Here is a 57,671-nt window from a genome sequence, read left to right as displayed (position 1 = left end):
CCGCCGTCGGAGGCGGCCACGCGGCGCGCATGCCCGTCGCCGCCGTCGCGGGCGCCGCGCTCGTCCTCCTCGCCGACGTCCTCGGCCGCCTCGTCGTGCCTCCCGGCGAGCTCGAGGCGGGCATCGTCGTCGCCGTGCTCGGCGCGCCCCTGCTTATCGCGCTCGTGCGCTCGCGTTCAGGGGTGACCGCGTGACTCGCCCCCTCGTGCCCGTGCTCGACCAAATGAAGGGAGCACGCCCCTCCCGCGCGGCGCGTCGGCGCGACACGCCGCACCCTGGCGGTCGCCTCCCTTCATTTGATCGAGCGGAGGGGCTGCCGACGGCGTGCGCCGCGACCGTCGCCGCGATCGAGGCCGGGCGGGCGCGCGACCGACGGCGCGCGATCGGCGTGGTCGCGGGCATCCTCGTCGTGATCGTCGCGGTCGGGATGCTCGCGCTCGCGCTCGGCGACGTGCCGCTCGCCCCCGCCGAGGTCGTCGCCGGGCTGCTCGGGCTCGAGGGCACCGGGGGTGCGGTGTTCATCGTGCAAGGGCTGCGGCTGCCGCGCCTCCTCCTCGCGCTGGTCGTCGGAGCCGCGCTCGGACTCAGCGGCGCGCTGCTGCAGTCGGTCGTGCGGAATCCGCTCGCGAGCCCCGACATAGTCGGAGTCACGGGAGGCGCGAGCGCCGCCGCCGTGCTCGCCATCGCCGGCGGGCTCACCGGGCTCGCCGTGAGCGGCGCCGCCCTCGTCGGCGCCCTCGTCGCCACGTCCGTCGTCGTCGCGGCGAGCGGACGAGCCGTCGCCGGAGCGCGCTTCGTCGTCATCGGCATCGCCGTCGCCTTCCTCGCCAACGGCATCGTCGGCTACGCCCTCACGCGCGCCAACCTCACGCAGGCGCAGAGCGCGTGGTTCTGGCTCGTCGGGTCGGTCGGGTCGCCGTCGTGGGACGACGTCGCGCTCGTGGGCTCGACCGTCGCAGTCGCGGCCCTCGGGCTCGTCGCCGCCCGGAGGCCCCTCGCGGCCCAGTCGCTCGACGACGGCTCGGCGCGCGCGATCGGGGCCAGCCCTGTCGCAACGCGGGTTGCGGCGATGACGGGCTCGAGCATCCTCGCCGCCGTGGCGGTGTCGGTGGCGGGGCCGATCGCGTTCGTGGCGTTCGCGTCCGGTCCGATCGCGCGGCGCCTCCGCGGGCGATCGCCCGCCCTCGGCACCGCGGCCCTCGTCGGCGCGGCGGTCGTCGCCCTCGCCGACCTCGTCGCCCAGCACCTCATCCCCGGCACGCTCTCGCCGCCGGTCGGACTCATCACGGGCGCCGCGGGCGCCGTCGTGCTCATCGCGCTCCTCGTGCGCGGCGAGCAGGCCGGCGTCGACCGCGGTGCCGCTCGGAAGGGGACGCGCCCATGAGCGATGTCATCCGCTCGGCCATCGACCTCCTGCACGCGGGAGACGACGACGCGCCTCCCCCGCGGCTCGCCGCCGAGGGCCTGCGTCTCGGGTACGGCGACCGCACCGTCGTCCACGACGTCGACCTCGACGTCACGCCCGGCGCGCTCACGGTCGTCGTGGGGGCGAACGCGAGCGGCAAGTCCACCCTCCTGCGGGGGCTCGCCCGCCTGCTCGCGCCGACGGCGGGCCGGGTCACGCTCGACGGCGCCGACCTCTCGCGCCTGCCGAACCGGAGGGTCGCCCGCACGATCGGCGTGCTGCCGCAGAGCCCGATCGCACCCGAGGGAGTCCGCGTCGCCGAGCTCGTCGCCCGCGGGCGCTACCCCCACCAGGGCATCTTCCGCGGGCGCCGCAGCGACGACGACGTCATCGTCGCGGCCGCCCTCGAGGCGACGGACGCGTCGTCGCTCGTCGATTCGCGGGTCGACGAGCTGAGCGGCGGGCAGCGGCAGCGCGTGTGGATCGCGATGGCGCTCGCGCAGCAGCCGCGCATCCTCCTGCTCGACGAGCCGACGAGCGCCCTCGACGTCGCGCATCAGGTCGAGGTGCTCGACGTGCTGCGCGCCGAGGTCTCGCGCGGGATGACCGTCGTCCTCGTCATCCACGACCTCACGCTGGCGGCGCGCTACGCCGACGAGCTCGTCGTCATGGCCGGCGGTCGGATCATCGCGCGCGGCGAACCGGGGGCGGTGCTCACGGCGGAGGTCGTGCGGCAGGCCTTCGGCATCGAGGCGCGCCTGCTGCAGGATCCGGACACGGGGAGGCCGGTCATCCTGCCGCGATCGCGGTGATCGCCAGCACCGGGGGCGCTCGGGGCTCGCCAGTTGCCGGGCGTCTGCGCGATGAGTTAGGTTAGGCTAACCTCATCAGCCGAGGGCACGTCGCAGAGTCGCGTCGAGATCGAGCGCGCGCATCCGTGCCGCCGCGACGAGCCCTCCCGTTACCGCCAGGAGCCCCACCGTGCCCTTCCCCCATCGCCGCCCATCCCTCGCGGCCGCCGCAGCGCTCGCCCTCATTCTCGTCGGATGCTCCGCCGAGCCCGCGCCAGCGCCCGACGGCTCGGCCGCCGAGGCCGGTGCGTTCCCCGTCACCATCGAGCACGCGTTCGGCGAGACCACGATCGACGAAGAGCCCGAGCGCGTCGTCACGTGGGGCTGGGCGAGCACCGACGCGACGATCGCCCTCGGCGTGACGCCCGTCGCGATCCCGTTCGAGTCGTACGGGGGCGACGAGGAGGGCGTGCTGCCGTGGATCCGCGAGGCTCTCGAGGAGCGCGGTGAGGACATCCCGACCGTGCTCACGAACACGGGCGCCGACGTGCCGTTCGAGGAGATCGCCGCCGCCGACCCCGACGTGATCCTCGCCCACTACTCCGGGCTCACCGAGGAGCAGTACGCGACCCTGAGCGAGATCGCGCCCGTCGTCGCCTACCCGGACCAGCCCTGGTCGACCCCGTGGCGCGACATCATCTCGATCACGGGCGAGGCGCTCGGGCGCGAGGACGAGGCGGAGGAGGTGCTCGCCGGCATCGACGAGTCGCTCGCCGAGGCCTCGGCGGCGCACCCCGAGTTCGACGGCGTGACCCTCGCGACCGCGTGGGACACCGCCGGCACCTTCTACGTCTACGCCGACGAGGACCCGCGCGTGGAGTTCATGCTCGACCTCGGCTTCGTCAGCGCCCCCGCGGTCGACGAGCTCGACACCGACGAGTCGCCCTTCTACTTCACCCTCTCGTACGAGCGGGTCAGTGAGCTCGAGTCGGACATCCTCGTCGTCTACGGGTCGACCCCCGAGGAGGCGCAGGCGCTGCTCGACGCTCCGTACGCGCAGTCGCTGCCCGCGATCGAGCAGGGCGCGATCGCCCAGCTCGTGGGCACCGAGTTCATCGCCTCCGTCTCGCCGCCCACCGCGCTGTCGCTGTCGTGGGGCCTCGACGAGGTCGTCGAGCAGCTCGCCGCGGCCGTCGCCGCGCGCGGCTAGGCCGAGCTCACGTCGGGCGGGCCGGGCGGGGCGGTCGCTCCCCCGGCCCGCCTCGGCCGTACGCGGCTCCGCTGGCTACGCGGTCGCCGCAGCCCGAGTCGTGATCCGCAACTAAGGAACTCGAGGGTGCAGACCGTGAGAGCGCGGGTCGCTCGCGCACTCGATGAGCCGATGTGCCTGAGGTGCGCACGCGCGGAGTGGGCCGACCGCTGGCCCCGACGCAGTCTGCCACCGCCACCGGTGCCACCGCCGCCGCCGCCGCCACCGCTCGCGCCGCAGGCGCTGCCAAATGCAGGCACGCGCAGACGGCGGGGCACATGCCGCCCCGACCAGGTGATCGGCGAAGGCCGTACTGCCTGCATTCGGCAACGGGTTCGGTCAGGTCCGCGCCGACGAGCGCGCGCGGGCTCGACCACAGGCGCGTTAGGGGCGCGCGGTGGGCCCGCGCGGCAGCGCGGGCCCACCGCGCGCCGCTACAGCGCGGGAGTCGCCGCCGCTACAGCGCGGGAGTCGCCGCCGCCGCGGCGCGGGCCGCCGGCGCCGCCGCCGCGAGCACGCGCTCGACCGCGGCGTCGTCGTGCGCGGCCGAGACGAACCACGCCTCATAGACGCTCGGCGGCAGCGACACCCCGTGCTCGAGCATCGCGTGGAAGAACGGGCCGAAGCGCCAAGTGTCCTGCGCCTGCGCCTCGGCGTAGTTCTGCGGCGGGGAGTCGCGGAAGAAGATCGAGAACTGCGAGCCCGCCCACGCGACGGTGTGCGCGACGCCCTCCGCCGAGAGCGCCGACGACAGTCCGTCGGCGATCGTGCGGGCGACGCGCGGCAGCTGCCCGTAGACCTCGGGGCCCGCGCCGCGCAGCATCGCGGCTCCCGTCGCTACGGCGACCGGGTTACCGCTCAGTGTGCCGGCCTGGTAGACCGGGCCGAGGGGCGCGAGCAGGTCGAGGATCTCGGCGCGACCGCCCAGCCCCGCGAGAGGCAGGCCTCCGCCGATGATCTTGCCGAACGTCGTGAGGTCGGCGTCGTAGCCGGTGCCCGCAGCCTCCTCGAGCCCCCACCAGCCGGCGGCGGTCGAGCGGAAGCCCGTCATGACCTCGTCGGCGATGAGCAGGGCGCCGTGCGCGTGCGCCGTGTCGGCGAGCAGCCTGTTGAAGCCCGGCTTCGGCGGCACGACGCCCATGTTGGCGGCCGCGGCTTCGGTGATGACCGCGGCGATGCGATCGCCGTGGGAGGTGAAGACCTCGGCGAGGGCATCCTCATCGTTGTAGGGGATGACGATCGTCTGTGCGGCCGTCTCGGGTGTGATGCCGGCCGAGCCGGGGATGCCCAGGGTTGCGATGCCCGACCCGGCCTCCGACAGCAGCGAGTCGGAGTGCCCGTGATAGTGACCGGCGAACTTCACGAGCAGCGGTCGCCCGGTCGCGCCGCGCGCGAGTCGGATCGCCGTCATGGTCGCCTCGGTGCCGGTCGAGACGAGGCGCAGCTTCTCGATGCCTCGGCGCTCGGCGCCGTCGGCCGAGGTCAGCGTAAGGCGGTCGAGCACGAGCTCGGCGAGCTCGACCTCGCCCGTCGACACGGCGCCGAAGCCGAGTCCGCGGTCGACGGCCGCGTGCGCGGCCGCGATGACGTCGGGATGCGCGTGGCCGAGCAGCGCCGGACCCCACTGCCCCACGAGGTCGACGTACTCCTTGCCCTCGACGTCGGTCACGTACGGGCCGTGACCGCTCGCGAGGAAGACGGGCGTGCCGCCGACCGAGCGGAAAGCCCGGACGGGCGAGTTGACCCCGCCCGGCGTGACGACGAGCGCGCGCTCGAAGGCCTCGGCGTTGGTCGTGGGCGTGCGGCCCGAGATGAAGCGGGTCATGAGATGAGTCCCTTCTCGGCGAGGTCGAGCGCCGCGTAGCTGAGCACGGCGTCGGCCCCCGCCCGGCGGATCGAGGTGAGCGCCTCGAGCTGCGCGCGATCGCCGTCGATCCAGCCGTTCTGCGCGGCGGCGGCGATCATCGCGTACTCGCCCGAGACCATGTAGGCCCAGACGGGCACGGTCGAGACGTCGGCGACCTGCCGCAGCACGTCGAGGTAGGCGAGCGCGGGCTTCACCATGACGATGTCGGCGCCCTCGTCGAGATCGAGCAGCGCCTCGCGCACGCCCTCGCGACCGTTGCCCGGGTCGAGCTGGTAGGTGCGCCGGTCGCCCTCGAGCTGCGACTCGACCGCGTCGCGGAAGGGGCCGTAGAAGGCGGAGGCGTACTTCGCCGAGTAGGCGAGCAGGGCGACGTCGGCGAAGCCGGCCTCGTCGAGGGCGGCGCGGGCTACGGCGGTCTGGCCGTCCATCATGCCGCTGAGCCCCAGCACCTGGGCGCCGGCCTGCGCCTGCGCGACGGCCATGTCGGCGTAGCGCTCGAGGGTGGCGTCGTTGTCGACGCGGCCACGGGCATCCAGCACGCCGCAGTGTCCGTGGTCGGTGAACTCGTCGAGGCAGAGGTCGGTCTGCACCACGAGCGCGTCGCCGACCTCGGCGGCGAGCGCGCGGGCGGCGACGTTGAGGATGCCGTCGGGGTCGGTCGCGCCCGACCCGATCGCGTCGCGCACGGCGGGAACGCCGAACAGCATCACGCCGCCGAGCCCGGCCTCGGCCGCGCGCACCGCGATCGCGGGCAGGCTGTCGAGCGAGTGCTGCTCGACGCCGGGCATCGAGGCGATGGGCTGCGCGTCGGTCGCGCCCTCGCGCACGAAGAGCGGAAGCACGAGGTGGCGCGGCCGAAGATCGGTCTCACCGGCGAGGCGGCGCATCGCCGCGCTCTGCCGCAGACGACGGGGGCGGATGCTCGGGCCGAGATCGCCCGTCCTGTCCGACTTCGGCGCGCTCATCGCGCGCCGCCCAGCGGGGCGAGCGCCGCCGCCCCGTTCGCGAGCAGCTCGTCGGCGACGCGCGCGGCGAGATCCTCGGCGGGGTCGTCGGCGTCGTCGACGTAGAGCGCATGGGCGCTCGAGACCTGCTCGCCCTCGGGCGAGTACACGCGCGAGGCGAGGAACATCATCTCGCCGTCGACGAAGGCGTGGGCGCCGAGCGGCGCCGAGCATCCGGCCTCGAGCCGGCGGAGCACGGCGCGCTCCGCCTCGACCGCGAGCCGGGTCGAGCGGTGATCGAGTGCGAGCAGCGCCTTCTTGAGCGGGCCGCTCAGATCGCGACGGGTCTCGATCGCCAGGCATCCCTGCCCGGGCGCGGTCGGCCATCCGTCGATGCCCAGATACTCGGTGACGACGTCGAGGCGACTCAGTCGCTCGAGCCCGGCGGCGGCGAGGATGACGGCGTCGAGGTCGGGCGTCATCGCCTCGATCGGCGAGCCGTCGGCGGCGACGCCAGCCTCGCGGCCGAGCACGCGCGCGAGCCGGGTGTCGACGTTGCCGCGCAGCTCGACGACCTCGAGGCCGGGGAATCGGCGGCGCAGCTGCGCCTGCCGGCGCGGCGATCCGGTTCCGACCTTCGAGCCCGCGGGCAGATCGGCGAGCGCGAGCCCCAAGCGCACGATGGCCGCGTCGCGCGCGTCGGCGCGCTTGGGCATCGCGGCGACGATGAGGCCCGGGTGCGGCGTCGTCGGGAGGTCCTTGAGCGAGTGCACGACGACGTCGCACTCCTCGGCGAGGAGAGACTCGCGCACGGCGGCGACGAACACCCCCACCCCGCCCATCGATGCGAGCGGCGCGCTCGAGACATCGCCGTGCGTGACGATGCGGACGAGCTCGACGTCCTCCCCCGTGCGGGCCGCGATCGAGTCGGCGACGCGCTGCGACTGCGCGAGAGCGAGAGCGCTGCCGCGCGTGCCGAGCCGGATCACGGCTGCAGACCCGAAATGGCGGGCTTGAAGCCCGCGCGCACGTTCTCGCAGCAGCCGGGGCGGCAGACGTCGTACCAGGGGCCGAGGGTCGTCTCGCGCACGCGCTCGTTCTTGGCGGCGCCGCGCAGACGCTCCTCGACGAGGTCGATGAGTCCGCTGACGTAGACGGGGTCGACGCCCGGCGTCGGCACGCGGAGGGCGCGCAGACCGTGCTCCTCGCACGTCTCCATCGCCTCGGTGTCGAGATCCCACATGACCTCCATGTGGTCGCTCACGAACCCGACGGGCACCATGACGATCGCGGTCGCGCCGGCCGCGGCGTGGTCGGCGATCGCGTCGTTGATGTCGGGCTCGAGCCACGGCTGCGTCGGGGGGCCCGAGCGGCTCTGGTAGACGAGCTGCCAGTCGACGTCGGGGATGTCCGCGCCCTGCGACCGCAGCTCGGCGAGCGCCTTCGTCATGATCACCTCGCTCACCGCCAGGTGCTGCGCGGCGTAGGCTCCGCCCTCGCCCCAGTCGACGTCGCGCGGCCCGCTGCGCTCGGCATCGGAGGTCGGGATGCTGTGGGTCGCGAACAGGACGCGGGTCGTTTCGAGGTCGGCGCCCTCCGCGACGAGGGTGCGCAGGGCATCCACGACACCGGTCACGAACGGGGCGACGAAGCCGGGCGAATCGAAGAACTGGCCGACCTTGTCGATGCGCACCTGACCCCAGAGGCCCGTGGCGTCGAGGGCCTTCGCGAAGTCCTCGCGATACTGGCGGCAACTCGAGAAGCTCGAGTAGGCGCTCGTCGCAAGACCGAGGATAGTGCGGTGGCCGTCGTCGAAGGCCTGCTGGAGGGCTTCGGGGAGGTAGGGATCCCAGTTGCGGTTGCCCCAGAAGATGGGGATGCCCAGGCCGCGGCGGTCGGCCTCGGCCTGCAGCGCCTTCTGCAGCTGGCGGTTCTGCTCGTTGATCGGGCTCACGCCGCCGAAGTGGCGGTAGTGGTGCGCGACCTCCTCGAGGCGCTCGTCGGGGATGCCGCGGCCCCGCGTGACGTTGCGCAGGAAGGGGATGACGTCGTCCTGCCCCTCGGGGCCGCCGAAGCCGGCGAGGATGACGGCGTCGTACGCGACGCCCTCCTCGACGTGGCCGGGCACGGCGTACTGCTGGGCGGTGTCGGTCGCGGCGCGAGCGAACTGCTCGCCCTCGTAGCGGCCCTCGTTCAGGTCGACGACGACAGCGAGGCCGTCGGGGCCGAGTCCGTTCGACATGTTTGGCTGGCGCAGTGTCATCGCAGAACCTCCATGATCTGAGCGTCGAGCGCGGCGTCGTCGAGGCGACGACCGGTGTAGAAGGGAACCTCCTCGCGCACGTGACGGCGCGCCTCGGTGTAGCGCAGGTCGCGCATCATGTCGACGAGGTCGAGCAGCTCGTCGCTCTCGAGCCCGAGCAGCCACTCGTAGTCGCCGAGCGCGAAGCTCGCGACGGTGTTGGCGAGCACACCCGTGAAGGCGCTGCCCTTGCGGCCGTGCTCGGCGAGCATGTCGCGGCGCTCCTCCTCCGGCAGCAGGTACCACTCGTACGAGCGGACGAAGGGGTAGACGCAGAGCCAGCCCTTGGGCTCCTTCCCGTACATGAACGCGGGCGCGTGGCTGCGGCTGAACTCGGCCTGCACGTGCACGCCCATCGCGTTCCACGTCGGCAGGAGCGTCGAGAGCAACTCGGCGCGGCGCAGCGTGCGCACGGCGGCCTGGAGCCGCTCAGGGTCAGGGCCGTGCAGCCACAGCATGATGTCGGCGTCGGAGCGCAGCCCGCTCACGTCGTAGACGCCGCGCACGGTGACGCCGTCGGCGGTGACCGCCGCGACGGCCTCCTGCACGCCGACGCCCGTCGCGGGGCGATGCGGGTCGCGCCGCAGCACGACATAGACGGTGTAGGCGAGCTGATCGCTCACGATGCGGTCCTTTCGGTGGATGCTGCGGGGTCGGTGCTGCTGTCGGCCGCCGCCTCGGAGGCGGGCGGGCCGATGATCTCAGCGAGTCGGTGGGCGTGGTCGATGACGCTCGCGAGGCCCGTGCCCGACACCTGCTCACCGGTGATCGGGATGCCCGGCGCGGCCTCGAAGCGGCCGGCGCGCAGCCACGTGGTCGCCTCGGCCGCGACGACCGCCGCCTCGGGGATGCTCACGCCGAGCAGCAACTCCGCGTCGCGCCGCGCGGAGTCGGCGCTCGGCGCGCTCTCGTAGCTGAGCCGCACGACCTCGCGCCCGGCGGCGGCCTCGCGCACCCACGCCCACTTCGCGCTCACGTGCGTGAGGGCGCGCGCGGTGACGTCGGTGCCGCGCGCGACGAGCACGCCCGTGCCGCGCGGGTTCTCGGCGAGTGCGCGGGCCGCGTCGGTGCCGGCCTCGATCACGAGCGTCATGAGGTGCGTCGCGGTGCGGGTCGCCGAGCGCCCGTCCGCGGGCGTCACGAGCCCGGGCGCGGCGACGACGACGAGGCCCTCGCGCACGTCGCCTTCGAGTTCATCGGCGTCGGCACCCGCGGGCGAGGCGCCCGGGTCGACCGCGAGCACGACGCGGTCGGCGTGCACCTCGGCGACGCGCACGCCGTACTCGATCGGCACACCGTAGCGGTCGAGCTCGGCGAGCAGCGTGTCCACGAGCATCCCCATGCCGCCGTCGAGGCCCGCGACGAGCGAGCCCGCCGGCGCATCGGTGCGCAACCGCGCGACGGCGCGGGCGAGCGAGTTCTCGCGCAGCAGGTGGTGCACGAGGCCGGGGGCGACGCTCACCGGCAGCTCGTCGGGGTGCTTCGAGTGGATCCCCTCGACGACGGGGGCAACGAGGCGCTCGAGGATACCGTCGCCCATGCGCCGCCGGACGAGCTCGCCGAGCGTCGCCGACTTCGCGCCGACGGGGCCGGGGAGGAGGGCATCCGTCATACCGCGCCAGGCGGCCGTGCGACCGACGACCGCGACGACGTCTTCGGCGAGTGGCGCCGACGGGATGCCCAGCAGGCTCACCGCGGGAAGCGGCACCGTCGTGCCCGTGCGGGCGTGCAGCCACGCGGGCGCGTCGAGCGATGCGACGACCCGATCGGCGATGCCGAGCCGCTCGAGGTAGGCGCGGACGGTGCCGCCGCGCGTCGCGAACGCCTCGGCGCCCGCATCGAGCGGGATGCCCGCGATCGACTTCCGCAGGAGCTGGCCGCCGGCGTTCGCCTCGGCCTCGAGCACGCGCACGCGGTGGCCCTGCAGCACGAGCTCGCGCGCCACCACGAGGCCCGCGATGCCGGCGCCGACGACGAGGGTCTCGCGCATCAGTCGGGCTGCTCTCCGTGGATGTAGCGCACGAGGCGCGTGAGCACGTCGGGGTCGGTCTCGGGCGGCACGCCGTGGCCGAGGTTGACGACGTGCGCGGGTGCGGTGCGACCCTGCTCGAGCACCGCGTCGACGTGCGCCTTCAGGGCGGGCCAGGGCGCGCCGAGGTAGGCCGGGTCGATGTTGCCCTGCAGCGGGAAGCGGCCGCCGAGCATCATCGACGCCTCGTCGAGCGGCAGGCGCCAGTCGATGCCGATGGCGTCGACGCCGAGGTTCGCGATGTCGGGCAGGATGCGCTCGGTGCCGAGACCGAAGTGCACCTTCGGCACGTCGAGGCCGCGCAGGTGGCTGAAGGCGCGCTTTGAGTGCGGTGCCACGCGGCGCAGGTAGTCGTTCTGCGAGACCGAGCCGATCCACGAGTCGAAGAGTTGCGCGGCGCTCGCTCCCGCCTCGATCTGGGCCTTTAGGAACTCGCCGGTGATGTCGGCGCACCAGTTGAGCAGCGTCGCCCAGGTGCGCGGGTCGCTGTGCATGAGGGCGCGGGCGCGCATCTGGTCCTTCGACGGGCCGCCCTCGACGAGGTACGCGGCGAGGGTGAAGGGGGCGCCGGCGAAGCCGATGAGCGGCGTCGAGCCGAGCTGCTCGACCGTCATCGCGACGGCCTCGCGAACGGGGTCGAGCGCGGCCGGGTCGATCGGTCGGAGCTTGAGCACGTCGCTCGCGGTGCGGACGGGCTCGTCGATGACCGGGCCGCGGCCGCCGACGATGCGGACGTCGACGCCTGCGAGCAGCACGGGAACGACGATGTCGCTGAAGAAGATGCCCGCGTCGACGCCGTGACGTCGCACCGGCTGGATGGTGATCTCGCTCGCCATCGCCGGGGTCAGGCACGCCTGCAGCATGTCGCCGCCCGCCCGCAGCTCGCGGTACTCCGGCAGCGAGCGGCCGGCCTGGCGCATGAACCAGACGGGAGTGCGCTCAGGGCGGTCGCCGCGGTACGCGCGGATGAGCGGAGCGTTCGCCGTGCGACCGTCGACTAGGGGATGGGAGGGGCTCAACGGCACTCGTCAAGGATAGGCCGTGGAATCCGAGAGTCCTCCGGGGCCTGACCGCCTCGAGGCGGCGGGCGCCGAGGGCGTACGGAGCGGGCGCCGCATCGACAGGACCCCCAGGAGATGCGCCGTACAATCATGGGGTGCTCCTGTGCGTCACCGCCAATCACCGCAACACGCCGTTCGAGGTCCTCGAGCGGCTCGCGGTCGACGCCGAGGCGCTGACGGGGGCCGTCCGCGGCGCCGATCCGTCCGTGCGCGGCGCCATCACCGTTGCGACCTGCAATCGCCTCGAGGTGTACCTCGACGTTGATGCGCCGGCCGACGCGACACCCGAGGACACCCACGCGATCGCGCGCGACTCCGTCTCGCGCGCCCTCCGCTCCCTCGGAGAGGATGCTCCGCTCGAGGCGTCGGCGACCGCCGAGGTCCTCGGCTCCCCCGCCGCCGTGCACCACCTCTTCGCGGTCTCGGCCGGGCTCGAGTCGGTCGCGGTCGGCGAGGAGGAGATCGCCGGGCAGGTGCGTCGAGCCGCTCAGGCGGCGCGCGCGAGCGGAGCATCCACCGGTCGCCTCGATCGCGTCTTTCAGGAGGCGATCCGCACCGCGCGGGCGGCGCGCGCCCAGGGCGATGCGAGCCGCACCGGCCGCAGCCTCGCCCGACTCGCCCTCGACCTCGTCGGCAGCCGCCTCGCCGACTGGAGCGCCGCGCGCGTCGTGCTCGTCGGCACGGGCCGCTACGCCGCGACGACCGTCGCCGCTCTGCGCGACCGCGGCGCCGAGAGCATCACCGTGTACTCGCCGAGCGGCCGTGCGCAGGTGTTCGGCACCCGTCACGGTGTCGCCTGGACGAACGACCTCACGGCCGCCATGAGCGGGGCGGATGTCGTGATCACGTGCACGACGCGGCTGAGCCTCTCCGCGGCGGACGTTCCCGCAGAGGCGCCCGCGTACGTCGTCGACCTCGGGCTGCCCCGCAACGTCGACGCCGCGGTCGGCGAGATCGAGGGCGTCACCCTGCTCGACCTCGAGACGATCCGCCTCCACGCGCCGCTCGTGCACTGGTCGGCGGAGGAGGAGGCGCGCAGCGTCGTCGCCGATGCGGCCCACGCCTTCGTCACCGCCGCAGCGGTCGAGCCGTCGATCGTCGCCCTGCGTCAGCACGTGCTCGAGCTCGTCGACGACGAGATCGAGCGGGCTCGCCGTCGCGGCGACGCCGACGGCCGCGTCGAGGAGGCCCTGCGCCACCTCACGAGCGTCTTCCTGCACACTCCGTCGACCCTCGCGCGCCGCCACGCGGTCGCGGGCCGCGGTGTCGATGTCGCAGCCGCCATCGAGACGCTCTTCGGCATCCCGGTCACGCGGCCCGCCTCGGCGGCAGGACCGCTTCCCTTCTCGAGCGCCCACCCGGTCATCGGGTCGGCCGCCGCGGCGCCGGGCGAGCGCGGCGTCCTGGGCTCGGCGGCGACGGCGTAGCTCGGCTGGATCGAGCCGCGGCGGAGCTCCGCCGCGGCGAGTCAGGCGCTGACGCGCTCGAGCATCGACAGCAGCGCGAGCCCGTACGCCTCGGGCGCTGAGACGCTCGAGAACTGCGCCTCCGCCCCGTCCGCGCCGCGGAGCACGACGCGGTAGTCGTCGCCGTCGCGCTCGAGCCGCACGAACGCCGCGCGCAGCAGGTCGCGCAGCTGGTCCTCCCGCGGCAGCCAGAGGACATCGTCGAGGGCGACGGAGTCGAGCGCCCACTCGGTCGTCCCGTTGAATCCGAGCACGGTGCCGGTGGAGTACTCGTGCGGCTCGATGGTGAGGTCGCTGACCGTGAACACTTCGGCGTCGAATTCGGAGCGGTCGATCTGGAAGCGGTCGCCGGACGCGGGCCTCCAGCGCAGCCCCGCGTCGCGCAGGAGGCGGGCGAGGGAGGTGCTGATCACGGGGCGATGCTGACACGCAGAACCGGGTGCCGCCTGAACGGCACCCGGTTCTGCGGTACGGATACTCTCCGTCGGTGGTGCTGAGTGCGAAGGAGCGAGACCGGGGCGACGACGCGTTTTCGGGTCGCTTCGCCACCCCGGCCCCGCAGGGCCGGGTACTAGCCCTGGATTCGGACAGCCTCCCGGCGACGGGCGACCACGAGACCGGTGCCGGCCATCATGATCAGGATCGCGATGACTTCCAGGCCGCCGAGCGCGTTGGACGCTCCGGTGATGGCCAGGGTGGGCAAGCAGTCCTCAGCGGCCTCGAGAACGAGGTTCCAGAGGGTCTGCTGCTCCGCGTCGCTCCAGCCGAAGCCGGTCGGGAACTCCTCGCTCGCGGGCTCGAGGCTCGCGACGATCGTCGGAGTGGATCCGATGGCCGCCGTGTACTTCGTGTTGCCCTCGACCACGACGCCGTCGACGGTCCAGATCACTCCGGGCTCGTTCGTCAGCGTGTAGCTGCCTGGGTTGCCCAGGCAGTCGGCCTGGGTGAACGTCACCGACGCGGTCGTGACGGGAGCCGTGGGCAGGCACTCCTCGTCGAACTCGAAGGTGTACTCGAACGCCGCGTACTCCTCGCTCAGCAGGTAGCCGGGCCCGGCCGTGGCCGTGACCGTGACCGTGTCGAACGGCGCGGCCTCGTAGGTGACAGAGTCGCCTTCGCCGAAGCTCACCGGGAGCTCCAGTCCGTTGACCGTGCGCGTGTACGACACGCCCTCGACCGCCGTGACCGTGTACGACTGCGTGAAGCAGTCATCCACCACGGTGATCGGAAGCACGACGACCTCGATGCACAGCTCGTCGTTCGGTCCGTCGAGCGTGCCGGTGAAGGTGAGAACAGTGCCGTGCTCCGACACGCTGCGACCCTCGATCGCCTCGCCGCTCTGGAAGAACTGCGTGTCCTCCCCGATCGCCACGAAGACGACCGTGTAGTCGAGTCCGTTGTACGTAACGCTCTGGAGCGCGGCCAGCTCGGAGTCGAACTCGAAGCTCTCCTCGTCGAGCGACTGCGGGTCGAGACATGTGGCGTCCACGAACGCGATGGACGCGTCCGTGATGGGGAGCACACAGCCGTCACCGTCGGGGTCGGCAGCCTCGAGCGTTCCGGAGAACGTCCTCGTCATGCCGTCCTCGCTCACGCCACTCAGTTCGGGGTCGAAGCGATAGCCGTCGGCCGCCGTGAAGACGACCTCGTACTCGCGGGTCTCGGGGTCGTAGACCGTGATCACGTACCTCGCGTTGTCCGAGGTGAAGTTCTCCTCGTCCAGTGTGGAGTCGAAGAAGCAGTTGGCCTCCGTGACCGCGATCGCCGCGACCGCTTCACGGCACAGAGTCGCATCCGGGCCAGCCAGCTCGCCCGTGACCGTCAGCGTCAACTGATCACCGGCGAACCGGTAACCCTCATCCGCCGTGAACACGACCTCGTAGCTGCCCGACTCCGAACCATCATCGATGACCACGAACGATGCGTTCTCGGCCTCGATGCCGTCAACATCCAGGCTCGCACCCAGCTCGCAGGTCGGACCCACGACGGGAACCATGTAGGTCGGCTCCTCACACAGCTCGGGGTCGCGACCAGCCAGCTCGCCCGTGACCGTCAGCGTCAACTGATCACCGGCGAACCGGTAACCCTCATCCGCCGTGAACACGACCTCGTAGCTGCCCGACTCCGAACCATCATCGATGACCACGAACGATGCGTTCTCGGCCTCGATGCCGTCAACATCCAGGCTCGCACCCAGCTCGCAGGTCGGACCCACGACGGGAACCACGTAAGTCGGCTCCTCACACAGCTCGGGGTCGCGACCAGCCAGCTCGCCCGTGACCGTCAGCGTCAACTGATCACCGGCGAACCGGTAACCCTCATCCGCCGTGAACACGACCTCGTAGCTGCCCGACTCCGAACCATCATCGATGACCACGAACGATGCGTTCTCGGCCTCGATGCCGTCAACATCCAGGCTCGCACCCAGCTCGCAGGTCGGACCCACGACGGGAACCATGTAGGTCGGCTCCTCACACAGCTCGGGGTCGCGACCAGCCAGCTCGCCCGTGACCGTCAGCGTCAACTGATCACCGGCGAACCGGTAACCCTCATCCGCCGTGAACACGACCTCGTAGCTGCCCGACTCCGAACCATCATCGATGACCACGAACGATGCGTTCTCGGCCTCGATGCCGTCAACATCCAGGCTCGCACCCAGCTCGCAGGTCGGACCCACGACGGGAACCACGTAAGTCGGCTCCTCACACAGCTCGGGGTCGCGACCAGCCAGCTCGCCCGTGACCGTCAGCGTCAACTGATCACCGGCGAACCGGTAACCCTCATCCGCCGTGAACACGACCTCGTAGCTGCCCGACTCCGAACCATCATCGATGACCACGAACGATGCGTTCTCGGCCTCGATGCCGTCAACATCCAGGCTCGCACCCAGCTCGCAGGTCGGACCCACGACGGGAACCACGTAGGTCGGCTCCTCACACAGCTCGGGGTCGCGACCAGCCAGCTCGCCCGTGACCGTCAGCGTCAACTGATCACCGGCGAACCGGTAACCCTCATCCGCCGTGAACACGACCTCGTAGCTGCCCGACTCCGAACCATCATCGATGACCACGAACGATGCGTTCTCGGCCTCGATGCCGTCAACATCCAGGCTCGCACCCAGCTCGCAGGTCGGACCCACGACGGGAACCACGTAAGTCGGCTCCTCACACAGCTCGGGGTCGCGACCAGCCAGCTCGCCCGTGACCGTCAGCGTCAACTGATCACCGGCGAACCGGTAACCCTCATCCGCCGTGAACACGACCTCGTAGCTGCCCGACTCCGAACCATCATCGATGACCACGAACGATGCGTTCTCGGCCTCGATGCCGTCAACATCCAGGCTCGCACCCAGCTCGCAGGTCGGACCCACGACGGGAACCACGTAAGTCGGCTCCTCACACAGCTCGGGGTCGCGACCAGCGACATCGAGCGTCACGGTGAGCGTCTTGCTGAATACGGTCTCGCCCTCGACCTCGGAGGCGAAGACGTGGGCCCCCGTCGCGAGGAACGTGATCGACACAGTGCCGCTCTCGGCGTCGAACTCCGGCTCCCCGGCCACGACGCCTGCGTCGGCGTCGATGATCGGGTTCTTCCAGTCCTCGCCGACCTCGCACGTGGCGGGGGGCAGGGTGAAGGAGGCCTCGACCACGACGCAGTGCTGCTCGTTCTTCGGTTCGAGAGTGCCCCTGAAGGTCAGCGTCTTGCGGTCGTCCGAGACCTCAGCGCCCTCGACCACTGCGGGGAAGAGCGCGGTGTCAGTCGCCGTGAAGACAACCGTGTACGAGCCCCCCACGACCGTGATCTCGGGATCGCCGACATTCGAGCCCGAGAAACCATCCTCGTTAAGCAACTCACCCACGGTGCAGGTCGGGTCGGTGAACGCGATGCCAGCGGTCGCGACGGGGCAATCCTCCAGATTGAGGCCATCGAGAGTGCCCCTGAAGGTCAGCGTCTTGCGGTCGTCCGAGACCTCAGCGCCCTCGACCACTGCGGGGAAGAGCGCGGTGTCAGTCGCCGTGAAGACAACCGTGTACGAGCTCCCCACGACCGTGATCTCGGGATCGCCGACATTCGAGCCCGAGAAACCATCCTCGTTAAGCAACTCACCCACGGTGCAGGTCGGGTCGGTGAACGCGATGCCAGCGGTCGCGACGGGGCAATCCTCCAGATTGAGGCCATCGAGAGTGCCCCTGAAGGTCAGCGTCTTGCGGTCGTCCGAGACCTCAGCGCCCTCGACCACTGCGGGGAAGAGCGCGGTGTCAGTCGCCGTGAAGACAACCGTGTACGAGCTCCCCACGACCGTGATCTCGGGATCGCCGACATTCGAGCCCGAGAAACCATCCTCGTTAAGCAACTCACCCACGGTGCAGGTAGGCGCAGTGAAGTCGATCTCAGCCGTAGCGACAGGACACTCGGCGAGATCCGGCGGCGACAGCATGCCCGTGAACGTCTTGGTCACGTTGTCGAGCGAGACGCCGTCTCCGTCAGGGAAATAGGCCCCGGGCTCCGCGGTCGCGACGACCGTGAAGTTGGCCCCGTCATAGATCGGGTCGCCGATTGTCGCGTTGTCGGGGTCGAAGCCGTCGACGTTGAGGGTCTGGCCGGACTCGCATGTGGGGTCGAAGAAGGAGATCGACGCGGTGGCGGTGTCATAGAGCATGTATCCGAGGTGCGAGAGCCCGAAGCCGTGGCTGTAGGTCCAGTCGATCTCGGTGCCGTCGACGACGTTGTCGCCAGAGAAGATCGGCCCGCTCTGGTGCGGGCCGGTGTTGCCTCCCTTGACACAGATGCCGACGATGAAGCCGGCATTGACGGTGACCTCCACCCCGGGCGTGCTCCACGAAATCGTGCCCCAGCTGTAGGTCTCGGAGCCTTCGGGGCGTGAATCGAGGTTGTCGAGCTCGGACGGCTTGTCGTAGCCGATCGAGTCACAGGGAGTGCCTGCAGCGGTCCTCGCGATCGCAGGGCTCGCTCCGCCGGCGGCCATGCCGAGGGCGAGGAGGGTGGCGGTCGCAGCGGCAAGAATGCGCGTGCGCAACATAAGAGTGCTCCTGGGGGTCGGAGCCGAGCGCGACGGCTGACCGGCGACGCTCAGTGTTCGGGTAATCGGGTGTCGCCCGAGCGGACTCCGGGGGGAGGGATCGCTCGTGCGTTTCAGTCGGCGTCGGGGAACGTCGACCGTCGGGTGTTCGTGATTCGTGCGGGTGACACGGGTGCTTCGGAACAGTACGACTCTGAGATCGATTCGCTGGACGGGGTGGTCAGCGAGCCTCAGTGCATGTACTCTCTCGGCCCGCGCACATCGGCGAACGTCGGGTGAGCCGATTTCGCAGGCGAGCCCGACGATATTCCTACGGATGCGGCCACGGCAAGGCTAGGCCGGTCCGTCTACCCCCTAAGAGGGGTGCGAGCAATGCTCATTCGCCGCGCCATCGTCCCGCTGCGGCTCAGTGCACGAACTCGAGCAGATCGAGACCGAACACCCGAAGCGCGTCGAGCACGCGTAGGCGGCTGGCGAGGTCACGCTCCTCGAAATGCACTGAGAGCGCGTACGCGAGGCCGCCGCGAGGACCGCGCAGGATGCCCGACTCCGATCGCACGCCGGCATCCGTTCCCGTCTTGTTCACCATCCAGGTGCTGTGCTCGACACCTCGATGCGCGAGCGGGTCGCGGCCGAACGCGCTCGCGACCATCGAGAGGTCGGTGTTGAGCGACAGCCACCCGAGCACGCGCTGGCTCGTCGCCGGATCGATGATGTGGCCGTGGGCGAGGGCGTAGAAGAGCCAGGCGAGCTCCGCGGTCGAGCCGACGGAGAGCTGCGGCGCGTCATCCGGCCCCCGGCGCTCGCGGACGACGTCGAGAAGGGCGGTGCGCACGAGGCCGAGCGACTCCGTGCGCGCGCGCACGGCATCCAGGCCGATGTGGCGCAGGAGGGCGTTCGTCGCCACGTTGTCGCTCGTCGAACCGACGAGCGCGGCGAGGTCGGAGAGCGGAAGGGCGGGCGCCTGCAGGTGCTGCCAGATGCCGGAGTCGGCCACGGCATCCTGCCCCGCCCTGTCGACGATCGCGAACTCGGAGAGCGAGCGGTCGGTCATGCGCGCGCTCACCTCGATGAGCAGGAGGATCTTTCCGATCGACGCGGTCGGGAGCACGATGCGCTCGTCGACGGCGAAGACGCTCTGGCCGGACTGCAGGTCGACCGCGGCGACCGAGACGCGGGCGCCCTCGTAGGCGAGAGCGCCGAGAGCGCGGAAGGACGGGCGGAAGGAGGGAGCCCGCTCGATGGCCCGACGCCGCGCGGAGACCGGAGCCGCCAGGCGGGCGCTCCGGTCGCGCAGCATCGGGGTCGTCACCAAATGGTCACGCGCTCCTCCTCGTCCAGCCACAGGGCATCGTCGGGGGTGACCGAGAAGGCCTCGTAGAACGCTCCGATGTTACGCACGATCTGGTTGCAGCGGAACTCGTTCGGCGAATGCGGGTCGATCGACAGCAGGCGGATCGCCTCCTCGGGCCGGATCGCGATCTGCCAGGCCTGCGCCCACGACAGGAAGAACCGCTGAGCTCCGGTGAGCCCGTCGATCACGGGGGGCTCCTCACCGTCGAGCGACAGCAGGTACGCCTTCCACGCGATCCCGAGCCCGCCGAGGTCGCCGATGTTCTCGCCGATCGTGAGCGATCCGTTCACGTGATGGTCAGGAGCCTCGCGCGGCGACAGCGCGTCGTACTGGACGATGAGCGAGCCGGTGCGCTCCTCGAACGCGGCGCGGTCGGCCCGAGTCCACCAGTCCTGCAGCCGACCGTCGCCGTCATAGCGCGAGCCCTGGTCGTCGAACCCGTGCCCGATCTCGTGGCCGATGACCGCGCCGATCGCGCCGTAGTTGGCCGCGGCATCCCGCCCCGCGTCGAAGAACGGGAACTGCAGGATCGCCGCCGGGAAAACGATCTCGTTGAAGCCGGGGTTGTAGTACGCGTTCACCGTCTGCGGCGTCATGAACCACTCGTCGCGGTCGATGGGCCGGCCGATCTTGCCGAGCTCGCGCTGGAACTCGAACTCTCCCGACGCCCGGACGTTCGCGACGAGGTCGTCGGGCACGACCTCGAGGCTCGAGTAATCGCGCCACGTCACCGGGTAGCCGATCTTCGGAGTGAACATCGAGAGCTTGTCGAGGGCGCGCTCGCGCGTCTCGGCGGTCATCCACTCGAGCTCGGCGATCGACTGCCGGTACGCCTCGATGAGCTTCGCGATGAGCTCGTCCATCGCCTTTTTCGCCTCGGGCGGGTAGTGCCGTTCGACGTAGACGGCGCCGACGGCCTCGCCCATCGCGCCCTCCACGACGCTCACGCCGCGCTTCCAGCGAGCGCGCTGCTCGGGGGTGCCGGTGAGGGTGCGGCCGTAGAAGTCGAACGTCGCGTCGACGAAGTCGCGCGAGAGGTACGACGCCATCGAGCGGATGACCGACCACCGCAGCCAGTCCGTCCAGTCATCGAGGCTCCGGTTCGCGATCGCGCCCGCGAGCCCCTCGTGGAAGGACGGCTGCCGCAGCACGACCTCGGCGAGCTGCCGCTCGGTGATGCCGAACGCGTCGCGCCACCGGGCGAGGTCGAGCCCGGGGGCCGCGGCCTCCCACTCGGCCCACGTGCGCAGGTTGTAGGTCGCCTGGCTGTCGCGATTGCGCACCTTGTCCCAGTGGTGGCTCGCGAGCTCGGTCTCGAGGGCGACGATGCGGTCGGCGCGCGTCGCGGCATCGTCGAGGCCTGCGAGGGCGAGCATGCGCTCGACGTGCCCGCGGTAGGCGGCGAGGGTCGCGGCGTGCGACTCCTCCCGGTAGTACGACTCGTCGGGAAGCCCGAGCCCGCCCTGCTCGACGAACACGAGGTAGCGCTCAGGGTCGCCTGGATCGTTGTCGACGAAGAGCTGCACGAACCCGCGCGCGCCCTGGCGCTCGAGGCGTCCGATCGTCTCGATCAGGGCATCCCGATCATCGATCGCGTCGATCGCCGCGAGGTGCGGGGCGAGCGGGGTCGCACCGAGCGCCTCGATGCGCTCCTCGTCCATGAAGCTCGCGTAGAGGTCGCCGACCTTGCGTTCGAGCGTGCCGGGCTCGGCCGACTGCGCCTCGACGATGATGTCGCGCACGGCCTTCTCCGCCTCCTCCGCCAGCACCATGAACGAGCCGTAGCGCGCCTTGTCCGCCGGGATCGGCGTGCGCGCGACCCACGCGCCGTTGACGTGACGGTAGAGGTCGTCCTGCGGGCGGATGCCCGGGTCGAGATCGTCGGTGAGGATGCCGCTGCGGAGAACGGCGGTGCGATTCGCGTCGGGCGGGGGGTCGGGCTGGGCGTGGTCGGTCACATGACCGAGCCTAATCAGGCGGCGGACTCATCCGCCTGCGCATGCTGCGAGCGTCGCGTTCCCCTCGAGAGCGCAAGGGCCGCCCCGAGCGCGGCGAGCGCGACGATCGCAAGGACTGCAGTGGCCGCGGCGGGCCCTGCGGCGGTTCCGACGATCCCGGCGAGCGGGTAGGTGACGGCGTACCAGGCGTGCGAGCTCGAGAACCGGGCGGCGAAGACGGCGGGCCGATCATCGGGCTCGACGTCGCGGCGGATGATCCGCCCGCTCGGCGTGCTGATCGCCGAGCTCGCGGCGCCGAGCACGAACCACAGCGCGATGACGGCGGGCAGCGTGAGGGCACCGATCACGGCGAGGGAGGCCGTCGTCGCGAGCGCGATGGGCACGACGGCCGCGCCCGTCGCCATCACGGCGCGGTCGCTCACCCGATCGAGGATGCGCGGCAGCAGCAGCGCGACCGCGATCGACCCGATGCCGAACGCGACGAGCGCCACGGCAAGCGGCCCCGACGGGTCGTCGACGTCGGCGGCGCCGATGACGACGAGCAGCACGACCGTCGTCACGAGCACCGTGGCGTACACCGTGGCGGTGACGGCGTCGAGCACGGCGAGGAACCTCAGCGAGGGCATCCGCGCCATGAGGCGCAAGCCGCCCGTGAGGCGCGTGGTGAACGGCTCGCCCACCGCGCCCGCCCTCTGACTGATGCGCGAGAGCGCGACGGCGAGCGCCGACAGTGCGAAGCCGGCCGCGGTCACGGCGAACAGGGCGTTGGGCGGCAGGACGAGGACAAGGAGGGCGGCGAGCACGGGGCTCAGCAGCGACTCGAGGTCGTAGGCGAGCCGCGAGAGCGACTGCGCGGAGGTGTAGTCGCGCTCGTCGGGCAGAACCTCGGGGATGACGGCCTGGTACGTCGGCGTGAAGACTGCAGACGCCGACTGCAGGAGCATGATCGCGAGGTAGATGTGCCAGGCCTCCGTGGCGAGCACGAGACCGATTGCGACGACGACCCGTGCCGCGTCCGCCCCGATGAGGACGGCGCGGCTCGACCGGCCCGCGACGAGCGCGCTCGCGAGCGGCGACACGACGACGTAGGCCGCGATGCGGATCGTGAGCGCGATGCCGATGATCTGCGCGGCATCCTCCCCCGCGATGCGCACGGCGACGAGCGCGAGTGCGACGGTGAGCACGCCCGTTCCGACGAGCGAGGCGACCTGCGAGGCGAAGAGGGCGGCGAAGCGGCGATGGCGGAGGACACCGAGCACGGTCAGCGCTCCCCGTGGTGGCGCGGACTGTCGGAGACGGCGTGCTCGGCCTGGCGGAGGGCCTCGAGCACGAGTCGCCTCGCGTGCTCGTCGCGCAGGCGGTAGAAGGCGCGATTGCCCTCCTGCCTGACGGTCACGAGCCGGGCGAGCCGGAGCTTCGCGAGGTGCTGAGACACCGCCGCGGGCGGGCGGTCGACGATGTCGGCGAGGTGGGTGACCGAGAGCTCGTCGGCATCGAGGGCGAGAATGATCCGGACGCGCGTCGGGTCGGCGAGAAGGCCGAAGAGCTCGGCGACGACGTCGACGAGCGGGGAGGTCGGGTCGAGCTCGTCCTTATGCGTATCTGCATGCATACGCACATACTAAGGCACGGCGATTGGCCGCTGCGCTCGGGCCTACCGTGGAGGCGTGCCCCTCCGGCTGCGAGCGATCGACCGCGACATCCTGCGCCTCGCCGTGCCCTCGCTCGGCGCCCTCGTCGCCGAGCCGCTGTTCGTGCTCACGGACACGGCCATGGTCGGGCATCTGGGGGCGGATGCCCTCGCCGGGCTCGGCGTCGCCTCGACGGTGCTCCAGACCGCGATCGGACTCCTCGTGTTCCTCGCCTACGCCACGACTCCGGCCGTCGCGCGCCGCCTCGGAGCCGGCGACCGGGCGGGCGCCCTCGCCGCGGGCGTCGACGGCCTCTGGCTCGCGCTCGGCATCGGCGTCGTGCTGCTGGTGGTCCTGCTGCCGACCTCGCCCGCGATCGTCGGGGCGTTCGGCACGGCCGCACCGGTCGAGGCGGCGGCGCTCGAGTACCTGACGATCGCGTGGTGGGGCGTGCCCGGCATGCTGCTCGTGCTCGCGGCGACGGGCGTGCTGCGCGGGTTGCACGACGCGCGCACGCCGCTCGTCGTCGCGGCCTATGGCTTCGGCGCGAACATCGTGCTCAACGCGATCCTCATCTACGGCGCCGGTCTCGGCGTCGCCGGCTCGGCGATCGGCACGGTCATCGCGCAGTGGGCGATGGCCGCGGTGCTCGTCGTCGTCGTCGTGCGCGGCGCCCGCGCCGAGGGGGCCGAGCTGCGCCCCGGACTGGCGGGCCTGCGCGCGGCCATGGCCGCCGGCTCCTGGCTTCTGGTGCGCACCGTCTCACTGCGCGTCGCGCTCGTCGCGACCGTCGTCGTGGCGGCCGGGCTCGGCACCGTCGAGCTCGCCGCGACGCACGTCTGGTTCGCCGTCTACAGCCTGCTCGCGCTCGCGCTCGATGCCCTCGCGATCGCCGGGCAGGCGCTCGTCGGGCACGGGCTCGGGGGCTCCGACGGCGACCGCGTGCACCGCATCACGCGCCGCCTCGTCGGATGGGGCGTGCTCGTCGGGTCGGCTCTCGCCGTCCTCGTGGCCGCCTCGGCGACGCTGCTGCCGGTGCTCGTCACCTCTGACGAGCGGGTGCGGGATGCCCTCCCCGTCGTCCTGCTGATCCTCGCGATCGGGCTGCCGCTCGCCGGGCTCGTGTTCGTGCTCGACGGCGTCCTGATCGGGGCGGGCGACGGGCGCTACCTCGCCGCCACAGGCATCCTCAACCTGCTCGTCTTCCTCGGGCTGCTCGTTCTCGTCGCCGGGGCGGGGCTTCCGGCGCTCCTCGCGGCGTTCACCTTCGGGTACCTCGGGGCGCGCGCGGTGACCCTCGGCGCGCGGGCCCGCGGGGACAAGTGGACCGTGATGGGCGTCCGCTAGCGCAGCTGGCCGAAGCCCTCCGCCTTGCGCGTCGGCCCGGCGACGAGGACGGTGTCGCCCTCCTCCACGACGGTGTCGGCGTCGGCGTTGCACCAGGACTGACCGCCGCGCTGCACCGCCATGACGGTCACTCCGTGCGCCTGGCGGAGGTTCGTGTCGCCGAGCCGCCGGCCGAGGAGCACCGAGTTGGGCTGCATCTTCACGATCGCGTACTCGGAGTCGACCTCGATGTAGTCGAGCGCGGCCCCGCGAACGAGGTGGGCGACGCGGCGGCCCATGTCGTGCTCCGGGTAGATGACGTGCGGGACGCCGAGCTGGGTCAGGATCTGCCCGTGGGCGTCGCTCACCGCCTTGGCCCAGATCTGGGGGACGCCCATGCGCAGCAGGAGCGACGCGGTGAGGATGCTCGACTGGATGTCCGTCCCGATGGCGACGACGACGCGGTCGAAGCCGTCGACGGCGAGCTGCCTCAGCGCCTCCTCCTTCGTCGAGTCGGCCCGCACGACCTGCGTGAGTTCGCCGTTGAGCCCCTGGACGATGTCCTCGCGGGCGTCGATGCCGAGCACCTCGGTGCCGGTCGCCATGAGCTCGAGGGCGAGGGCCTGGCCGAAGCGGCCCAGGCCGATGACCGCGACCGAGTCGGCCTCGGCGATGCGACTGGCGCGGGCGGTGCTGAACGTGCGCGATCTAACCAACGACGGGCCTTTCCTTGGGGAGCTCGTAGAGCACGCGCCGCTGACGCAGCACGAGCGCGGTGCCGAGGGTGAGTGGGCCGAGACGACCCAGGAACATCAGGATCATGAGGATGACCTTGCCCGCGTCGGGCAGGTCGGGGGTGATCCCCGTGCTGAGGCCGACCGTGCCGAAGGCGGACACGACCTCGAAGAGCACCACGTCGAGCGCGAGATCCGTGAGCATCATGAGCGCGATGGTCGCAGCCATGACGGCGCCGAGCGACAGCAGCGAGATCGTGATGACCTCGCGGTGGACGGCGCGCGAGAGCCGCTTGCCGAAGATGTTGACGGCGCCCTCGCCGCGCAGCTCGGTGATGATGATGAACAGGAGCACGGCGAACGTCGTCACCTTGATGCCGCCCGCGGTGCCGGCGGGGCCGCCGCCGATGAACATCAGGACGTCCATCCCGAGCCAGGTCTCGCTCGTCAGCTGCCCGATGTCGACGCTGTTGAAGCCCGCGGTGCGGACCTGCACGGAGTGGAAGAAGGCCGTCAGGATGCGCTCGCCGATCGACATCGAGCCGAGGGTCTGCGGGTTCGTCCACTCGAGGACGGCGATGTACACGGCGCCGAGCACGAGCAGGAGCCCCGTCATCGCGAGGACGATGTTGGTGTTCATCGACCAGTGCAGCGGGCGACGGAACTCGCGGCGCAGCTGCAGCAGCACGGGGAAGCCGAGCCCGCCGAGGATCGTCGCGGCGCACATGGGCAGAAGGATCCAGGGGTCGCCCGCGAAGCCGATCATGTTGTCGCTGAAGGGCGCGAACCCGGCGTTGTTGAAGCTCGAGATCGCGAGGAAGACGCCGTGGCCGACGGCCTCGGCCCACGAGTCGTCGTAGGCGAGGCGGAAGCGGAGCGACAGGACGACTGCGACGGCTCCTTCGATCGCGAGGGAGCTGACGAGGATGCCCTTGGCGAGCCTCGCCACGTCGCCCGTCGTCACGCCCCGGTTCTCGGCCCCGGCGAGGGTGCGCGAGCGCAGCGAATATCGCCGCACGATTGTCAGCCCGATGAGCGAGGCGACGAGCATCACGCCCAGGCCACCGAGCTGGATGAACATCAGAATGATGACGAGGCCCGCGCCCGACCATGACGTGGCGGTGTCGACGACGACGTGACCGGTCACGGCGACCGCGGAGACGGCGGTGAACGCCGCATCGAGCGGGCTGACGGGAGCGCCGGGAGCCTGCGCGAATGGCAGAGCCAGGAGCACGGAGGCCACGACGATTGCGCCGAGGAATCCGAGGACCACCACTTGGGGAGGAGTAGCTCGGATCACTCTGCTCGGGCGACCCGAGGTCGACCTGACGGATCGCACTCGCGCAACCGTACTCCTGCGCGCGGCGTTGTCAAATGAGGGGCCAGGCGCGATCGCGGAGGACGACGATGGCGGGCGCCCGATCCTGAGATCGAGCGCCCGCCGGGGCAGTCGCGGCCACCTGGAGGACGCGCCTGCCGTGGGGGCTTGGTCAGCGGAAGGCGTCCTTCACGTCGTCGCCGGCCTGCTTGAGGTTGGCCTTGGTCTGGTCGGCACGGCCCTCGGCTTCGAGGCGCTCATTGTCGGTGACCTTTCCGACGCCCTCCTTGACCTTGCCGCCGAGCTCTTCGCCCTTGTGCTTCGCTTTCTCGCTCATGGAGGCTCCCTTCGCCGTTATGGACCTCTGACGGTGCCAGGTCGGACCGGCCGCGGGAACGGGGTTGACTTCGCGTGCGTCCAGTGGGCGCACAGGGTTCAGGCCGCCGTTGCTCAGCCGCGTCGCGGAGAGGCGGTCGTGTCGCCGATGCGCAGCTCTGTCGTGAACGCGATGTTCTCGACGGGCTCACCGGCGAGAGCCGCGAGTGCGAGGCGCGCGGCCGCGCGGCCCTTCTCGACGCTCGGCTGCACGACCGTGGTCAGGCGGTGGCGGCTGAGCCCGTCGATGCGCGCGCCGTCGAAGCCCGCGATGCTGATGTCCTGCGGCACGCGCAGGCCGCGCTCCTCAGCGGCCTGGATCGCGCCGAGCGCGAGGAGGTCGCTCTGGCCGACGATGGCCGTGAGACCGGGCTCGGCGTCGAGGAGCGCTCGGGCGGCGATGAGCCCCTCCTCGATGAGGCTGCCCGCGGCGACCACGGCGGGAGCATCCGGGAACACGTCGCGCACTCCGGATAGCCGCTCCAGACCCGTGTAGGCGACGGAGGAGTCCTGCCAGACCTGCGTGAGCGGGCCGCGCGTGTGGTCGCGATCCATGGGGAGGGTGATGACGGCGACACGCTCGTGGCCGAGCTCCGCGAAATGCTCGGCAAGGCGGCGCATGCCCGCGCGATTGTCGATGTCGACCATGGGCAGGCCCTGGCGCGGCTCGGCCTCGACGCCGATGAGTGGCACCTGGCGCTGGCTCAGCACACGCACGGCGGGGTCGAGATCGGTGCTGCAACCGAGCAGGAGAGCGGCATCCATCGGGGCGTCGCGAAGGCCACCCTCGGCGCGCTCGAGGCTGTCGGTCAGCAGCAGGAGGCTGTAGCCGGCGTTGCCGATCTCGTCGGCGATGCCGTCGAGCAGCGTGACGACCATGGGGTCGCGGAAGGCCACGCGGATCCGATCCTCCATGACGACGGCGATGATGCCGCTGCGGCCGGTGCGGAGACTTCGGGCGCGGGGGTCGGGGCCGCCGTAGTCCAGCTCGCGCGCGGCGGCGAGGACGCGCTCGCGCGTCTCGTCGGCGACCGGGCCGGCGCCGCTGAAGGCGAGGCTCGCGGTGGAGGCGCTGACGCCGGCGCGCGCGGCGACCTGCGCGAGGGTCGCCCTCGTGCCGTCGCCTGGGAGGTTTGCCGGGGTCGCCATTGCCTGTTAGCGTAGTCGAACTCGGGTGTCGAATCGATTCGACCGCCTCTGGTCCCTTCGCTGTGAAAGGCCGCTCGTGAGCTCGCCGACCATCGTCCCTCGCCTCGCGCCGTGGCGCTTCGCCGTCTTCGCGGTCTTCGCGCTGAGCGGCATAACGATGGCCACGTGGGTCGCGCGCACCCCGGCGATCCGCGACGCGCTCGATGTGCGGACGGACGAGTTCGGCATCCTCATCTTCGGCATGGCCGCCGGGTCGATCGTCGGGCTGCTCGGATCGAGCCACATCATCGCACGGCTCGGCACGCGCCGAGTCATCCTCATGGGTGTTCTCGCCACCTCGCTCTCGCTCATCGGGCTCGGCGTCGGAGCGCAGACGCTCGGGAGCTACGCGTTCGCGCTCGGCTCACTCGTCGTGTTCGGGGCAGGGGCGGGCATCACCGACGTTGCCATGAACGTGGAGGGCGCGGGCGTCGAGCGGGCTCAGGGTCGCGCGATCATGCCGTGGTTCCACGCATCCTGGAGCATCGGCACCGTGATCGGCGCGGCCGTCGCCGCCGCGGTCGCCGACCTCGGCGTCGGCGTCGACTGGCACGCGGGAGTCGTCGGGGTCCTGCTCATCGTCGCCGTCCTTTTCGTGGTGCGACTGCTGCCGCGGGACGAGGTGCTGCCCGGCCTCGATGACGATGGGCCGGGGCCGGGGCGCACCACGTGGCGGGAGCGCCTCTCCATCTGGCGCGAGCCGCGCATCCTCTTCATCGGGCTCATCGTGCTCGGCATGGCCTTCGCCGAAGGGTCAGCGAACGACTGGCTCGCGCTCGCCGTCGTCGACGGGCGCGGCGTCGACGAGACGACCGGAGCCCTCGCGTTCGGCATCTTCGCCGTCGCCATGACGACGGGCCGCATCGCCGGCGTGTGGGTGCTCGACCGGTTCGGTCGCGTGCCGGTGCTGCGCGGGTCTGCCGTGCTCGCCGCCGTGGGGCTGGCCGTCGTCATCACTGTCGATCAGCCCGTCATCGCCGGGCTCGGCATCTTCGCCTGGGGGCTCGGCTCGTCGCTCGGCTTCCCCGTCGGGATGTCGGCCGCCGCCGACGACCCCCGCCGCGCAGCGGCCGCCGTCGCCGCCGTCGCGACGGTCGGATACTTCGCCTTCCTCGTCGGGCCGCCCGTCATCGGATTCCTCGGCGAGCAGATCGGGCTACTCAACGCGCTGTGGGTCGTGCTCGTGCTCATCCTCGTGGCCGCGGTCGCGTCGGGCGCGGCGCGCGAGCGCGGGGGCTCGGCGGGCGGGGCCGCCGCGGGCGCGCCCGGAGTGGGCGGGGCCGCCGCCGAGTCGAGCGCGCCTGCCGCCGCGTCGAGTGACGCGAAGCCGGCGGGCTGATCTCCTCCGCGGCGCGCAAGTCAGGAACCCGTGCGCCTTCACCCCCAGATGTCTGGGTGCCGGCGCTCGCTCGCGCCGTCGATTCCGGAGTTGCGCACCCGCCCCTGCCCGAGCGGAGCCCGCCGTTGCCGAATGCAGGCATTGCACGTCACCCTCAGCGTGATTCCGCGGTAGACGCGCCGTTCACGTTCGCTGGTGCCTGCATTTGGCATCGGAGCGGCGGCAGGATGAGGGCATGACCTCACCGACCTCCCCGCCCGCCGGCACGCCCCTCGCCGGCGCGCCGCTCCCCGCCTCGCTCCACCTCGCCGGCCGCACCGCGCTCGTCACCGGGTGCGGCTCGGCCGCGGGCATCGGCTTCGCCACCGCCCGCGAGCTCGCGCTCCGCGGCGCCCGCGTCGTCATGACCGCAACGACCGACCGCATCGAGCAGCGCGCGCAGGAGCTGCGGGACGAGGGGCACGACGCCGCCGGCGTCGTCGCGCGGCTCGAGACCGAGAGTGCGGCGCACGCCGCGATCGAGGCGATCCGGGCGCTGGGGGCCGAGCCGGACATCCTCGTCAACAACGCGGGCATGGTCGCAGTCGGCGAGGAGGTGCCGCGCGGCGACATCGGCATGAGCGTCGACGAGTGGCGCAGCGCCGTCGACGTGAACCTGACGAGCGGGTTCCTCGTGACGCGGGCCGTCATCGGGCGGATGCGCGATCGCGGGTGGGGCCGCATCGTCACGGTCGCGAGCACGACGGGAGCGGTTCAGGCGTCGCGCGACGACCTGGCATACGCGACCGCGAAGGCCGGGGTGCTGGGCTTCACGCGCGGGCTCGCGCTCGACGAGGCGCGGCACGGGATCACGGTGAACGCGGTCGCTCCCGGGTGGATCGCGACGGGCTCGCAGCTCGAGCAGGAGGCCGTCGAGGGCGGACTCGTCCCGCTCGGGCGCAGCGGCCGGCCCGACGAGGTCGCGAGCGCGATCGCCTGGCTCGCCTCGCCCGGCGCGAGCTACATCACCGGTCAGCTCGTCGTCGTCGACGGCGGCAACTCAGTCGCCGAGGAGCGGCGCCCCGGGCTGTGGAAGTGAGCGGATTCGGGAGCGCGAGCCGGGCATCCGTCGTCCTCCACGAGAACCGCCCCCGCCGCGCCTAGACTCGACCCTCGTGCGCCTCGTGATCGCCCGCTGCTCCGTCGACTATGCCGGGCGGCTCAGTGCGCACCTGCCGCTCGCGACACGCCTGCTCATCCACAAGAACGACGGCAGTCTGCTCGTGCACTCCGACGGCGGCTCGTACAAGCCGCTCAACTGGATGAGCCCGCCTTGCACCCTCGCCGTCGAGCAGCCCGACGACGATCAGCGCGAAGCCGGCGTCATCGAGCTGTGGCGCGTCACGCACGCGAAGACGGCCGACATGCTCGTGGTGAGCGTGCACGAGGTGCTTCACGAGACCGCGCACGACCTCGGGCTCGACCCTGGCCTGCAGAAGGACGGCGTCGAGGCGCACCTGCAGAAGCTGCTCGCCGAGCAGATAGAGCTCCTCGGCCGCGGGCACGCGCTCGTGCGCCGCGAGTACATGACGGCCATCGGGCCCGTCGACCTTCTCGCGCGCGATGCCGACGGCGGGTCGGTCGCAGTAGAGATCAAGCGCCGCGGAGGCATCGACGGTGTCGAGCAGCTCACGCGCTACCTCGAGCTCATGAACCGCGACCCGCTGCTCGCCCCCGTCGCCGGCGTCTTCGCCGCGCAGGAGATCGCCCCGCAGGCGCGCACCCTGGCGGAAGATCGGGGCATCCGCTGCCTGCTGCTCGACTATGACGCGATGCGGGGGCTCGACGACCGGGTTCCGCGGCTGTTCTGAGCGCTCTCCGCGTAGGCTCGAGTCGATGACTTCCGCACCTGCCACGCCCCGCCCGCCGTTCTCGGCGATCCTCCTCGACTTCGATGGCACGATTACCGACTCGGCCCCCGGCATCACCGACACGCTCGCCTACACCTACGAGCAGCTCGGGATGCCCGTGCCGGCATACGATGAGCTCCTGCGCTGGGTGGGCCCTCCGATCATGGACTCGTTCCGCGACCTCGCCGGCCTCGACCTGCCCACGGCGCAGCGGGCGCTCGAGATCTACCGCGAGCGATACCTCGACCGCGGCGCCTACGACTCGACCCTCTACCCCGGCATGGGTCTGCTCGTGCAGGACATCGCCGAGGCGGGCATCCCGCTCAGTCTGGCGACCTCGAAGCCCGAGCTGCCGGCGACGCTCATGCTCGAGCACTTCACGGTCGCGCACTGCTTCACCGTCATCACCGGAGCCTCGGCCGATGAGACTCGCAGCGAGAAGGCAGATGTCGTCGAGGAGGCCCTGCGTCGGCTCAACAGCCTCAGCGTCGACCTGTCGAACGTCGTCATGGTCGGCGACCGCATCCACGACATCGAGGGCGCGGCCGTTCACGGGGTACCGACGATCGCGGTCGAGTGGGGCTATGGCACGGATGCCGAGCGCGCGCACGCAGCGCTCGTCGCGTCGACGCCGGACGAGCTGCGATCGCTGCTCGGGCTGCCCGCCGCGGACCAGCCGGCGGCCTGAGCGGCGCTGCCCGCACCGGGCCGCTCCGCAGCCTCCCCTCGACCAAGTGAAGGGAGCGCGCGGCGGAGGGACGGCGTGTCGCGGCGACACGCCGTGCGGTGACCGACGGCTCCCTTCATTCGGTCGAGCGGCGGGGCGCGGCTGCGAGGTTGAGGGGCGGCGAGGGGGCGGAACCTGCTACCGCGCGAGGCGCTCGACGATCGCGCCGAAGAGCCACGGCATCGCGCGCGCGGCCGGCATGATCGCCGGGCGGGCGGGTGAGCTCGCGAGGCGCACGAGCCCCTCGGTGAGCAGCCGGAAGTCGCGCGTCGACCGCGACCACGCCCGCTCGTAGGCGGGCAGGTCGTCGCGCGCGAGGCAGTCGGCGAGCACCTCGGCCTGCGCGAAGCCGACGCGCATGCCCTCGCCGGTGATCGCATCGACGTAGCCGGAGGCGTCGCCGACGAGCGCGATGCGTCCTGTCGAGCGGGTGAGGGTTCGCTGGCGGAGGGCGCCCGCTCCGCGCAGCTCGGAGGCGACGTCGACCCCGGCGAGCCGCTCGCGCAGCCCGGGGTGCGCGGCGATCGCCGCCTCGAGGTCGACGCCCTTCGGCCCCAGCACAGCGACGCCAACCGTCGACGCGTCGACGGGCGTGACGTACAGCTCCCAGCCGGGGCCGAACGTCACCTCGACGACGTCGCTCCACGGCGCGATCGCGTAGTGACGACGCAGGCCGAAGCGCTTCATGCCGCGATCGGCATCTCCGAGCCCGGCCTCGCTTCGCACGCGCGAGTGCAGGCCGTCGGCGCCCACGAGCCACCTCGCCCGCAGACCGTTGACCGAGACGCCGAGCTCGTCGTGCACGAAGCGCTCGACCCTCTCGGGCCTCAGGTCGATCCCGCGCGCCGACAGCGCAGCGCGCAGGCTGGCGCTCAGCGCGGTGCGGCGCACGCCGCGTCCCTCTCGAGAGCGGTAGCGGTGCGTGACCGCGCCGCGGGCATCCTCGTAGCGTATGCCTCTGATCGCATGACCCGGCGGGTCGATGTCGAGCCGGTGCAGCGCGGCGAGCCCACCCGGCATGATGCCCTCGCCGCACGCCTTGTCGATCTCGCCCGTGCGCGGCTCGAGCACCACAGGGTGCAGACCGCGGCGCTCGAGCTCGAGCGCGAGGACCAGCCCGACCGGGCCGCCGCCGGCGATCACGACATCGACGTCGGCGGTCGTCATCGCGCATCCGCCGGGCGGGCGCCGTCCGTGCGCAGCGCGCCGAGCGCGCGGTTCTCGACGGGGATGCGGAAGCCGAGCAGCAGCACAGCGTTGAGAACGGTGAACACGAGCGCGGTCAGCCACGCGCTGTGCACGAGCGGGAGCGCGATGCCCTCGATCGCGACGATCCAGTAGTTCGGGTGCCGCAGCCAGGCGAAGCAGTACGGGCCGCGAGTCACGCGCGTCGCGCCAGGGACGACGATGACGCGCGTGTTCCACTGCTCGCCGAGCGAGGCGATGACCCAGTAGCGGCCGACCTGGCAGAGCAGCGCGATGACGAGCATCGGCCACCCGAGCGTCGCGATGAAGGGACGGTCGAGCAGCACGACCTCCGCGACGCACGCGACGAGCAGTCCCGTGTGCAGGAGCACCATCCACGGGAAGTGCCGGCGACCGTGCTCGACTCCCCCGCGCGCGAAGGCGGCGGTCGCGTGCCGCTTCGAGATGACGAGCTCGACGAGGCGCTCGACGCCTGTCGCGAGTACGAGCAGCGAGTACAGGATGACGCTCATGACCACTCCAGGAGGACGAGCTCGGCGGTGACGCCGGGGCCGAGGGCGAAGAGCACGGCGCGCGTGCCCGCGGGCTGATCGCCGACCGCGGCGAGCACGTGCAGCACGGCGGCGGACGACAGATTGCCCGTGCGCGCCATGACCTCCCACGAGGTGTCGAGCGCGGCGGGCGGCAGGTTCAGCGCCGCCGTGAACGATTCGAGGATGCGCGGCCCGCCCGGGTGGGCGATCCACCGGTCGACGTCGGAGCGCTCGATCCCGGCCTCCGCGAGCAGCGCGTCGACCCCGGCGGCGAAGTGCCCGTCGATGAGGGCCGGGACGCCCGCGGCGAGCATGAGTGTGAACCCGGTCGAGCCGATCTGCCAGCCGATCATCTCGGAGCTGTCGGGGTACAGCGCGCTGCGGCTGGCGATGACGCGCGGCCTCGACGACCCCGCCGCGACCGCCGCGGGGTGCGCGTCGCCCGTCATTACGACCGCCGCCGCTCCGTCGCCGAAGATGCCGGTGCCGACGATGTTCGCCATCGACTGGTCCGACCACTGGAGCGTCAGCGAGCACAGCTCGACGCTCACGAGCAGGGCGACGCCGGTCGGATGCCCGGCCAGGTAGTCGGCGACGCGCGCGATCCCGGCCGCGCCGGCCACGCATCCCAGACCGAAGCTCGGCACGCGCCGCAGGTCGGAGCGGAAGCCGAGCGAGCTCGCGAGCATCGCATCGAGCGAGGGAGCCTGCACACCGGTGACGGTCGTGAAGAAGAGATGGTCGACGTCTTCGACCTTCAGGTCGGCCTCGGCGAGCGCGGTCCTCACGGCGCGCTCGATGAGGGGTAGCGCAAGCTCGGCGAAGAGGGCGTTGGTCTCGCTGAACGAGTCGAGGTCGCGGTACCGCTCGAGCGGCAGCGCGAGATGCCTCGTCTTGATGCCGCTCGCGGCATGCACGCGCTCGAGCACGGAGCGGGCCGCCCGGTCGCCGGAAAGCCGGCCCGCGAGCTCGGCCGTGATCTCGTGCTGCTCGTGCACGTTGTCGGGGAGCACGGGCGCGACGGCGAGGATCCGGGGCATGCGCGCATCATTCCACGCGGGCCTCCGGGCGCGCCCAGCCTTGATGTGTACTCCCGGCGAGGGGCGGGAACCACCTCCGCGTCGTGCGCGTTCATGAGGCAGCGGAGTATGGAGATCCGATTACGTCACTCCTCTTCCATCGTGAGGAGGCGAGCCCAAGTCGTCGTAGTCTCGAGCTATCCGTGCGCGACGATGCCGCGGAGGAAGGGGTCGCCATGACTAACTCCGATGCGCCCGCCGCCGTCGCTCGGACTCTTGCGCACCTCGCACCGCCCCGCCCCCTCCCCACCGCCCTCGACTCCGACCTCGCCGCCCTCCGCCGCGGCGCCGCCGCCTGGGTCGCGGGCGACCTCGCCGAGAAGCGCGCCCTTCTTCCCGAGCTGCGCCGCGCGACCCTCGCCGCCGCAGCCGAATGGGTCGCCGCCGCGTGCGCCGTCAAACGCATCGACCCGGAATCCCCCGCCGCGGGCGAGGAGTGGTCGAGCGGCCCCTACGCCGTCATCACCGCGACGAGTGCGCTCGAGAAGACGCTCCGCACGCTCGAGCGGGGCGGCACTCCGCTCACCGACCGCCGCGTAGGCCGCGCGCCGCAGGGTCGCATCGCCGTCCGTGCATTCCCCTACCTGCCGAAGGACGTCGTGCTCACCGGGTACTCGGCCGACGTCTGGCTCCGCCACGGCGTGAGCATCGAGGATGCCCGTGCGGGCATCGCGGGCGCTCTCCGCGATCGCGATCGCGCGCCCCTCGTCACGGCGGTGCTCGGCGCCGGGAACATCACGGGCATCCCGGCCCTCGACGTGCTGACCGCGCTTTATCAGGAGGCGAGCGCCGCGGTCGTGAAGCTCAACCCCGTCAACGCGCGCGTCGGCGGCGCCCTGCGTGCGGCGTTCGCGCCCGCGATCGAGCGCGACCTCGTGCGCATCGTCGAGGGCGACAACGAGGTCGGGCAGGCGCTCATCCACCACCCTGACGTCGACCGAATCCACATCACCGGCAGCCGCTCGAGCCACGACACGATCGTGTTCGGCGCGGACCCCGACCGCGAGGAGCGTCGACGAGAGCAGCGACCCGTGCTCGACAAGCCGATCTCGAGCGAGCTCGGCGGGGTCGGGCCCGTCATCGTCGTGCCGGGCGGGGCCGACGGCGCGCGCGACCGCGACCGCTGGACCGACAACGACCTCGACACCGTCGCGCGCGGCATCGCGACAGAGCGCCTGCACAACTCCGGCTTCAACTGCATCGCGACGCAGCTCGTCGTGATCCCGGCGGAGTGGGAGCACGCCGACGCGCTCGTCGCGAAGCTCCGCGGGCACCTCGCCGCCGCTCCCCCGCGTACCGCCTACTACCCCGGTGCGGCCGAGCGGCGCGACGCCGCGGTCGCCGGGCACCCCGACGCGGTCTCCCTCGGCGGCGACCCCCTCGCCGCCCGCGCCCTCGTCGACCACCTCGACCCGGTCGACGAGTCCGAGCCCCTCTTCACGACCGAGGTTTTCGGGCCCGTGCTCGGGGTCGTGCGCGTGCCGTCGTCGCCCGCGCGCGACGGCGCCCTCGACCCGGCCGCCTTCCTCGACGCCGCGGTCGCGTTCTGCAATGCCCGCCTCGCGGGCACGCTCGGTGCGGGCATCGTGATCCACCCGCGCACGCGCCGCGCCCTCCGCGGAGCCCTCGACGCGGCCATCGCGACCCTCGAGTACGGCACGGTCGGCGTCAACTGCTGGGTCGGCCCGCTCTTCGGCATGCCGGGAGCCACGTGGGGCGCGTTCCCGGGGCACGAGGTTCACGAGGTCGGCAGCGGCATCGGCGTGGTGCACAACGCCCTGCTGCTCGACCCCGCGCACGTCGAGCGCACGGTCGGCCACGGGCCGTGGCATCCGACCCCCACACCGCTCTGGTCGGTCGACAACCGCACCTCGCACGTCACCGCCGAGCGCCTCACGCGCTTCGCCGGCGACGGCTCGGCGAGCGCGCTTCCCGCGGCGGTCGCCACGATCGCCAGCTACGTGAGGGGCTGAGGATGCTCGACGCCCGCCCGACCGCGCCCGAGGCGCACGGCCACGCTGACCCCGCGCCGCCCGGCCCCGACCACCACGATGTCATCGTCATCGGGTCCGGCTTCGGCGGCTCGGTCGCCGCCCTGCGCCTGGTCGAGAAGGGCTACCGCGTGACGGTGCTCGAGGCCGGTCGCCGCTTCGCGGACGACGAGTTCGCCCGCACGAGCTGGAGCCTGCGCAGGTTCTTCTGGGCGCCGGCGCTCGGGCTGCTCGGCATCCAGCGCATCCATCTGCTCGACGACGTCATGATCCTCGCCGGGGCGGGCGTCGGCGGTGGCTCGCTCGTCTACGCGAACACGCTCTACCGGCCGGCGAGCGACGCGTTCTTCCACGACCGCCAGTGGGCGCACATCACCGACTGGAAGGCGGAGCTCGACGCCTACTACGACCAGGCTTCACGCATGCTCGGGGTCGCGCAGAACCCGACCGTCACGCCCGCCGACGAGATCATGCAGAAGGTCGCGGCCGACCTCGGCGTCGCCGACAGCTTCCACCTCACCCCCGTCGGCGTGTACTTCGGCGAGGCCGCGGGCGTCGAGTCGCCGGACCCCTACTTCGGCGGGGCGGGGCCGGCGCGTCGCGGCTGCATCGAGTGCGGCGAGTGCATGACGGGCTGCCGCCACAACGCGAAGAACACGCTCGTGAAGAACTACCTGCACCTCGCCGAGTCGGCGGGGGCGGTCGTGCGCCCTCTCACGACGGTCACGCGCGTCGCGCCGCGGCCGGGCGGCGGGTACACCGTGACCACGCGCACCACCGGCAGGGGCCGCCGCACCGAGCGGACGCTCACGGCCGACCAGGTCGTCGTCGCCGCGGGAGCGTGGGGCACGCAGCAGCTGCTGCACCGCATGAAGGCCGAGGGGCACCTGCCGGGGATCTCCGCGCGGCTGGGCGAGCTGACCCGCACGAATTCCGAGGCCCTCGGCGGAGCATCCACCGCCCTGCGGCACGCGCGCGGGGTCGACATGACCCGCGGCGTCGCCATCACGTCGTCGATCCATCCGGACGAGCACACGCACATCGAGCCCTGTCGCTACGGGCACGGCTCGAACGCCCTCGCGCTGCTCGCGACGCTCGCCGTGCCGGGCGGTCGGCGCACGCCGCGCTGGCTGCTCTGGATCGGCCAGCTGCTGCGGCACCCCGCCCGCGTCGCGTCTATGGTGTTCGGCATCGGCAGCTGGAGCGAGCGCACGATCGTCGGCCTCGTCATGCAGAACCGCGACAACTCGCTCACGGTGCGCGCGGGGCGGGGACTGTTCGGGAGATTCCGGCTGCGGTCGAGCCAGGGGCACGGCGAGCCGAACCCGACCTACCTGCCCGAGGCGAACGAGGCCTACGGGCTCATGTCGCAGCACATGAACGGCTTTGCGCAGTCGGGCATCAGCGAGGTCTTCGACGTGCCGATGACGGCGCACTTCCTCGGCGGATGCCCCATCGGCGACTCCCCCGCGACCGGCGTCGTCGACCCGTACCACCGCGTGTTCGGGCACTCCGGGCTGCACGTCGTCGACGGCGCGGCGATCTCGGCGAACCTCGGCGTCAACCCGTCGCTCACGATCACCGCGCAGGCGGAGCGCGCCTTCGCCCTGTGGCCGAATCGCGGCGAGGCGGATGCTCGCCCGCCGCTCGGAGCCGCCTACCTGCCCGTGCCGCCCGTGACCCCGCGGTCGCCGGTGGTGCCGGTCGGCGCGGTGGGCGAGCTGCGCCTCCCGAGCGCGCCGGTCGCCCTGCCGATGCCGCGGGTGCGCGCGGCGGAGCCGCAGCCCTAGCCACCCGCCTGCCCGCGCCGACCCGCGCTCTCTCGTCGGGCCCCGCCTGCGCGTCACGCCGGCCCCGACGGTGGCGCCGGCGCTGCCCGCCCGGCTCGCAGCCGTGTCACAACTCCGGAGATCTGGTGAGGAGTCCGCGAGAACGCGCGGGTCCGGCGCCAGCGCCAGCCGAATCTCCGGAGTCAGTGCACGCCGCAGCGGACCGCGGAAGGGACCAGCCCCCGGGCCGACCCCGCCGCGCGCCCTGGGTCGACCCCGCCCGCGCCTCCTACGGCCGCGGCAGCGTCCTGAACCCGCGGAGCCGCAGCGAGTTCGTCACGACGAACACGCTCGAGAACGCCATGGCGAGCCCCGCGAGCAGCGGGTTGAGCAGTCCGAGCATCGCGACGGGGATCGCCGCGACGTTGTACCCGAACGCCCAGAACAGGTTGCCGATGATCGTGCGCAGCGTGCGCCGGGCGAGGCGGATGCCGTCGGCGACGACGAGCAGGTCACCCGAGACGATCGTGAGGTCGGAGGCTGCGATCGCGGCGTCGGTCCCGCTGCCCATCGCGATGCCCAGGTCGGCCGCGGCGAGCGCCGCCGCATCATTGACCCCGTCGCCGACCATCGCGACGACCTGCCCCTGCGCCTGCAGCTCGCGGATGACCTCGAGCTTCCCGGCCGGGGTCACACCCGCGTGCACTTCGTCGATGCCCAGCGACGACGCGATCGCCGACGCCGCGCCCTCGTTGTCGCCCGTCAGCAGCACGACGTCGAGCCCGAGGTCGCGCAGTCGCGTGATCGCGAGCTCCGCATCCGCCTTGAGCGTGTCGGCGAGCACGATGACGCCCGCGAAGGCTCCGTCGATCGCGACGGCGATGGGCGTCGCGCCCTCCGCCTCGAACGACGACAGCGCGTCGGCCGGCACCGTGATCGCCCACTCCGACTCCAGCCACGCAGCGCGACCGACCGTCACCGCGCGTCCGTCGACGACGGCCGTGACCCCGAGCCCCGCGTGCGACGCGAAGCCCGAGGCCGCGGCCAGGGCGACCCCGGTCTCACGAGCGTGGTCGACGACCGCGCGAGCGAGCGGGTGCTCGCTGCCCTCCTCCGCGGCCGCGGCGAGCGACAGCAGCGACGACGACGAGAAGCCAGCCGTCGGCACGACCGCCGTCACGGACATCCGCCCCGTGGTCACGGTGCCGGTCTTGTCGAGCACGATCGTGTCGATGCGGCGGGTGCGCTCGAGCACCTGGGGCCCCTTGATGAGGATGCCCAGCTGCGAGCCGCGCCCCGTGCCGACCATGAGCGCGGTCGGGGTCGCGAGTCCGAGCGCGCACGGGCACGCGATGATGAGCGTCGCGACGGCCGCGGTGAAGCCGAGCTCGACCGATCCGGTGAGCAGCACCCACCCGAGCAGGGTCAGCAGCGACAGCGCGATGACGACGGGCACGAAGACGCCCGAGACGCGGTCGGCGAGGCGCTGCACCTCGGCCTTGCCGGTCTGCGCCTCCTCGACGAGCCCGCCGAGGCGCGCGAGCTCGGTGTCGGCGCCGACGCGCGAGGCCTCGACGACGATGCGGCCCGAGACGTTGACGGTGCCGCCGACGACGCGCGAATCCATCTCGACGTCGACCGGCACCGACTCGCCCGTGAGCAGCGACGCGTCGACCGACGAGACGCCCTCGATGACGACGCCGTCGGTCGCGATCTTCTCGCCAGGCCGCACCACGAAGCGGTCGTTGACCTGCAGCTGGTCGACGGGCACCTTCACCTCGACGCCGTCGCGCAGCACCGAGGCGTCGCGCGCGGCGAGGTCGAGCAGCGCGGTGAGCGCCGCCCCCGATTCGCGCTTGGCGCGCGCCTCGAGGTACCGCCCGAGCAGGATGAACACCGTCACCGCCGCCGCGACCTCGAGGTAGATCTCGTGCGCGCCGGTCTCGGGGGTCCCGAAGAGCTGGAGCGTCATCGTCATGCCGGCCATGCCGGCCTCGCCGAGGAACAGCGCGTACAGCGACCACAGGAACGCCGCCGTCACGCCGAGCGAGATGAGGGTGTCCATCGTCGCGTTGCCGTGCCGAGCGTTGACGGCCGCCGCCCGATGGAACGGCCACGCCCCCCACACAGCGACGGGCGCCGCGAGCGTGAGCGCGAGCCACTGCCAGTACGTGAACTGCAGCGGTGGGATCATCGACATGAGCAGCACGGGCACCGTGAGCACCGCCGAGATGATGAGCCGCTGGCGCAGGGCGGCGAGCGCGTCGGGGCGGGCCTCGCCGGCGGTGCCGGCCCCGCCCGATGCGGGGGCGGATGCCCCGCTGGCGACGCGAGGCGCCGTCACGCTCGCCCGGTAGCCGGCCCTCTCGACCGCCGCGATGAGTGCGGAGGCGTCGAGCTGCCCGTCGGCATCCGGAGCGACGCGCACGGTCGCCTTCTCGGTCGCGTAGTTCACGGTCGCCTCGACGCCGGGAACCTTGTTGAGGCCCCGCTCGATGCGGTTCGCGCACGAGGCGCACGTCATGCCGACGAGGTCGAGTTGCAGCTCGGGGGCGGCGGTCGGCGCCGCGGAGGATTCTGTGAGAGTCATGCGGTTTCTCCTCAGGTGGCGAGTAGCTGGTGCACGCGGTCGATCTCGACCTGCTGGGTCACGATGATGGTCTCGGCGAGCTCGGCGACATCGGTCGATTCGCCGTCGTCGAGCACGTCCTGCGCCATGTCGATGGCGCCCTCGTGATGCTCGATCATGCCCTCGAGGTAGAGGCGCTCGGCCTCGTCGCCCTCGGCGCCCTCGATCGCGTCGAGGTCGCCGTCGCTCATCATGCCGCCCGGGCCTCCGTCGCCATGACCGCCGCCATGTCCGCCGCCGGGCATGCTCGGCAGACCCCAGTCGTCGAGCCACTGCTCCATGAGCTCGATCTCTGGATCCTGCGCGGCGATGATCTGCTCGGCGAGCGCGACGATCTCCGGGTCGATGTCGTCGCGACCGAGCATGAGCTCGCTCATCTCGATGGCCTGCTCGTGGTGGGGGATCATCATCATCGTGAACATGGCGTCGGCCTGGTTGACGCCGTCGGGCAGGTCGCCCATGGGCATCCCGCCCGGGCCGTTCGAGCCGCCCGTGTTGACGGTCACGCACCCGGCGAGGGCGAGCGCGAGAGCGGCGGTGCTGGCGATCGCGGCGGCGGCGGATGCGCGGCGGCGAGCGGGTTGCGCGATGGTCATGCGAGTCATGAGGGGCCTCCCTGTCACGACGAGTATGGCATACCCCGGGGGGGTATTACAACCCCGCTCGGATGAATGACGACGGCCCCCGTTCCGCGGCCGCAGTGGGCGCGGCGCGAGGGCCGGTCGTGTGAGCGATCAGGCGAGCTGGTAGCCCGCCTCCTCGACCGCGGCGCGGATCTTCGTCTCGTCGATCGGGCCGGCCGACTGCACGGTCACGCGCGAGGCGCCGCCCTTGACGAGCGCGACCTCCACGGCCTGCACTCCGTCGACGGCGCCGACCTCCTCCTTGACGCTCGCGACGCAGTGGCCGCAGGTCATGCCGGTGACGAGGTACTCGCTCGCGTCGACCGCAGTGGTCGCGTCGGCCGTCGCGTCGGCCGCCGCGGGGGCCTCGGCCGCGCCGTGGCCGCAGCCGCACGCGCCGCCTCCGCAGCATCCGCCGCCGCTCGCGGTCGCGGAGTCGCCGAGCAGGTTGAGTCGAGTCATGTCGTTGGTCTCCATACCACCAGTGTCGCATACCCCACCGGGGTACGTGAAGCCGTGGTGCGGAATGACCCGCCGAACCGGGAGCGGATGGTCAGTCAATCGGCATCGAACCCGCGGCGAGCATCCAGCAATCGTGCTTAGCGTCGCGATGTCGGCGCTTGCCCTGGGCGCCGTTCTCGCTGAGCGACGGAGCCCGGATTGCCTCGCACGCGCGCGCACGACGCCGACCTCGTGATCCTCGGCGCGGGCTGCGCGGGGCTGGCGCTCGCGGCGCGCCTCGCCGAGGGCGACTCGGGGCTGCGGGTGATCGCGGTGGATGTCCGCACCGACTACGCCGACGACCGCTCGTGGTGCTTCTGGGCGGGCCCCGATCACGACCTGCGGTCGATCGTCCACCGCGAGTGGAGCACGTGGGCGTACCAGGCCGAGGGCGAGCCGGCCCGCACCCACGGCGTCGACGGCGCGACCTATCAGTACATCCGCGGCGCGGACTTCTACGCCCGCTACCGCGCGATCATCGACGCGAGCCCGACGGTCGAGCTGCGCCTCGGCGTCGCGGCGGGCTCGCTGCGAGCGGTCGACCCCGCCGAGGGCGGCGGCGTCGTCGTGAGCACGACCGCGGGCGACCTCACGGCCCGCTGGGTCGTCGACACGCGCCCGCGCCGCACGGTCGCTCTGCTCTTTCAGTGCTTCTCGGGCGTCGAGATCGATCACGGCGGCGCGCTCGACCTCGCGGCGCTCGGCATCGAGCCCGGCGCCGCGGGCCTCATGACGGGGATGCGCGCCGACGCCGACGGCCTCGGCTTCGTCTACGTCCTCCCGCTGTCCGCGACCTCGGCCCTCGTCGAGTGGACGCGCTTCTCCCCCGCCCCGCTGCGCGCCTCCGCGGTGCGCGCCGGGCGCGACGCCGCGCTCTCCTCCCTCGGAGCGCCGCTCGGCGCCCCCCACGTCCGCATCCTCCGCGAAGAGGGCGGCGTGCTGCCGATGGGGCGCGTCCCCGATCCGCGCTCCCCGCGGGGGAACCGCTTCTCACGATTCGCGAGTGTGCCTCCCGCGGCACACGCCGCGAGCGGCACACACGGACATCCCGAATCCATCCCCGGCGTGGTCGTCGCGGGTGCGGCCGGCGGCGCCCTCCGCGACGCCTCCGGCTACGGGTTCGCGCGCATCCAGGCCTGGGCTCGCGACTGCGCCGACCGTCTCGCACGCGGCGAGGCGCCGGTCGGCCACCCGCCCGAGCCGTTCGTCCGCCGCCAGATGGACCGCATCTTCCTCCAGGCCCTCCGCGCGCACCCCGAGCGCACGGCCGATTACTTCGCCGCGATTGCGCGCGGCGTCGCGCCCGCTCGACTGCTGCGGTTCCTCACCGACCGCGCTCGGCTGAGCGACCTGCTCGCGATCATCGCGAGCCTGCCGCTGCTGCCCTTCCTCGCGCAGCTGCCCGACCGCTCGCGCGCGCTCGCGACGAACTCGGCGCGGCGCCCCGACCTCGTGCGGGCGCTCCCGCGCGTCCGGCGAGCGCCGTCCGCCGCGCCGTCGCGGCGCCCCGCCGTGCAGCCTGCCGTCGCGCCCGAGCCGACCGGCGACGCGCTCGAGCAGGTCGCGTCGTGACGGCGACGGCGACCACCCGCCCGACCGACACCGAACCGGCCGGCCAAGCCCCGGGCATCCGCCCCCGCGCCCCGCGCGAGACCTACCTCTTCACCGCGACGGCCCTCGCGACGATCCTCGCGTTCCTCCTCGCCGACCCCGAGCCGCCGCTCGTCGTACAGACCGTCGCGATCGCGATCCTCGCCGCCGTGCTCGGCATGCCGCACGGAGCCCTCGACCCGCTCGTCGCCCGCCGCCTCGGGCTGTGGCGCGGCGCGCTGAGCTTCGGCGCCTTCAACCTGGTCTACTCGGGGCTCGCGGTCGCGGTCGTCGCGCTGTGGCTCGTCGCGCCGGCGCCGAGCCTCGTGCTCTTCCTCGTCGTCTCCGCGGTGCACTTCGGCGGCGACTGGATGCGCGAGCGCTCGCCCGCACCGCGCGCTCTCGCGGGCGCGGCGCTCCTGTCGCTCCCCGCGCTCCGCGATGAGGATGCCGTGGCCGGCCTCTACGCGACCCTCGCCGGCGAGGGCGCCCGCTCGGTCGCCGCCGCGCAGTCCGCGCTGGGTCTGCCGCTGCTCGTCCTGCTGCTCGTGCTCGCCGTCGTCGCCGCCCGGCGCGCCCCGCACGAGGCCGTCGAGCTCGGCCTCGTCGCGCTGCTCGCCCTCACGACCCCGCCCCTCGTGTTCTTCATCGTCTACTTCTGCACGCTGCACAGCGCCCGCCACCTGCGCGAGGGGTTCGCCGAGGAGAGAGAGCAGCCCCGCCGCCTGACGGCGCTCGTCGTCGTCGCGTACACGGTCATCCCGCTCATCGCGGCGGGCGTCTTCCTCGCCGCGACGGCCGGCACCGCGAGCCTCGACGACCAGCTGCTGCGCGTCGTGTTCATCGGCCTCGCGGCGCTCACCGTGCCGCACATGGTGCTCGTCGGCCTCGGCGACCGGGCGCTGCGGGGAGACGAGCGGGCGTCCGCGCATCCGCCGCTTCGCGCCGCCCGCCCCGCTGCGCCGCCGCGCCCGCGAGCACGACGATGACGATGCCTACGACCTGCACAGCCGACGGCGACTGGGCGAGAATCAGCAGGCCGAGGACGAGTCCGATCGCGGGCTCGACGGCCATGAGGGTGCCGAACGCGGTGTGGGTCATGCGGCGCAGGGCGAGCATCTCGAGCGCGAACGGCAGCACGGGCAGCAGCAGCGCGAGGCCGAGGGCGGTGAGCAGCACCGTGATGTCGATCTGCCCCCACGCCTGCGGCACGCCGACGACCGCCGCCGTGAGCGCCGCGACCGGGATCGTGAGCGCGAGCCCCTGGATCCCGTCGAACCGGTCGCCGATCGTCTGCGTGAAGTAGATGTACGCGCCCCAGCCGATACCGGCGAGCGCCGCGAACAGCACCCCGAGCGGGTCGATCTCGCCGAGCCACGGCTCGGTCAGCAGCACGACGCCCGCGAGCGCGACGATCGGCCAGACGAGCGCGCGCCGTCCGCCGCTGCGCACCGCCGCGACGGTGAGCGGGCCGAGGAACTCGATCGCGACCGCCGTGCCGAGGGGGATGCGCTCGAGCGCGGCGAGGAAGAACACGGTCATGAGACCGGTGGCGACCCCCAATGCCAGCAGCGGAACCACGTCGGCGCGACGAATGGCCGCGAGACGCGGCCGCGCGATGAGGAGGAAGACGATCGCCCCCATGCTCAGCCGCAGCCACGCGGTGCCCCCCGCGCCCACCTCGTCGATGAGGCCCACCGAGAGCGCCGAGCCGAGCTGCACCGAGAACATGGCGAGCACGGCGAAGCTCCACGGCGGCACGCGCGTCATGGGGTTCACGAGGTCTCTCCGTCGGTGGGGCGCGAGCGCCAGTCGCCGATCGCGTCGAGGCGCCGTCGCTGCTGCCCCGCCGCTCCGTGATCGAGCCCACGGCCCCGCTCGTCGAGCCTCGCGCTCACGCGCTCGCGGTGCTCGACGGGGTTGTGGTCGTCGTACTTGAACTTCGCCTCGGTGCGCACCACCGTCAGGCGCAGTCCGCGGATGCCCGCGAGCATCCGCGCGTACGGCCCGTCCGTGACGGAGACCTCCGCATGCCCACCCTCGGGCTGCACGTCGGCGAACTGCGCGATGAGGATCTCAACCTTCATCCGCGGGTCGTCGACGATCTCCGCCGTGCAGACGAACTGCACCGATGAGTAGTAGCTCGTCGGCACGCCGTCCTCGTCCGGGCCTCCCGCCTTCGCCCGCCAGTAGCTCGGGATGTACGCGTAGTCGCCGGTGACCGCCAGGCGCACCTCGACGCCCGCGGCGAGGTGGCGCCACACCGGGTTCGGCCGCGCCAGGTGGAGGATCAGCTGCTCGCCGTCGACCGAGAAGTGGGTCGGCAGCACGAGAGGAGCCTGCGCGGGGTCGGTGTTGTTCACGGCGAGCACGCCGAACCGCTCATGCTCGGCGAGCCACCGCTGCCACTCGGCGGGCTCGAGAGCGGCATCCCACGGGTGGATCAGCATGTCAGCGCCCCGCTTGCGCGTGCGCGCCGGGTCGAGCGCCGCCCACTCCGGCCGGCTCGTACACGGCGAGGCTGAAGCGCGCGCGATCGGAGCCCGACGCGGCGTATGCGTGGGCGACGTCGCCGGCGAACGCCACCGCATCCCCCGCCTGCAGCTCGTGCTCGACGCCGTCGACCTCGACGGTCATCGTGCCGTCGAGAACCTGGAGCAGCTCGCGCGTGCCGGCGGTGTGCGGCTCGGAGTCGAGGCGGTCGCCGGCTTCGAGGGTCCACTCCCAGAGCTCGAAGGCGTCGGGCAGCGTGGCGCTCGCGACGAGCACGCCCCGACCGCCACTGTCGCCGCGCCACAGCTCGGTGCCGCGACCGGCGCGCGTCACGGTCGCAGCCTCCCGCGCGGGCGGCTCGACGAGGGTGGGCAGCGCGACCCCGAGTGCCTCGCTCAGCTTGAGCAGCGTGCCGAGGCTCGGGTTCGCGGCGCCCTGCTCGACAGTGACGAGCATGCGGCGACTGACGCCCGCGGCCTCGGCGAGCTGGTCGAGCGTCCACTGCCGGGCCTGGCGCTCGTGGCGCACGCGCGCGCCGATGGCGACCGCGAGACCGGTGATATCGTCATCCACGCAGTGCAGAATACTGCACTACGCGTGCAGACGGATGCTCAGCCCTCGCCGAGCACCTTCTGGAAGTGGTACGAGCCGATCCGGTACCCCTCGGCGAAGTAGAGCCGGTGCGCGGCCTGCCGTTCCGGCTGCACGCCCGAGTCGAGGTGCACCTCTGTGATGCCCTCGGCTGCCGCGGCCGCGTCGATCCACCGCAGGAGCGCCGTCGCGCCGCCTTTGCCGCGCCCCTCGGGCAGCGTCGACAGGTCGTCGATGTAGACGTGCCGCCCCCACGCGAGCTTCTCGTCGATGCGGAAGCCCGCGACCGACACCGCGTGCTCGTGCTCGCCGTCGAACGCGCCGATCAGCCGGTAGCCGTGCGTGAACTGGCTCCGCACGCGGTCGACGAACGCGGGCTCGTGACCGACCTGCGGCCGCAGCTCGCGCATCGCCGCGTGAGCGAGGCGGCAGTCGTCATCGGACAGTTCGCGGACATCCATGCGACCACTGAACCAGAAAGCGCGTCAGGCGAGCGGATGCTCGTGGATCCCCGTGCTGCACGTCGACCCATTCAGCTCGAGGTAGAGCTGCTGCTCGGTCACCGAGACCGTGAGGGTGTTGCGGCGCTCGAGCGCGCCCGTCGCGTCGTCGATGAACCCGGGGTCGAAGCTGAAGAGACTGATGCGCTCGGCCTCGTGGATCCTCTTGCCCGCCCACAGCGCGAGCACCTTCGCGGGGTCGCGGTGCGTGTAGATCGCGGTGCGCTCGGCGAGCTTGCTGCCGCGGTGGAGCCGATCGGCATCGGGTGCTCCGACCTCGATCCAGCCCGTCACCCGCCCAGTGCGGTCGCGGATGACCACCGCGGGCTCGTCGACCGCCGAGACGCCCTCGCTGAACTGAGCGCCCTCATCCCATTCGAGGCAGAAGGCCAGCACGCGCACGAGCATGTAGGAGTCGGTCTCTGACGGGTGTCGCGCCACCCGCAGCGAGAGCTCCTCGTACACGCCCCGGTCGACGTCGGCGAGCGACCCCGTGAACGTGTGAATCACTGCGCCGGCTGCCATGGTGCTCGAGCCTACGGGTCGCCGCGGCCCGCGCATCCACCCCCGGACGCGCCCGGAAACGCGAAACGGCCCCGATCCGAAGACCGGGGCCGCTCATCCGCGCACCGAGCCTCTCGAAGAGAGAGGGCCGCGTGCGCGAGGGGGGACTTGAACCCCCACGCCCGTAAGGGCACTGGCACCTGAAGCCAGCGCGTCTGCCAATTCCGCCACTCGCGCGAGGCGAGGTCGAAACCCCGCCGGCCCAGCGAGATTATCACAGCGCGTACCGGCGAAAAGGCGCGGTGGGGGCGCCCGTCCAGAGCACCCCACTATCCTCAGAAGGTCAACTGCCAGGGAAGGACGCTTGCCGTGGGGCTTCTCGACAGCTTCGAGCGCGGTCTCGAGCGCGCCGTCGGCGGCGCGTTCGCCAAGACCTTCAAGAGCGGCGTGCAGCCCCTCGAGATCTCCGCCGCGCTCCGACGCGAGCTCGACACGAAGGCCGCCGTCGTGTCCCGCGACCGCATCCTCGCCCCCAACGACCTCACCGTCCGGCTCTCCCCCGCCGACAAGCAGCGCATGGACACTCTCGGGGAATCGCTCACCGACGAGCTCACACAGCTCGTGCAGAAGCACGCGACCGCGCAGCGCTACACCTTCCCCGGCGGCATCCGCATCACCCTGCAGGCCGACGAGAGTCTCTCCGAAGGCGTCATCCAGGTCGACTCGCACACCATCAAGGGCGCCGTGGTCTGGAATCCCGTCCTCGACATCGACGGCACGCGCTACCCGCTCATGAAGTCGCGCACGATCGTCGGCCGCGGCTCCGAGGCCGACATCACGCTCGACGACTCCGGCACGAGCCGCAAGCACATCGAGATCCTCTGGGACGGCACGCGCGGCCAGGTCAACGACCTCGGCTCCACCAACGGGTCGCTCCTGAATGGGGAGCCGTTCACGCAGGCCGCCCTGCCCCCCGATAGCGTGATCCAGATCGGGCGCACCCGCATCCTCTTCCGGGTGCTCGCCCAGTCCGAGCCGCCGCGAGGCGGAACCGCCCGAGGAGGACCACGATGAGCGAACTCACTCTCCTCATCCTCCGCATCGGGTTCCTCATCCTGCTGTGGGCGTTCGTCTTCGCGATCGTCTACGCATTGCGCAGCGACCTGTTCGGGCAGAAGGTGCGCCGACTGCCCGCGCCGAACGGCGCGAGCGCAGCATCCGCCTCGCCCGCCCCCTCAACGGCCCCCGCTTCCTCAGAGAGCGCGACCGCCCGCACCGAGGCGATCGCGCCCGCCCCCGCCGCACCGGCGCCCACGGCGCAGGAAGTCGCCGACGAGCCCGTCGCCCGCCGCCTCGTCATCACCTCCGGCGCGAAGGAGGGCATGGAGCTCGAGCTCGGCGACGACCAGCTCACGATCGGCCGCTCCGCCGACTCCGGCCTCGTCATCCGCGACGACTACACCTCCACGCACCACGCGCGCCTCATGCTGTGGAGCGACCAGTGGATGATCCAGGATCTCGATTCCACCAACGGCACCTTCCTGAACGGCAAGCGCGTCAGCATCCCCACCCCCGTGCCCCTGAACACCCCCGTCAGCATCGGGACGACGACGTTCGAGCTGCGACGGTAGGCCGATGACGAGCCGCACAGCCGCCCTCTCGCACGTCGGAAAGATCCGAGCCAACAACCAGGACTCGGGCTATGCCGGTGAGCACCTCTTCGTCGTCGCCGACGGGATGGGCGGCCACGCGGGCGGCGACGTCGCCTCCGCGCTCGCGATCCAGGCGATCGCGCACACCGACCGTGCGTTCGAGTCGGTCGATGAGGCCGAGCAGGTGCTCAGCCAGGCGCTCCTGGAGGCCAATCAGGAGCTCGCCGAGACCGTCTTCGAGCGCCCCGAGCTCACCGGCATGGGTACGACCGTCAGCGGCCTCATCCGCGTCGGCGCCAAGGTCGTCGTGGCCCACATCGGCGACTCGCGCATCTACCGGTTCCGCGGGGGCGAGCTCGAGCAGATCACGAAGGACCACACCTTCGTGCAGCGCCTCGTCGACAGCGGCCGCATCACGCCCGAGGAGGCCGCCGTGCACCCGCGCCGCTCGGTGCTCATGCGCGTGCTCGGCGACGTCGACCTCAACCCCGAGATCGACACCATGGTGCTCGACACCGAGCCCGGCGATCGCTGGCTGCTGTGCTCCGACGGCCTCAGCGGCTACGTCACCGAGGAGAAGGTCGCCGAGATCCTCGCTGGCCAGCCCGACGCCGCGCTCGCAGCGCAGTCGCTCGTCGACGAGAGCCTCGACCACGGTGCTCCCGACAATGTGACCGTCGTGCTCGTCGGCGTCGACGACGGGCCGTCGAGCGCGACGGCCGAGCCGGTCATGGTCGGCTCGGCGGGCGCCCCGCTGACCTTCGAGGTCGACACCTCGCGCCGCGGCGTCCGGCTGCCCGCCCTGCTGCTGCACCCGCTCATGACGAGCGTCGCCGAGGACGAGCACTTCGAGCCCGAGAGCGAGGAGTTCCTCCGAGAGCTCATCGCGGAGGACCGCCGGCGCCGCATCCGCCGGCGGATCACGTGGTCGGTCGGCATCCTGCTCATTATCGCGCTCATCGTCGCCGCCGCCGTCGCCGGCTATCGCTACACGCAGTCGCGCTACTTCGTCGGCGTCGTCGACGGCAACGTCGCCATCTTCCAGGGCGTGCAGCAGGGCATCGGTCCGATCCCGCTCTCGAGCGTCTACCGCGAGACCGACATCGCGCTCGACGACCTCCCGCCTTTCAGCCGGCAGACAGTCGAGGCGACCATCAACGCCGACGACCTGCAGGACGCCCTGTCGATCATCGAGAGGCTCGAACGTGCCGCCGACTGACAGCCTCCCGACGTTCACGAAGTCGATCGCGATCACCGTTCGGCAGCCGTCGAAGCTCCGCAACCTCGAGCTCGTCCTCCTGCTCGTCGCCATCGGCGTCAGCGGCACCGCGATCGCGCTCGTCCAGCTCGGGGTGAACGGGGCCGTCGATGTCGGCGTCCTCCTGCAGGCCGGCGCTCTGGGGATGCTCGCCCTCGGCATGCACGTGGCGCTGCGGGTCGTGGCGCGTGACGCCGACCCGTTCATCCTCCCCATCGCCACGACGCTCAACGGCATCGGCGTCGCGATGATCTACCGCATCGACCTCGCGCGCGGCCTCGTCGGGTGGGAGGGGCTCGCGATCCGGCAGATGGTGTGGGCCGGGGTCGCGATGATCATCGCGCTCGGCGTCATCATCGCCATCCGCAACCACCGCGTGCTCGCCCGCTATCGCTACGTCGCAATGTTCGTCGGTATCGCCCTGCTGCTGCTGCCGATGCTCCCGGGCATCGGTCTGACGCTCAACGGCGCGCGACTCTGGATCCAGGTTGCCGGCTTCACCTTCCAGCCCGGCGAGATCGCGAAGATCGCGCTCGCGGTGTTCTTCGCCGGCTACCTCGTCACGGCGCGCGACTCGCTCTCGCTCGTCGGGCGACGCGTGCTCGGCCTGCAGCTGCCGCGCGCGCGCGACCTCGGGCCCATCCTCATCATCTGGGTCGCCGCGATGGGCGTCCTGATCTTCCAGCGCGACCTCGGCACGTCTCTGCTGTACTTCGGCCTCTTCGTCGTCATGATCTACGTCTCGACCGGCCGGCTCAGCTGGGTGCTCATCGGCCTCGGCCTCTTCCTCGGCGGCGCCGCCATCGCAAGCCGCACCCTCACCTACGTCGAGGGCCGCTTCGCCGCGTGGCTCGACTCGTTCAACCCCGAGGTGTACGACGCGCAGGGCGGCAGCTACCAGCTCGTGCAGGGCCTCTTCGGCATGGCCCACGGCGGGCTCGTCGGCCGTGGACTCGGCCGGGGCGACCCGACGATCACGCCGCTCGCCGAAAGCGACTACATCATCGCGAGCATCGGCGAAGAGCTCGGGCTCGTCGGCCTATTCGCCATCCTCGGCCTGTACCTGCTGTTCGTCGCGCGCGGGTTCCGCATCGGCTTCAACGGCACCGACGACTTCGGGCGCCTCCTCGCGGTCGGCCTCTCCTTCGTCATCGTCCTGCAGGTCTTCGTCGTCGTCGGCGGCGTGACCCGGGTCATCCCGCTGACGGGTCTCACGACGCCCTTCCTCGCCGCCGGCGGGTCCTCGCTCGTCGCCAACTGGATCATCGCCGCCCTCCTGCTGCGCCTCTCCGACGAAGTGCGGCACCAGCCGCGACTGGTGGTGGACGAATGAACAAGGAGCTCCGCCGCGTCAGCCTCGTCGCCCTCGCGATGTTCCTCGCCCTGTTCGTCTCGACGAGCGTCATCCAGGTGTTCGCCGTCGACGGACTCCGCGCCGACGGCCGCAACGCCCGCACCCTGTTCGAGAGCTACTCCGCCGAGCGCGGGCCGATCCTGATCGACGGCGCACCGATCGCCGAGTCGGTGCCGGTCGACACGCAGTACGAGTTCCTGCGCACCTACCTGCAGCCCGAGCTCTATGCCGCGATCACCGGATACTTCACCCTCAACCAGGGCAACACGGGCATCGAGGGCGAGCTCAACGACTTCCTCTCGGGTAGCGCGAACGAGCAGTTCCTCGACCAGCTCGGCGCGCTCGTCACGGGTCAGAGACCGCGCGGCGCGGCGGTCGAGCTCACCGTCGACCCCGTCGTGCAGCAGGCGGCGTGGGATGCCCTCGGCGACCAGCAGGGCTCGGTGGTCGCGATCGAGCCGGCGACTGGTCGCATCCTCGCCCTGGTCTCCAAACCTGCCTACGACCCCAACCGCCTGGCGGCGCACGACACGCAGGGCGTGCTCGCCGCCTACGAGGAGCTCATCAACAGCGCCGACGACCCGCTCGTGAATCGTGCGATCGCGGGCGACCTGTACTTCCCCGGCTCGGTGTTCAAGGTGCTCATGACGGCCGCCGCGATCGACAGCGGGGCGTTCGAGCCCGAGTCGGAGTTCCCGAACCCGCCGAGCCTCGAGCTGCCGAACTCCTCGAGCGTGATCTCGAACTCCGAGGGCGGCGCGTGCGGCGGCGGCGAGACCGTCACGCTCGCGACGGCGCTGCGCCTGAGCTGCAACATCCCCTTCGCCCAGCTCGGCCTCGAGCTCGGAGAGGGCACCATCGCCGACTACGCCGAGGCGTTCGGATTCGGCACGCGCGTGGAGATCCCCATGCGGTCGACGGCGAGCACCTTCCCGACCGGGCTCGACGACGCTCAACTCATGCTGTCGAGCTTCGGCCAGTACGACGTTCGCGTGACGCCGCTGCAGATCGCGATGATCAGCGCGGCCATCGCCAACGGCGGCAACCTCATGCAGCCGACGCTCGTCGAGCGGGTTATCGCCCCCGACCTCTCGATCGTCCAGGAGGACGAGCCCGTGCTGCTCAGCCAGCCCGTCAGCCGCGAGACGGCCTCGATCCTGACGCAGCTCATGGTCGACGGCGTCGCGAACGGAGCCGCGAGCAATGCCACAATTGAGGGCGTCGCGGTCGCCGGAAAGACGGGAACCGCCGAGAACGGCGGAGAGACCCCCTTCACCCTCTGGTTCACCGGGTTCGCCCCGGCTGATGACCCCCAGGTGGCCATCGCGGTCGTGGTCGAGAACGGCGGTGGCTTCGGCCAGACCGCCTTCGGAAACCGCGTCGCTGCTCCGATTGCGAAGACTGTGCTTGAGGCGGTGCTGAACAGATGAGACCCACGAGCGGGCTCACCTTCGGTGGGCGGTATCAGCTGCTCTCCCGGATCGCGATCGGCGGGATGGGCGAGGTGTGGCAGGCGACTGATCTGGTCATCGGCCGCACCGTCGCGATCAAGATCCTGAAAGACGAGTACCTGGGCGACCCGGGCTTCCTCGAGCGCTTCCGCGCCGAGGCCCGGCACGCCGCGCTCGTGAACCACGAGGGCATCGCCAACGTCTACGACTACGGCGAGGAGGAGGGCAGCGCCTTCCTCGTCATGGAGCTCGTGCCCGGCGAGGCACTCTCGACAGTGCTCGAGCGTGAGCGCGTGCTGTCGACCGACCAGGTGCTCGACATCGTCGCGCAGACCGCCTCAGCCCTGCACGCCGCCCACCAGGCCGGCCTCGTGCACCGCGACATCAAGCCGGGCAACCTGCTGATCACGCCAGACGGCCGTGTCAAGATCACCGACTTCGGCATCGCGCGCATCGCCGATCAGGTTCCGCTCACCGCGACCGGGCAGGTCATGGGAACGGTGCAGTACCTCTCGCCCGAGCAGGCGAGCGGTCACCCCGCCTCGCCGTCGACCGATGTCTACTCGCTCGGAATCGTCGCCTACGAAGCCCTCGCCGGGCGTCGCCCCTTCACGGGCGAGTCGCAGGTCGCGATCGCGATGTCGCACATCAACGATCAGGCCCCCGAGCTGCCCGTCACCGTTCCCGAACCGGTGCGCAACCTGGTCTTCTCCGCCATCGCGAAGAAGCCCGACCAAAGGCCCGCCTCCTCGCAGCACTTCGCCCGCGCGGCCCAGGCGCTTCGTCGCGGCGACGTCGCCGGCGCCACCGCGATCGTCGCCGGCATCGGCGGGGTCGTCGCGGCCGCCGCCGCGACGCGCGTGTTGCCGTCGGCCGCCGACGGCGCCACGCGCGTGATGCCGTCAACCGTCGGAGCAGCGGGCGCGACCACGACCACCGAGACGACCGACAACCGGCGCTCCCCCTGGACGTGGCCGCTCATCGCCCTCATCGGACTGCTGCTCGTGCTCATCGTGGGTGCTCTGATCGCGATCTTCGTCGCTCCCAACGACGAGGACCCGACCACGACCCCCACCCCGACGCCGACCCTTACGACGCCGAGCACCTCGCCCTCCGCGACCCCCACGCCGCAGGCGATCGTCATCAACGAGGAGGAGTGGGTCGGCCTCACGCGCACAGCGGTGGAGGACAAGATCGCCCAGCTCGGCCTCCGCCTCGACGCCGTCGATGGCAACATCGCCCCGAGCGGCGACCAGGTCGGTCTCTCGTACCGGGTGAACCCGCGCGGCGAGGTGCAGCCCGGCACGCTCATCACGGTGTACTTCTACACCGACATCCCGACCCCGCCGGCCCCGTCGAGCCTCGCGATCGACCCCGGCTCGGGGCCGTACCCCGGCGGGGAGGACGTCACCCTGAGCTGGCCGACCTACACCGGGTGCCCCGCCGGCTACACGCTCAGCAGCTACAACGTCACGATCGTCGGCGGCACGCCCGCGCAGGCGAACCCGCTGCCGGCCGGGGCCACGTCGCTCGTCGTGACGCTCGCCGACAGCGGCCAGCTGCGTGTGACGTACACGGCGCTCTGCGGCGACCTGCAATCGGAGCGCTCGGCCGAGCTCGCCGTGCCCATCACCCCGGCTCCTGTGCCGGTGCCGTCCGCGCCTCCTCCGCCCACCGAGGGCTGACTCCCGGCGCTCGCGGGTACGCCCCGTACACTGGGGGCCGACCGCACCAGGTGACAGCAAGGACTCCCCCAGCATGATCGACGGCACAGCTCAGGGCGCGCGCCTACTCGCGGGCCGGTACCAGCTGGGCTCCCTCATCGGTCGCGGCGGCATGTCCGACGTTCACATCGCGACGGATGCCCGGCTCGGCCGTCGCGTCGCCGTCAAGCTCCTGAAGTCCTCCCTCGCGAGCGACCCGGTTTTCCGCACCCGGTTCCGCCAGGAGGCGCAGGCCGCCGCCCGCATGGCCCATCCCACGATCGTCCGCGTCTTCGATGCGGGCGAGGAGTCGGTGACCGAGCCCGGCGGCGGCGAGACGATCTCCCCCTTCATCGTCATGGAGCACGTCGAGGGCCGCCTGCTCAAGGACGTCATCGCCGACGGCCCCATCGACCCCGCGGAGGCGACGCGCATCGTCGAGGGCGTGCTCACCGCGCTCGAGTACTCGCACCGCGCCGGCGTCGTGCACCGGGACATCAAGCCGGGCAACATCATGATCACGAACTCCGGCCAGGTGAAGGTCATGGACTTCGGCATCGCGCGCGCGGTCTCCGACTCCGCCGCCACCGTCGCCCAGACGAGCACCATCCTCGGCACGGCGCAGTACTTCTCGCCCGAGCAGGCGCGCGGCGAGACGGTCGACGCCCGCAGCGATCTGTATTCGACGGGCGTCGTACTGTTCGAGATGCTCACCGGGCGCGCGCCGTTCCGCGGCGACTCGCCCGTCGCCGTCGCCTACCAGCACGTGAGCGAGGCGCCCGTCGCTCCGAGCACGCTCGTGCCGTCGATCTCGCCCGCGCTCGACACCGTCGTGCTGCACGCTCTCGCGAAAGATCGCTTCGAGCGGTTCCAGACGGCCTCCGACTTCCGGGCGGATGTCGCTGCGGCCGCCGCCGGCCAGGTCCCGCCGAAACGTGTCGACACCACCAGCGACGTCACCTCCACCCTCTTCGGCGTCAACCCGCGGACGACTGCCGGCACGGAGGCCGCCATGCGGCAGCTGAGCGTCGACGACGACGAGCGCCGCAACCGCACGCAGAGCAGGCCCCCCGTCGCGTGGATCTGGGCCGGCATCGCCGTGCTCGCCGTCGTCGTGGCCTCGGTTCTGTTCTGGGCCTTCAATCTCGAACGCACGCAGCTCGCCCCCTCGATCTCGGTGACGGTGGCGGATGTCGCCGGCCAGGCGTATGAGGACGGCGCGCAGCGCCTCATCGACGACGGCCTCACCCCCAACCCGTTCCGCGAGGCGAGCGCCGACGTTCCCGAGGGCGACATCCTCCGCACCGTTCCCGCCGCCGGCGTCACGGTGTCGCCCGGGCAGGAGGTGCGCGTCTACGTCTCCACCGGCCCGCCCACCGTTCAGATCCCCAATATCGATCGACTGGCGCTCGCCGACGCTCAGGCCGCGATCGAGGCTGCGGGGCTTCGGGTCGGGACGATCTCAGCGGAGAACTCGCCGAACATCCGCAAGGACATCGTCATCCGCACCGACCCCGCGGTCGGGGCTGAGGTTCGAGAAGGCGACACGATCGCGATCGTCATCTCGTCGGGCCTCATCACCGTTCCCGACGTGCGGAACCTCCCCGTCGGCGACGCGACAGCACAGCTGAGCCCGCTGCAGCTGCAGATCCGCGTTCAGGGGAACAACGGCTGCTCCGGCGGGCTCGTCACGAACCAGTCGCTCGCGCCGGGCGACCAGCCGCAGAACTCGGAGATCACGCTGACCTGGTGCTCGGGCGTCGCGGGCGGATCGACGGGGGAGACCACCGAGACGGGCGACTCGAGCGGACCCGGCAACGGCAACGGCGGGAACGGCTGAGCGTCAGCTCGTGCGCACGCTCGGCGAGACCAGCGGGCTGAGGGTCGCCGCCGTCTCACGCGCGCCGGGGAGCCCTGCGTCGGCGAGCCAGTTGCCGAGCATCCGGTAGCCGCCCTCGGTGAGCACCGACTCGGGATGGAACTGCACGCCCACCACCGGGGCGTCTCGGTGCCGCAGCGCCATGATGACGCCACCGGACGTGCGCGCAGTGACCTCGAGCTCGTCGGGCACGGTGCCGTCGACGACCGCGAGCGAGTGGTACCGCGTCGCGCGGAACGGCTGCGGCACGTCGACGAAGAGCGAGCTGTCGTCGTGCTCGATCATCGAGGTTTTGCCGTGCATGAGCTCCTCGGCATGGGTGACCGTCGCGCCGAGGGCTTCGGCGATCGCCTGGTGGCCGAGGCATACGC

The 57,671-nt window shown here is 71.9% G+C and carries 49 protein-coding genes, 1 tRNA gene and 1 pseudogene (1 of these 51 running past the window's edge); 21 read left to right on the top strand and 30 right to left on the bottom strand.

Annotated elements, in window-relative coordinates; translation table 11 throughout:
* The 4 genes from FHX53_RS10970 to FHX53_RS10955 form a co-directional block, all read left to right on the top strand.
* On the top strand, positions 1 to 194 hold the 3' end of the coding sequence (locus FHX53_RS10970; protein WP_343050980.1) for a FecCD family ABC transporter permease. The gene continues 823 nt to the left of window position 1, outside the view; the window shows 194 of its 1,017 coding nt (coding positions 824-1,017); the start codon falls outside the window, past its left edge; the stop codon is at positions 192 to 194.
* Positions 191 to 1,384 carry an iron chelate uptake ABC transporter family permease subunit gene (locus tag FHX53_RS10965; protein ID WP_182491392.1) on the top strand — a complete coding sequence of 398 codons (1,194 nt, stop codon included), beginning with the start codon at positions 191 to 193 and terminating at the stop codon, positions 1,382 to 1,384. Before FHX53_RS10970 ends, FHX53_RS10965 begins: the two co-directional genes overlap by 4 nt.
* Positions 1,381 to 2,217 carry an ABC transporter ATP-binding protein gene (locus FHX53_RS10960; protein WP_182491391.1) on the top strand — a complete coding sequence of 279 codons (837 nt, stop codon included), beginning with the start codon at positions 1,381 to 1,383 and terminating at the stop codon, positions 2,215 to 2,217. The genes FHX53_RS10965 and FHX53_RS10960 overlap by 4 nt, the downstream gene beginning before the upstream one ends.
* Before the next feature lie 169 nt (positions 2,218 to 2,386).
* On the top strand, positions 2,387 to 3,406 hold the full coding sequence (locus tag FHX53_RS10955; RefSeq protein WP_182491390.1) for an ABC transporter substrate-binding protein: 1,020 nt from the start codon (positions 2,387 to 2,389) through the stop codon (positions 3,404 to 3,406).
* Positions 3,407 to 3,902: 496 nt separating this feature from the next.
* Here the strand turns inward: FHX53_RS10955 and FHX53_RS10950 are convergent, their stop codons facing one another.
* Genes FHX53_RS10950 through hemE form a run of 7 tightly spaced genes read right to left on the bottom strand, consistent with a single transcriptional unit; the run spans position 3,903 to position 11,612 of the window.
* Entirely contained in the window at positions 3,903 to 5,270 is a 1,368-nt protein-coding gene (locus FHX53_RS10950) for a glutamate-1-semialdehyde 2,1-aminomutase (protein WP_182491389.1), read from the bottom strand.
* A complete protein-coding gene (hemB, locus tag FHX53_RS10945) occupies positions 5,267 to 6,277 on the bottom strand; it encodes a porphobilinogen synthase (RefSeq protein WP_182491388.1) in 1,011 nt (336 codons plus the stop codon). The genes FHX53_RS10950 and hemB overlap by 4 nt, the downstream gene beginning before the upstream one ends.
* Positions 6,274 to 7,245, bottom strand: a complete 972-nt coding sequence (hemC, locus tag FHX53_RS10940) for a hydroxymethylbilane synthase (RefSeq protein WP_182491387.1) — start codon at positions 7,243 to 7,245, stop codon at positions 6,274 to 6,276. The genes hemB and hemC overlap by 4 nt, the downstream gene beginning before the upstream one ends.
* The gene (locus tag FHX53_RS10935; RefSeq protein WP_182491386.1) at positions 7,242 to 8,498 is read right to left on the bottom strand and encodes a ferrochelatase; all 1,257 of its coding nucleotides are present in this window, start codon (positions 8,496 to 8,498) and stop codon (positions 7,242 to 7,244) included. Before FHX53_RS10935 ends, hemC begins: the two co-directional genes overlap by 4 nt.
* 17 nt (positions 8,499 to 8,515) lie before the next feature.
* Positions 8,516 to 9,181 (bottom strand): hydrogen peroxide-dependent heme synthase, encoded by a 666-nt coding sequence (gene hemQ / locus FHX53_RS10930; RefSeq protein ID WP_425488314.1) that lies wholly within the window; start codon positions 9,179 to 9,181, stop codon positions 8,516 to 8,518.
* On the bottom strand, positions 9,178 to 10,548 hold the full coding sequence (locus FHX53_RS10925; RefSeq protein ID WP_182491385.1) for a protoporphyrinogen/coproporphyrinogen oxidase: 1,371 nt from the start codon (positions 10,546 to 10,548) through the stop codon (positions 9,178 to 9,180). The genes hemQ and FHX53_RS10925 overlap by 4 nt, the downstream gene beginning before the upstream one ends.
* Positions 10,548 to 11,612 (bottom strand): uroporphyrinogen decarboxylase, encoded by a 1,065-nt coding sequence (gene hemE, locus FHX53_RS10920; RefSeq protein WP_182491384.1) that lies wholly within the window; start codon positions 11,610 to 11,612, stop codon positions 10,548 to 10,550. The genes FHX53_RS10925 and hemE overlap by 1 nt, the downstream gene beginning before the upstream one ends.
* Positions 11,613 to 11,743: 131 nt before the next feature.
* Between hemE and FHX53_RS10915 the strand changes: the two genes are divergently transcribed.
* The gene (locus FHX53_RS10915) at positions 11,744 to 13,075 is read left to right on the top strand and encodes a glutamyl-tRNA reductase (protein WP_182491383.1); all 1,332 of its coding nucleotides are present in this window, start codon (positions 11,744 to 11,746) and stop codon (positions 13,073 to 13,075) included.
* Between the two features lie 41 nt (positions 13,076 to 13,116).
* Here FHX53_RS10915 and FHX53_RS10910 read toward each other — a convergent pair whose 3' ends face one another.
* The 6 genes from FHX53_RS10910 to FHX53_RS10885 form a co-directional block, all read right to left on the bottom strand.
* Positions 13,117 to 13,527, bottom strand: a complete 411-nt coding sequence (locus FHX53_RS10910; RefSeq protein ID WP_182491382.1) for a pilus assembly protein CpaE — start codon at positions 13,525 to 13,527, stop codon at positions 13,117 to 13,119.
* A gap of 158 nt (positions 13,528 to 13,685) precedes the next feature.
* On the bottom strand, positions 13,686 to 18,155 hold the full coding sequence (locus tag FHX53_RS10905) for a hypothetical protein (protein WP_182491381.1): 4,470 nt from the start codon (positions 18,153 to 18,155) through the stop codon (positions 13,686 to 13,688).
* A gap of 406 nt (positions 18,156 to 18,561) precedes the next feature.
* A complete protein-coding gene (locus tag FHX53_RS10900) occupies positions 18,562 to 19,467 on the bottom strand; it encodes a serine hydrolase (RefSeq protein WP_343050978.1) in 906 nt (301 codons plus the stop codon).
* On the bottom strand, positions 19,464 to 21,467 hold the full coding sequence (locus FHX53_RS10895; RefSeq protein ID WP_182491380.1) for a M13-type metalloendopeptidase: 2,004 nt from the start codon (positions 21,465 to 21,467) through the stop codon (positions 19,464 to 19,466). Before FHX53_RS10895 ends, FHX53_RS10900 begins: the two co-directional genes overlap by 4 nt.
* Before the next feature lie 14 nt (positions 21,468 to 21,481).
* Entirely contained in the window at positions 21,482 to 22,726 is a 1,245-nt protein-coding gene (locus FHX53_RS10890; protein ID WP_182491379.1) for an MFS transporter, read from the bottom strand.
* Positions 22,727 to 22,728: 2 nt separating this feature from the next.
* Positions 22,729 to 23,079: an ArsR/SmtB family transcription factor gene (locus FHX53_RS10885; RefSeq protein WP_182491378.1), complete on the bottom strand. Its 351-nt coding sequence runs from the start codon at positions 23,077 to 23,079 to the stop codon at positions 22,729 to 22,731.
* 55 nt (positions 23,080 to 23,134) lie between these two features.
* Between FHX53_RS10885 and FHX53_RS10880 the strand changes: the two genes are divergently transcribed.
* Complete coding sequence (locus tag FHX53_RS10880) at positions 23,135 to 24,445, top strand: MATE family efflux transporter (RefSeq protein ID WP_343050977.1); 1,311 nt, start codon at positions 23,135 to 23,137, stop codon at positions 24,443 to 24,445.
* Here the strand turns inward: FHX53_RS10880 and FHX53_RS10875 are convergent.
* The 4 genes from FHX53_RS10875 to FHX53_RS10860 form a co-directional block, all read right to left on the bottom strand.
* A complete protein-coding gene (locus tag FHX53_RS10875; protein WP_220476392.1) occupies positions 24,442 to 25,140 on the bottom strand; it encodes a potassium channel family protein in 699 nt (232 codons plus the stop codon). The genes FHX53_RS10880 and FHX53_RS10875 overlap by 4 nt on opposite strands.
* Positions 25,133 to 26,434 (bottom strand): TrkH family potassium uptake protein, encoded by a 1,302-nt coding sequence (locus FHX53_RS10870; RefSeq protein WP_343050976.1) that lies wholly within the window; start codon positions 26,432 to 26,434, stop codon positions 25,133 to 25,135. Before FHX53_RS10870 ends, FHX53_RS10875 begins: the two co-directional genes overlap by 8 nt.
* A gap of 214 nt (positions 26,435 to 26,648) precedes the next feature.
* Positions 26,649 to 26,813, bottom strand: coding sequence for a CsbD family protein (locus FHX53_RS10865; RefSeq protein WP_182491376.1), 165 nt, complete (start codon positions 26,811 to 26,813; stop codon positions 26,649 to 26,651).
* Between the two features lie 113 nt (positions 26,814 to 26,926).
* Positions 26,927 to 28,000, bottom strand: coding sequence for a LacI family DNA-binding transcriptional regulator (locus tag FHX53_RS10860; RefSeq protein ID WP_182491375.1), 1,074 nt, complete (start codon positions 27,998 to 28,000; stop codon positions 26,927 to 26,929).
* 76 nt (positions 28,001 to 28,076) lie between these two features.
* On the opposite strand from FHX53_RS10860, the gene FHX53_RS14080 reads away from it, so the two are divergent.
* The 4 genes from FHX53_RS14080 (at position 28,077) to FHX53_RS10840 (ending at position 31,955) form a co-directional block, all read left to right on the top strand.
* Entirely contained in the window at positions 28,077 to 29,378 is a 1,302-nt protein-coding gene (locus tag FHX53_RS14080; RefSeq protein WP_182491374.1) for an MFS transporter, read from the top strand.
* Between the two features lie 235 nt (positions 29,379 to 29,613).
* Positions 29,614 to 30,456: an SDR family NAD(P)-dependent oxidoreductase gene (locus FHX53_RS10850; RefSeq protein ID WP_182491373.1), complete on the top strand. Its 843-nt coding sequence runs from the start codon at positions 29,614 to 29,616 to the stop codon at positions 30,454 to 30,456.
* A gap of 76 nt (positions 30,457 to 30,532) precedes the next feature.
* A complete protein-coding gene (gene nucS, locus FHX53_RS10845) occupies positions 30,533 to 31,228 on the top strand; it encodes an endonuclease NucS (RefSeq protein ID WP_182491372.1) in 696 nt (231 codons plus the stop codon).
* A gap of 25 nt (positions 31,229 to 31,253) precedes the next feature.
* The gene (locus FHX53_RS10840) at positions 31,254 to 31,955 is read left to right on the top strand and encodes an HAD hydrolase-like protein (RefSeq protein ID WP_182491371.1); all 702 of its coding nucleotides are present in this window, start codon (positions 31,254 to 31,256) and stop codon (positions 31,953 to 31,955) included.
* A gap of 177 nt (positions 31,956 to 32,132) precedes the next feature.
* On the opposite strand, the gene FHX53_RS10835 is transcribed toward FHX53_RS10840, so the two are convergent.
* The 3 genes from FHX53_RS10835 to FHX53_RS10825 are packed head-to-tail and all read right to left on the bottom strand — an operon-like array spanning position 32,133 to position 34,773.
* The gene (locus FHX53_RS10835; RefSeq protein WP_182491370.1) at positions 32,133 to 33,161 is read right to left on the bottom strand and encodes an FAD-dependent oxidoreductase; all 1,029 of its coding nucleotides are present in this window, start codon (positions 33,159 to 33,161) and stop codon (positions 32,133 to 32,135) included.
* Entirely contained in the window at positions 33,158 to 33,712 is a 555-nt protein-coding gene (locus tag FHX53_RS10830; protein ID WP_182491369.1) for an isoprenylcysteine carboxyl methyltransferase family protein, read from the bottom strand. The genes FHX53_RS10835 and FHX53_RS10830 overlap by 4 nt, the downstream gene beginning before the upstream one ends.
* Positions 33,709 to 34,773 carry a type III polyketide synthase gene (locus FHX53_RS10825; protein ID WP_182491368.1) on the bottom strand — a complete coding sequence of 355 codons (1,065 nt, stop codon included), beginning with the start codon at positions 34,771 to 34,773 and terminating at the stop codon, positions 33,709 to 33,711. Before FHX53_RS10825 ends, FHX53_RS10830 begins: the two co-directional genes overlap by 4 nt.
* Before the next feature lie 215 nt (positions 34,774 to 34,988).
* Here FHX53_RS10825 and FHX53_RS10820 point away from each other — a divergent pair, with 215 nt between their 5' ends.
* Both FHX53_RS10820 and FHX53_RS10815 read left to right on the top strand, forming a co-directional pair.
* Positions 34,989 to 36,785, top strand: a complete 1,797-nt coding sequence (locus tag FHX53_RS10820; RefSeq protein WP_182491367.1) for an aldehyde dehydrogenase family protein — start codon at positions 34,989 to 34,991, stop codon at positions 36,783 to 36,785.
* Positions 36,786 to 36,787: 2 nt separating this feature from the next.
* The gene (locus tag FHX53_RS10815; protein WP_182491366.1) at positions 36,788 to 38,593 is read left to right on the top strand and encodes an FAD-dependent oxidoreductase; all 1,806 of its coding nucleotides are present in this window, start codon (positions 36,788 to 36,790) and stop codon (positions 38,591 to 38,593) included.
* Between the two features lie 268 nt (positions 38,594 to 38,861).
* On the opposite strand, the gene FHX53_RS10810 is transcribed toward FHX53_RS10815, so the two are convergent.
* The 3 genes from FHX53_RS10810 to FHX53_RS10800 form a co-directional block, all read right to left on the bottom strand.
* Complete coding sequence (locus FHX53_RS10810) at positions 38,862 to 41,162, bottom strand: heavy metal translocating P-type ATPase (RefSeq protein WP_182491365.1); 2,301 nt, start codon at positions 41,160 to 41,162, stop codon at positions 38,862 to 38,864.
* 11 nt (positions 41,163 to 41,173) lie between these two features.
* A complete protein-coding gene (locus FHX53_RS10805) occupies positions 41,174 to 41,806 on the bottom strand; it encodes a DUF305 domain-containing protein (RefSeq protein ID WP_246335666.1) in 633 nt (210 codons plus the stop codon).
* A 129-nt stretch (positions 41,807 to 41,935) separates the two neighbouring features.
* Positions 41,936 to 42,301 (bottom strand): heavy-metal-associated domain-containing protein, encoded by a 366-nt coding sequence (locus FHX53_RS10800; RefSeq protein ID WP_246335665.1) that lies wholly within the window; start codon positions 42,299 to 42,301, stop codon positions 41,936 to 41,938.
* Positions 42,302 to 42,484: 183 nt separating this feature from the next.
* Here FHX53_RS10800 and FHX53_RS10795 point away from each other — a divergent pair, with 183 nt between their 5' ends.
* Together FHX53_RS10795 and FHX53_RS13685 are read left to right on the top strand one after the other, a co-directional pair.
* Complete coding sequence (locus FHX53_RS10795) at positions 42,485 to 43,897, top strand: lycopene cyclase family protein (RefSeq protein ID WP_182491364.1); 1,413 nt, start codon at positions 42,485 to 42,487, stop codon at positions 43,895 to 43,897.
* A 197-nt stretch (positions 43,898 to 44,094) separates the two neighbouring features.
* Positions 44,095 to 44,742 (top strand): annotated as a pseudogene (locus tag FHX53_RS13685) (Brp/Blh family beta-carotene 15,15'-dioxygenase); the annotation flags it as partial.
* A gap of 31 nt (positions 44,743 to 44,773) precedes the next feature.
* Here FHX53_RS13685 and FHX53_RS10790 read toward each other — a convergent pair.
* The 6 genes from FHX53_RS10790 to FHX53_RS10765 form a co-directional block, all read right to left on the bottom strand.
* Positions 44,774 to 45,685, bottom strand: a complete 912-nt coding sequence (locus FHX53_RS10790) for an EamA family transporter (protein ID WP_246335676.1) — start codon at positions 45,683 to 45,685, stop codon at positions 44,774 to 44,776.
* Between the two features lie 5 nt (positions 45,686 to 45,690).
* Positions 45,691 to 46,365, bottom strand: a complete 675-nt coding sequence (locus FHX53_RS10785; protein ID WP_182491363.1) for an FMN-binding negative transcriptional regulator — start codon at positions 46,363 to 46,365, stop codon at positions 45,691 to 45,693.
* Position 46,366: 1 nt separating this feature from the next.
* Positions 46,367 to 46,981: a cupin domain-containing protein gene (locus FHX53_RS10780; protein ID WP_182491362.1), complete on the bottom strand. Its 615-nt coding sequence runs from the start codon at positions 46,979 to 46,981 to the stop codon at positions 46,367 to 46,369.
* Between the two features lie 38 nt (positions 46,982 to 47,019).
* On the bottom strand, positions 47,020 to 47,460 hold the full coding sequence (locus tag FHX53_RS10775) for a GNAT family N-acetyltransferase (RefSeq protein ID WP_182491361.1): 441 nt from the start codon (positions 47,458 to 47,460) through the stop codon (positions 47,020 to 47,022).
* A 24-nt stretch (positions 47,461 to 47,484) separates the two neighbouring features.
* A complete protein-coding gene (locus FHX53_RS10770; RefSeq protein ID WP_182491360.1) occupies positions 47,485 to 48,024 on the bottom strand; it encodes a YaeQ family protein in 540 nt (179 codons plus the stop codon).
* A 132-nt stretch (positions 48,025 to 48,156) separates the two neighbouring features.
* Positions 48,157 to 48,240: transfer RNA gene (locus FHX53_RS10765), tRNA-Leu, on the bottom strand.
* A gap of 132 nt (positions 48,241 to 48,372) precedes the next feature.
* Here FHX53_RS10765 and FHX53_RS10760 point away from each other — a divergent pair.
* The 7 genes from FHX53_RS10760 (at position 48,373) to pknB (ending at position 57,261) form a co-directional block, all read left to right on the top strand.
* Entirely contained in the window at positions 48,373 to 49,077 is a 705-nt protein-coding gene (locus tag FHX53_RS10760; RefSeq protein ID WP_182491359.1) for an FhaA domain-containing protein, read from the top strand.
* Positions 49,074 to 49,634 (top strand): FHA domain-containing protein FhaB/FipA, encoded by a 561-nt coding sequence (locus FHX53_RS10755; protein ID WP_182491358.1) that lies wholly within the window; start codon positions 49,074 to 49,076, stop codon positions 49,632 to 49,634. The genes FHX53_RS10760 and FHX53_RS10755 overlap by 4 nt, the downstream gene beginning before the upstream one ends.
* A 4-nt stretch (positions 49,635 to 49,638) precedes the next feature.
* Complete coding sequence (locus FHX53_RS10750) at positions 49,639 to 50,874, top strand: Stp1/IreP family PP2C-type Ser/Thr phosphatase (protein WP_182491357.1); 1,236 nt, start codon at positions 49,639 to 49,641, stop codon at positions 50,872 to 50,874.
* Complete coding sequence (locus tag FHX53_RS10745) at positions 50,861 to 52,246, top strand: FtsW/RodA/SpoVE family cell cycle protein (RefSeq protein WP_182491356.1); 1,386 nt, start codon at positions 50,861 to 50,863, stop codon at positions 52,244 to 52,246. Before FHX53_RS10750 ends, FHX53_RS10745 begins: the two co-directional genes overlap by 14 nt.
* Entirely contained in the window at positions 52,243 to 53,697 is a 1,455-nt protein-coding gene (locus tag FHX53_RS10740) for a peptidoglycan D,D-transpeptidase FtsI family protein (protein ID WP_182491355.1), read from the top strand. Before FHX53_RS10745 ends, FHX53_RS10740 begins: the two co-directional genes overlap by 4 nt.
* Complete coding sequence (locus tag FHX53_RS10735) at positions 53,694 to 55,403, top strand: serine/threonine-protein kinase (protein WP_182491354.1); 1,710 nt, start codon at positions 53,694 to 53,696, stop codon at positions 55,401 to 55,403. Before FHX53_RS10740 ends, FHX53_RS10735 begins: the two co-directional genes overlap by 4 nt.
* 73 nt (positions 55,404 to 55,476) lie before the next feature.
* Positions 55,477 to 57,261 carry a Stk1 family PASTA domain-containing Ser/Thr kinase gene (gene pknB / locus FHX53_RS10730; protein ID WP_182491353.1) on the top strand — a complete coding sequence of 595 codons (1,785 nt, stop codon included), beginning with the start codon at positions 55,477 to 55,479 and terminating at the stop codon, positions 57,259 to 57,261.
* 3 nt (positions 57,262 to 57,264) lie between these two features.
* Here pknB and FHX53_RS10725 read toward each other — a convergent pair.
* The coding region (locus FHX53_RS10725; protein WP_182491352.1) for an anthranilate synthase component II at positions 57,265 to 57,671 on the bottom strand (407 nt) is incomplete at its 5' end.

The organism is Microcella alkalica, assembly GCF_014137945.1.
In the GTDB taxonomy this organism is placed as follows: Bacteria; Actinomycetota; Actinomycetes; order Actinomycetales; family Microbacteriaceae; genus Microcella; species Microcella alkalica.
Note: the sequence above shows the minus strand (reverse complement) of the source record. Positions and strands in the feature narration are given on the sequence as shown.

Excerpts from the sequence above, each read along its gene's own strand:
- FHX53_RS10755 (WP_182491358.1), top strand. The coding sequence starts at position 49,074 with ATGAGCGAACTCACTCTCCTCATCCTCCGCATCGGGTTCCTCATCCTG.
- FHX53_RS10790 (WP_246335676.1), bottom strand. The coding sequence starts at position 45,685 with ATGACGCGCGTGCCGCCGTGGAGCTTCGCCGTGCTCGCCATGTTCTCG.
- FHX53_RS10850 (WP_182491373.1), top strand. The coding sequence starts at position 29,614 with ATGACCTCACCGACCTCCCCGCCCGCCGGCACGCCCCTCGCCGGCGCG.
- FHX53_RS10835 (WP_182491370.1), bottom strand. The coding sequence starts at position 33,161 with ATGACGACCGCCGACGTCGATGTCGTGATCGCCGGCGGCGGCCCGGTC.
- FHX53_RS10925 (WP_182491385.1), bottom strand. The coding sequence starts at position 10,548 with ATGCGCGAGACCCTCGTCGTCGGCGCCGGCATCGCGGGCCTCGTGGTG.
- FHX53_RS10935 (WP_182491386.1), bottom strand. The coding sequence starts at position 8,498 with ATGTCGAACGGACTCGGCCCCGACGGCCTCGCTGTCGTCGTCGACCTG.
- FHX53_RS10805 (WP_246335666.1), bottom strand. The coding sequence starts at position 41,806 with ATGACTCGCATGACCATCGCGCAACCCGCTCGCCGCCGCGCATCCGCC.
- FHX53_RS10885 (WP_182491378.1), bottom strand. The coding sequence starts at position 23,079 with ATGCATGCAGATACGCATAAGGACGAGCTCGACCCGACCTCCCCGCTC.
- FHX53_RS10905 (WP_182491381.1), bottom strand. The coding sequence starts at position 18,155 with ATGTTGCGCACGCGCATTCTTGCCGCTGCGACCGCCACCCTCCTCGCC.
- FHX53_RS10960 (WP_182491391.1), top strand. The coding sequence starts at position 1,381 with ATGAGCGATGTCATCCGCTCGGCCATCGACCTCCTGCACGCGGGAGAC.
- FHX53_RS10815 (WP_182491366.1), top strand. The coding sequence starts at position 36,788 with ATGCTCGACGCCCGCCCGACCGCGCCCGAGGCGCACGGCCACGCTGAC.
- FHX53_RS10825 (WP_182491368.1), bottom strand. The coding sequence starts at position 34,773 with ATGCCCCGGATCCTCGCCGTCGCGCCCGTGCTCCCCGACAACGTGCAC.
- FHX53_RS10750 (WP_182491357.1), top strand. The coding sequence starts at position 49,639 with ATGACGAGCCGCACAGCCGCCCTCTCGCACGTCGGAAAGATCCGAGCC.
- FHX53_RS10740 (WP_182491355.1), top strand. The coding sequence starts at position 52,243 with ATGAACAAGGAGCTCCGCCGCGTCAGCCTCGTCGCCCTCGCGATGTTC.
- FHX53_RS10775 (WP_182491361.1), bottom strand. The coding sequence starts at position 47,460 with ATGGATGTCCGCGAACTGTCCGATGACGACTGCCGCCTCGCTCACGCG.
- hemB (WP_182491388.1), bottom strand. The coding sequence starts at position 6,277 with ATGAGCGCGCCGAAGTCGGACAGGACGGGCGATCTCGGCCCGAGCATC.
- FHX53_RS10735 (WP_182491354.1), top strand. The coding sequence starts at position 53,694 with ATGAGACCCACGAGCGGGCTCACCTTCGGTGGGCGGTATCAGCTGCTC.
- FHX53_RS10770 (WP_182491360.1), bottom strand. The coding sequence starts at position 48,024 with ATGGCAGCCGGCGCAGTGATTCACACGTTCACGGGGTCGCTCGCCGAC.
- FHX53_RS10810 (WP_182491365.1), bottom strand. The coding sequence starts at position 41,162 with ATGACTCTCACAGAATCCTCCGCGGCGCCGACCGCCGCCCCCGAGCTG.
- FHX53_RS10785 (WP_182491363.1), bottom strand. The coding sequence starts at position 46,365 with ATGCTGATCCACCCGTGGGATGCCGCTCTCGAGCCCGCCGAGTGGCAG.
- FHX53_RS10830 (WP_182491369.1), bottom strand. The coding sequence starts at position 33,712 with ATGAGCGTCATCCTGTACTCGCTGCTCGTACTCGCGACAGGCGTCGAG.
- FHX53_RS10820 (WP_182491367.1), top strand. The coding sequence starts at position 34,989 with ATGACTAACTCCGATGCGCCCGCCGCCGTCGCTCGGACTCTTGCGCAC.
- FHX53_RS10950 (WP_182491389.1), bottom strand. The coding sequence starts at position 5,270 with ATGACCCGCTTCATCTCGGGCCGCACGCCCACGACCAACGCCGAGGCC.
- pknB (WP_182491353.1), top strand. The coding sequence starts at position 55,477 with ATGATCGACGGCACAGCTCAGGGCGCGCGCCTACTCGCGGGCCGGTAC.
- FHX53_RS10865 (WP_182491376.1), bottom strand. The coding sequence starts at position 26,813 with ATGAGCGAGAAAGCGAAGCACAAGGGCGAAGAGCTCGGCGGCAAGGTC.
- FHX53_RS10860 (WP_182491375.1), bottom strand. The coding sequence starts at position 28,000 with ATGGCGACCCCGGCAAACCTCCCAGGCGACGGCACGAGGGCGACCCTC.
- FHX53_RS10840 (WP_182491371.1), top strand. The coding sequence starts at position 31,254 with ATGACTTCCGCACCTGCCACGCCCCGCCCGCCGTTCTCGGCGATCCTC.
- FHX53_RS10800 (WP_246335665.1), bottom strand. The coding sequence starts at position 42,301 with ATGGAGACCAACGACATGACTCGACTCAACCTGCTCGGCGACTCCGCG.